The 57,671-nt window shown below is 39.2% G+C and carries 60 protein-coding genes, 1 tRNA gene, 1 other RNA gene and 1 pseudogene (2 of these 63 only partly in view); 13 read left to right on the top strand and 50 right to left on the bottom strand.

Annotation, left to right across the window (positions count from 1 at the left end; all coding sequences use genetic code 11):
- A protein-coding gene (locus SCI76_RS15435) for an efflux RND transporter permease subunit (protein WP_407544041.1) crosses the window boundary here: on the bottom strand, positions 1-912 show its 5' portion. Its footprint begins 2,199 nt before the window's first position; only the first 912 of its 3,111 coding nucleotides appear in the window; it begins with the start codon at positions 910-912; its stop codon lies off the left edge, out of view.
- A gap of 268 nt (positions 913-1,180) precedes the next feature.
- Between SCI76_RS15435 and SCI76_RS15430 the strand changes: the two genes are divergently transcribed.
- Positions 1,181-2,053, top strand: coding sequence for a TetR/AcrR family transcriptional regulator (locus SCI76_RS15430; protein WP_407544040.1), 873 nt, complete (start codon positions 1,181-1,183; stop codon positions 2,051-2,053).
- Between the two features lie 21 nt (positions 2,054-2,074).
- Here the strand turns inward: SCI76_RS15430 and SCI76_RS15425 are convergent, their stop codons facing one another.
- A complete protein-coding gene (locus SCI76_RS15425) occupies positions 2,075-2,659 on the bottom strand; it encodes a DUF502 domain-containing protein (protein ID WP_028412076.1) in 585 nt (194 codons plus the stop codon).
- Between the two features lie 170 nt (positions 2,660-2,829).
- On the opposite strand from SCI76_RS15425, the gene SCI76_RS15420 reads away from it, so the two are divergent.
- Both SCI76_RS15420 and SCI76_RS15415 read left to right on the top strand, forming a co-directional pair.
- Complete coding sequence (locus tag SCI76_RS15420) at positions 2,830-3,624, top strand: SDR family oxidoreductase (RefSeq protein WP_407544039.1); 795 nt, start codon at positions 2,830-2,832, stop codon at positions 3,622-3,624.
- A gap of 129 nt (positions 3,625-3,753) precedes the next feature.
- A complete protein-coding gene (locus SCI76_RS15415) occupies positions 3,754-4,956 on the top strand; it encodes an MFS transporter (RefSeq protein WP_407544038.1) in 1,203 nt (400 codons plus the stop codon).
- Between the two features lie 37 nt (positions 4,957-4,993).
- On the opposite strand, the gene SCI76_RS15410 is transcribed toward SCI76_RS15415, so the two are convergent.
- From SCI76_RS15410 to SCI76_RS15395, 4 genes and pseudogenes are all read right to left on the bottom strand, one after another.
- The gene (locus SCI76_RS15410; protein WP_014457862.1) at positions 4,994-5,425 is read right to left on the bottom strand and encodes a carboxymuconolactone decarboxylase family protein; all 432 of its coding nucleotides are present in this window, start codon (positions 5,423-5,425) and stop codon (positions 4,994-4,996) included.
- 136 nt (positions 5,426-5,561) lie between these two features.
- On the bottom strand, positions 5,562-6,455 hold the full coding sequence (locus tag SCI76_RS15405; protein ID WP_407544037.1) for a LysR family transcriptional regulator: 894 nt from the start codon (positions 6,453-6,455) through the stop codon (positions 5,562-5,564).
- Between the two features lie 124 nt (positions 6,456-6,579).
- A pseudogene (locus tag SCI76_RS15400) lies at positions 6,580-6,759 on the bottom strand (hypothetical protein).
- A gap of 125 nt (positions 6,760-6,884) precedes the next feature.
- A complete protein-coding gene (locus tag SCI76_RS15395; protein ID WP_407544036.1) occupies positions 6,885-7,511 on the bottom strand; it encodes an FMN-dependent NADH-azoreductase in 627 nt (208 codons plus the stop codon).
- 216 nt (positions 7,512-7,727) lie between these two features.
- On the opposite strand from SCI76_RS15395, the gene SCI76_RS15390 reads away from it, so the two are divergent.
- A complete protein-coding gene (locus SCI76_RS15390) occupies positions 7,728-8,441 on the top strand; it encodes an FTR1 family protein (protein ID WP_048021810.1) in 714 nt (237 codons plus the stop codon).
- Positions 8,442-8,471: 30 nt separating this feature from the next.
- Here the strand turns inward: SCI76_RS15390 and SCI76_RS15385 are convergent, their stop codons facing one another.
- The 3 genes from SCI76_RS15385 to SCI76_RS15375 form a co-directional block, all read right to left on the bottom strand.
- Positions 8,472-9,827 (bottom strand): ATP-binding protein, encoded by a 1,356-nt coding sequence (locus SCI76_RS15385; protein WP_048021808.1) that lies wholly within the window; start codon positions 9,825-9,827, stop codon positions 8,472-8,474.
- Complete coding sequence (locus tag SCI76_RS15380) at positions 9,805-10,530, bottom strand: response regulator transcription factor (RefSeq protein WP_025752630.1); 726 nt, start codon at positions 10,528-10,530, stop codon at positions 9,805-9,807. The genes SCI76_RS15385 and SCI76_RS15380 overlap by 23 nt, the downstream gene beginning before the upstream one ends.
- A gap of 158 nt (positions 10,531-10,688) precedes the next feature.
- Positions 10,689-11,825, bottom strand: coding sequence for an MGDG synthase family glycosyltransferase (locus SCI76_RS15375; RefSeq protein WP_407544035.1), 1,137 nt, complete (start codon positions 11,823-11,825; stop codon positions 10,689-10,691).
- 153 nt (positions 11,826-11,978) lie between these two features.
- Between SCI76_RS15375 and SCI76_RS15370 the strand changes: the two genes are divergently transcribed.
- From SCI76_RS15370 to SCI76_RS15360, 3 genes are all read left to right on the top strand, one after another.
- Positions 11,979-12,605 carry an undecaprenyl-diphosphatase gene (locus SCI76_RS15370; RefSeq protein WP_028412069.1) on the top strand — a complete coding sequence of 209 codons (627 nt, stop codon included), beginning with the start codon at positions 11,979-11,981 and terminating at the stop codon, positions 12,603-12,605.
- A 393-nt stretch (positions 12,606-12,998) separates the two neighbouring features.
- On the top strand, positions 12,999-13,436 hold the full coding sequence (locus tag SCI76_RS15365) for a MarR family winged helix-turn-helix transcriptional regulator (protein ID WP_013085370.1): 438 nt from the start codon (positions 12,999-13,001) through the stop codon (positions 13,434-13,436).
- 27 nt (positions 13,437-13,463) lie between these two features.
- Entirely contained in the window at positions 13,464-14,105 is a 642-nt protein-coding gene (locus SCI76_RS15360; protein ID WP_013059680.1) for a nitroreductase family protein, read from the top strand.
- 32 nt (positions 14,106-14,137) lie between these two features.
- Here SCI76_RS15360 and moaD read toward each other — a convergent pair whose 3' ends face one another.
- From moaD to SCI76_RS15335, 5 genes are read right to left on the bottom strand one after another with little or no spacing between them, the layout of a single operon-like run.
- Positions 14,138-14,371 carry a molybdopterin converting factor subunit 1 gene (gene moaD, locus SCI76_RS15355; protein ID WP_028412068.1) on the bottom strand — a complete coding sequence of 78 codons (234 nt, stop codon included), beginning with the start codon at positions 14,369-14,371 and terminating at the stop codon, positions 14,138-14,140.
- Between the two features lie 2 nt (positions 14,372-14,373).
- Entirely contained in the window at positions 14,374-14,838 is a 465-nt protein-coding gene (locus SCI76_RS15350) for a molybdenum cofactor biosynthesis protein MoaE (RefSeq protein ID WP_025752620.1), read from the bottom strand.
- Positions 14,835-15,362 (bottom strand): molybdopterin-guanine dinucleotide biosynthesis protein B, encoded by a 528-nt coding sequence (gene mobB / locus SCI76_RS15345; RefSeq protein ID WP_165635044.1) that lies wholly within the window; start codon positions 15,360-15,362, stop codon positions 14,835-14,837. Before mobB ends, SCI76_RS15350 begins: the two co-directional genes overlap by 4 nt.
- Positions 15,350-16,615 carry a gephyrin-like molybdotransferase Glp gene (glp, locus tag SCI76_RS15340; protein ID WP_328174692.1) on the bottom strand — a complete coding sequence of 422 codons (1,266 nt, stop codon included), beginning with the start codon at positions 16,613-16,615 and terminating at the stop codon, positions 15,350-15,352. Before glp ends, mobB begins: the two co-directional genes overlap by 13 nt.
- A 16-nt stretch (positions 16,616-16,631) precedes the next feature.
- Positions 16,632-17,648, bottom strand: coding sequence for a molybdopterin-synthase adenylyltransferase MoeB (locus SCI76_RS15335; RefSeq protein ID WP_028412065.1), 1,017 nt, complete (start codon positions 17,646-17,648; stop codon positions 16,632-16,634).
- A 161-nt stretch (positions 17,649-17,809) separates the two neighbouring features.
- On the opposite strand from SCI76_RS15335, the gene SCI76_RS15330 reads away from it, so the two are divergent.
- Positions 17,810-18,379 (top strand): molybdenum cofactor guanylyltransferase, encoded by a 570-nt coding sequence (locus SCI76_RS15330; protein ID WP_028412064.1) that lies wholly within the window; start codon positions 17,810-17,812, stop codon positions 18,377-18,379.
- Positions 18,380-18,392: 13 nt separating this feature from the next.
- Here SCI76_RS15330 and moaA read toward each other — a convergent pair whose 3' ends face one another.
- The 3 genes from moaA to SCI76_RS15315 are packed head-to-tail and all read right to left on the bottom strand — an operon-like array spanning position 18,393 to position 20,611.
- Positions 18,393-19,409, bottom strand: coding sequence for a GTP 3',8-cyclase MoaA (gene moaA, locus SCI76_RS15325; protein ID WP_028412063.1), 1,017 nt, complete (start codon positions 19,407-19,409; stop codon positions 18,393-18,395).
- Positions 19,410-19,453: 44 nt separating this feature from the next.
- Complete coding sequence (gene fdhD / locus SCI76_RS15320; RefSeq protein ID WP_033580428.1) at positions 19,454-20,251, bottom strand: formate dehydrogenase accessory sulfurtransferase FdhD; 798 nt, start codon at positions 20,249-20,251, stop codon at positions 19,454-19,456.
- A gap of 15 nt (positions 20,252-20,266) precedes the next feature.
- Positions 20,267-20,611: a DUF2294 domain-containing protein gene (locus SCI76_RS15315; RefSeq protein WP_013059689.1), complete on the bottom strand. Its 345-nt coding sequence runs from the start codon at positions 20,609-20,611 to the stop codon at positions 20,267-20,269.
- A 366-nt stretch (positions 20,612-20,977) separates the two neighbouring features.
- Here SCI76_RS15315 and fdhF point away from each other — a divergent pair, with 366 nt between their 5' ends.
- From fdhF to modB, 4 genes are all read left to right on the top strand, one after another.
- Positions 20,978-23,917 (top strand): formate dehydrogenase subunit alpha, encoded by a 2,940-nt coding sequence (gene fdhF / locus SCI76_RS15310; RefSeq protein WP_028412061.1) that lies wholly within the window; start codon positions 20,978-20,980, stop codon positions 23,915-23,917.
- Positions 23,918-23,928: 11 nt separating this feature from the next.
- A complete protein-coding gene (locus SCI76_RS15305; protein WP_033580426.1) occupies positions 23,929-24,408 on the top strand; it encodes a DUF1641 domain-containing protein in 480 nt (159 codons plus the stop codon).
- Positions 24,409-24,532: 124 nt separating this feature from the next.
- A complete protein-coding gene (modA, locus tag SCI76_RS15300; RefSeq protein WP_033580425.1) occupies positions 24,533-25,330 on the top strand; it encodes a molybdate ABC transporter substrate-binding protein in 798 nt (265 codons plus the stop codon).
- Positions 25,331-25,337: 7 nt separating this feature from the next.
- Positions 25,338-25,994: a molybdate ABC transporter permease subunit gene (modB, locus tag SCI76_RS15295; protein ID WP_034264255.1), complete on the top strand. Its 657-nt coding sequence runs from the start codon at positions 25,338-25,340 to the stop codon at positions 25,992-25,994.
- Positions 25,995-26,148: 154 nt separating this feature from the next.
- Here modB and ssrA read toward each other — a convergent pair.
- The 15 genes from ssrA to SCI76_RS15220 form a co-directional block, all read right to left on the bottom strand.
- Positions 26,149-26,510: a transfer-messenger RNA gene (gene ssrA, locus SCI76_RS15290) on the bottom strand.
- A gap of 137 nt (positions 26,511-26,647) precedes the next feature.
- Positions 26,648-27,115, bottom strand: a complete 468-nt coding sequence (gene smpB / locus SCI76_RS15285) for an SsrA-binding protein SmpB (protein WP_013059694.1) — start codon at positions 27,113-27,115, stop codon at positions 26,648-26,650.
- A 145-nt stretch (positions 27,116-27,260) separates the two neighbouring features.
- Positions 27,261-29,603 carry a ribonuclease R gene (rnr, locus tag SCI76_RS15280; protein WP_028412057.1) on the bottom strand — a complete coding sequence of 781 codons (2,343 nt, stop codon included), beginning with the start codon at positions 29,601-29,603 and terminating at the stop codon, positions 27,261-27,263.
- Positions 29,604-29,641: 38 nt separating this feature from the next.
- The gene (locus SCI76_RS15275) at positions 29,642-30,382 is read right to left on the bottom strand and encodes a carboxylesterase (RefSeq protein WP_028412056.1); all 741 of its coding nucleotides are present in this window, start codon (positions 30,380-30,382) and stop codon (positions 29,642-29,644) included.
- Between the two features lie 268 nt (positions 30,383-30,650).
- Positions 30,651-30,884: a preprotein translocase subunit SecG gene (gene secG / locus SCI76_RS15270; RefSeq protein WP_014457843.1), complete on the bottom strand. Its 234-nt coding sequence runs from the start codon at positions 30,882-30,884 to the stop codon at positions 30,651-30,653.
- A 208-nt stretch (positions 30,885-31,092) separates the two neighbouring features.
- Entirely contained in the window at positions 31,093-32,388 is a 1,296-nt protein-coding gene (gene eno, locus SCI76_RS15265) for a phosphopyruvate hydratase (RefSeq protein ID WP_028412055.1), read from the bottom strand.
- A 24-nt stretch (positions 32,389-32,412) separates the two neighbouring features.
- Positions 32,413-33,945 carry a 2,3-bisphosphoglycerate-independent phosphoglycerate mutase gene (gene gpmI / locus SCI76_RS15260; RefSeq protein WP_028412054.1) on the bottom strand — a complete coding sequence of 511 codons (1,533 nt, stop codon included), beginning with the start codon at positions 33,943-33,945 and terminating at the stop codon, positions 32,413-32,415.
- Complete coding sequence (gene tpiA / locus SCI76_RS15255) at positions 33,945-34,700, bottom strand: triose-phosphate isomerase (protein WP_013085385.1); 756 nt, start codon at positions 34,698-34,700, stop codon at positions 33,945-33,947. The genes gpmI and tpiA overlap by 1 nt, the downstream gene beginning before the upstream one ends.
- Before the next feature lie 175 nt (positions 34,701-34,875).
- Entirely contained in the window at positions 34,876-36,060 is a 1,185-nt protein-coding gene (locus SCI76_RS15250) for a phosphoglycerate kinase (RefSeq protein WP_028412053.1), read from the bottom strand.
- A 309-nt stretch (positions 36,061-36,369) separates the two neighbouring features.
- Positions 36,370-37,377: a type I glyceraldehyde-3-phosphate dehydrogenase gene (gene gap, locus SCI76_RS15245; protein ID WP_013059702.1), complete on the bottom strand. Its 1,008-nt coding sequence runs from the start codon at positions 37,375-37,377 to the stop codon at positions 36,370-36,372.
- Positions 37,378-37,423: 46 nt separating this feature from the next.
- Entirely contained in the window at positions 37,424-38,452 is a 1,029-nt protein-coding gene (locus tag SCI76_RS15240) for a sugar-binding transcriptional regulator (RefSeq protein ID WP_014457838.1), read from the bottom strand.
- A 133-nt stretch (positions 38,453-38,585) separates the two neighbouring features.
- Positions 38,586-38,834 (bottom strand): glutaredoxin family protein, encoded by a 249-nt coding sequence (locus tag SCI76_RS15235; protein ID WP_028412051.1) that lies wholly within the window; start codon positions 38,832-38,834, stop codon positions 38,586-38,588.
- 12 nt (positions 38,835-38,846) lie between these two features.
- Positions 38,847-40,157 carry an RNA polymerase factor sigma-54 gene (gene rpoN, locus SCI76_RS15230; RefSeq protein WP_048021786.1) on the bottom strand — a complete coding sequence of 437 codons (1,311 nt, stop codon included), beginning with the start codon at positions 40,155-40,157 and terminating at the stop codon, positions 38,847-38,849.
- Between the two features lie 286 nt (positions 40,158-40,443).
- Complete coding sequence (locus SCI76_RS15225) at positions 40,444-41,118, bottom strand: hypothetical protein (protein WP_255906236.1); 675 nt, start codon at positions 41,116-41,118, stop codon at positions 40,444-40,446.
- Between the two features lie 201 nt (positions 41,119-41,319).
- A tRNA-Arg gene (locus tag SCI76_RS15220) sits at positions 41,320-41,391 on the bottom strand.
- 220 nt (positions 41,392-41,611) lie between these two features.
- Here SCI76_RS15220 and clpP point away from each other — a divergent pair.
- On the top strand, positions 41,612-42,199 hold the full coding sequence (clpP, locus tag SCI76_RS15215; RefSeq protein WP_013059707.1) for an ATP-dependent Clp endopeptidase proteolytic subunit ClpP: 588 nt from the start codon (positions 41,612-41,614) through the stop codon (positions 42,197-42,199).
- 34 nt (positions 42,200-42,233) lie between these two features.
- Here clpP and SCI76_RS15210 read toward each other — a convergent pair whose 3' ends face one another.
- The 18 genes from SCI76_RS15210 to lgt all read right to left on the bottom strand — a co-directional run.
- Positions 42,234-42,488, bottom strand: a complete 255-nt coding sequence (locus SCI76_RS15210) for an HPr family phosphocarrier protein (RefSeq protein WP_013059708.1) — start codon at positions 42,486-42,488, stop codon at positions 42,234-42,236.
- Positions 42,489-42,516: 28 nt separating this feature from the next.
- Positions 42,517-43,461: a DNA-binding protein WhiA gene (whiA, locus tag SCI76_RS15205; protein WP_013085390.1), complete on the bottom strand. Its 945-nt coding sequence runs from the start codon at positions 43,459-43,461 to the stop codon at positions 42,517-42,519.
- A 33-nt stretch (positions 43,462-43,494) separates the two neighbouring features.
- Positions 43,495-44,481 (bottom strand): YvcK family protein, encoded by a 987-nt coding sequence (gene yvcK, locus SCI76_RS15200; protein WP_028412048.1) that lies wholly within the window; start codon positions 44,479-44,481, stop codon positions 43,495-43,497.
- Positions 44,478-45,371, bottom strand: coding sequence for an RNase adapter RapZ (rapZ, locus tag SCI76_RS15195; protein ID WP_013059711.1), 894 nt, complete (start codon positions 45,369-45,371; stop codon positions 44,478-44,480). The genes yvcK and rapZ overlap by 4 nt, the downstream gene beginning before the upstream one ends.
- A gap of 41 nt (positions 45,372-45,412) precedes the next feature.
- On the bottom strand, positions 45,413-45,871 hold the full coding sequence (locus SCI76_RS15190) for an 8-oxo-dGTP diphosphatase (protein ID WP_013059712.1): 459 nt from the start codon (positions 45,869-45,871) through the stop codon (positions 45,413-45,415).
- Positions 45,872-46,174: 303 nt separating this feature from the next.
- On the bottom strand, positions 46,175-47,128 hold the full coding sequence (gene trxB / locus SCI76_RS15185) for a thioredoxin-disulfide reductase (RefSeq protein ID WP_013059713.1): 954 nt from the start codon (positions 47,126-47,128) through the stop codon (positions 46,175-46,177).
- A gap of 111 nt (positions 47,129-47,239) precedes the next feature.
- Positions 47,240-48,742 carry a lipopolysaccharide assembly protein LapB gene (locus SCI76_RS15180; protein ID WP_033580422.1) on the bottom strand — a complete coding sequence of 501 codons (1,503 nt, stop codon included), beginning with the start codon at positions 48,740-48,742 and terminating at the stop codon, positions 47,240-47,242.
- 181 nt (positions 48,743-48,923) lie between these two features.
- Positions 48,924-49,547: a bifunctional phosphoribosyl-AMP cyclohydrolase/phosphoribosyl-ATP diphosphatase HisIE gene (gene hisIE / locus SCI76_RS15175; RefSeq protein ID WP_013059715.1), complete on the bottom strand. Its 624-nt coding sequence runs from the start codon at positions 49,545-49,547 to the stop codon at positions 48,924-48,926.
- Positions 49,544-50,302, bottom strand: coding sequence for an imidazole glycerol phosphate synthase subunit HisF (gene hisF, locus SCI76_RS15170; RefSeq protein ID WP_048021783.1), 759 nt, complete (start codon positions 50,300-50,302; stop codon positions 49,544-49,546). The genes hisIE and hisF overlap by 4 nt, the downstream gene beginning before the upstream one ends.
- On the bottom strand, positions 50,299-51,036 hold the full coding sequence (gene hisA / locus SCI76_RS15165) for a 1-(5-phosphoribosyl)-5-[(5-phosphoribosylamino)methylideneamino]imidazole-4-carboxamide isomerase (RefSeq protein ID WP_048021782.1): 738 nt from the start codon (positions 51,034-51,036) through the stop codon (positions 50,299-50,301). Before hisA ends, hisF begins: the two co-directional genes overlap by 4 nt.
- Positions 51,023-51,670, bottom strand: coding sequence for an imidazole glycerol phosphate synthase subunit HisH (hisH, locus tag SCI76_RS15160; RefSeq protein WP_034264272.1), 648 nt, complete (start codon positions 51,668-51,670; stop codon positions 51,023-51,025). Before hisH ends, hisA begins: the two co-directional genes overlap by 14 nt.
- Positions 51,671-52,255 (bottom strand): imidazoleglycerol-phosphate dehydratase HisB, encoded by a 585-nt coding sequence (gene hisB / locus SCI76_RS15155; RefSeq protein ID WP_013059719.1) that lies wholly within the window; start codon positions 52,253-52,255, stop codon positions 51,671-51,673. It abuts the gene before it with no gap.
- Between the two features lie 74 nt (positions 52,256-52,329).
- On the bottom strand, positions 52,330-53,598 hold the full coding sequence (hisD, locus tag SCI76_RS15150) for a histidinol dehydrogenase (RefSeq protein ID WP_243495249.1): 1,269 nt from the start codon (positions 53,596-53,598) through the stop codon (positions 52,330-52,332).
- Between the two features lie 15 nt (positions 53,599-53,613).
- Positions 53,614-54,246, bottom strand: a complete 633-nt coding sequence (hisG, locus tag SCI76_RS15145) for an ATP phosphoribosyltransferase (protein ID WP_013059721.1) — start codon at positions 54,244-54,246, stop codon at positions 53,614-53,616.
- Positions 54,246-55,427 carry an ATP phosphoribosyltransferase regulatory subunit gene (locus tag SCI76_RS15140; RefSeq protein ID WP_028412043.1) on the bottom strand — a complete coding sequence of 394 codons (1,182 nt, stop codon included), beginning with the start codon at positions 55,425-55,427 and terminating at the stop codon, positions 54,246-54,248. Before SCI76_RS15140 ends, hisG begins: the two co-directional genes overlap by 1 nt.
- 183 nt (positions 55,428-55,610) lie before the next feature.
- On the bottom strand, positions 55,611-56,138 hold the full coding sequence (locus SCI76_RS15135; protein ID WP_063248405.1) for a DapH/DapD/GlmU-related protein: 528 nt from the start codon (positions 56,136-56,138) through the stop codon (positions 55,611-55,613).
- Positions 56,135-56,782: a pyrophosphatase PpaX gene (gene ppaX / locus SCI76_RS15130; protein WP_033580418.1), complete on the bottom strand. Its 648-nt coding sequence runs from the start codon at positions 56,780-56,782 to the stop codon at positions 56,135-56,137. Before ppaX ends, SCI76_RS15135 begins: the two co-directional genes overlap by 4 nt.
- Positions 56,783-56,842: 60 nt before the next feature.
- Positions 56,843-57,671: the 3' portion of a prolipoprotein diacylglyceryl transferase gene (gene lgt, locus SCI76_RS15125; protein ID WP_407544034.1), read on the bottom strand. Its footprint extends 5 nt past the window's final position; only the last 829 of its 834 coding nucleotides appear in the window; the start codon falls outside the window, past its right edge; it ends in the stop codon at positions 56,843-56,845.

The raw sequence follows: 57,671 nt of genomic DNA, 5'->3' as shown, positions 1-57,671 counted from the left end.
TTTTCCGTTCGTGCGAGAAATGGATTCTGCTTTCCCCGTCACTTTAACATCCGCAATTTCTTTTAATTTCACAGTTGGAATCGAAGCTGCGGACGGCGCCTGCTGCACGGCTCCTTGTGTTTGCTGCTGGCTCATTCCTTGTTGCTGACCTTGAGCAGCTCCTTGACTAGGCACAGCTGGAATCTCTAAGTTTTCCAAATCTTTTTCTGTTGTCATCTTTCCGTCTACCACAACAGATTTTTGAGATCCATCCATCGTATACGTACCAGCCGGCACTTTTGCATCGGATGCTTGGATCAGCTTTTTCACCGTATCTTCATCGAGTCCCAGCTGCTTGAGTTTGTCTTGTTTGAATACAAGTTCTGCTTCTTCAACTTGTTCTCCTGACACGCTGACCGAAGAAATGCCTTGCACTTTTTCAACTTGTGGAACAACGGTATTTTTTACATACTTCGTTAAGTCTTCTAATGATTTTTTATCATCTGAAACACTTAATGAAATAATCGGAAAATCACTGATGCTTTGTCTTGAAACATTTGGTTCCTCTACATCATCTGGCAGATCCACGTTTGAAAGAGCTCGTCTGACTTCGTCTTCTGCCTTCTCCATATTTTTACTAAAGCCATATTCAACTTGAATGGTAGCCATATTTTCATAAGAAGACGAGCTAACTGTGTCAACGCCGCTCAGTCCCTGAAGCTTTTGTTCAATTGGCTTACTCACCTTGTCTGCCACTTGTTCCGGAGTGGCGCCCGGATAAGTTGCATTGACTGTTACAACAGGCGTTGATATATCAGGAATAGTCTCTAGCTTCATATTAAATCCTGAATACAGCCCTGCAATAATGACAAAGAGTGTTAACAGCCATACTGCAAATTTATTTTTCAATGAAAATTTAATAAACTTCCCCAATGCATATCCTCCTTCAAATATATGTATACTAATAAAATTGACTGATTGGTCACAACAACTTAAAATATAAATGACTAACTGGTCAGTGTCAACCCTAAGCAGTCTCTCTCCTAATATGTTCATAATAAAGACATATTTACGATAAATCTTTTTTAGAGGAACTGACTCCCGTTCTTAACTTTGATATATACCTTTATCTTTTTTAGTGTATGATACTATTATCTAACGAAATGAATGGTCAAATTGTTCAATAAAGGAGGTAGAATACTTGAAAGAAAAAGAAAAAAGAATAATTGAAGCTTCGATTAAGCTTTTTGCAAAAAAAGGATTTAATGCTACCTCTGTGCAAGAAATTGTAGATGAATGCAACATTTCAAAAGGTGCATTTTACCTGCACTTCAAATCTAAGGATGCACTTTTATTATCAATTCTAAACTTTTACTATGAAAAGCTCTTTAGCTCTGTTTATGCTCTCGACGAGGAAGTAAACGATGCCCGCAGCCGCTATATGAATCAGCTCATCTATTTCTATGAATTTATTACAGAGCACAGAGATTTTATTATCATGCAAATCCGTGAAAAATCGATTCCATTTAACAAAGAAGTGGAGACCTTTGTTCATAAAATGCAGCGAGAAACGTTTTACTTTCATCGCAAAAGCCTCGTTAGCGTATACGGAGAAGACGTAACTCCTTATATCTCCGATTTAACGAAAATGATTGAAGGTATTCATCATTCCTTTTTAGAAATTATTATCTTCAATCAATACGAGCTTACCTTTAAAGAAGTCGCGCAGTACATAATGGAACGAGTTGATGTATTAGTAGAAGATTTATTAGCTAGAAAACCTCGTCCCCTTATTCCCGCTTCTTTTGGTGAAGATATATACGGAAAGGAACGAACGACTTTTCTAAGTAAAAATGAGCAGGTAAAACAAGCTCTTGAGGAAATTAAACATCTGCTAGACACCAGCGATCATATTTCTGATGAACACGCAGACAGCTTTCACATTTTACAAACGGAGCTAAAAAAAGATAAGCCTACCGCTGCTATTGTAAAAGGCATGGTTGGAAATTTAACGGACCTTAAACCGTTGGAAGAACCGCTTAATCTTTTAACAGCTTTACTCCAACAAAAATAACAGAAGGCTTCAAGCCTTCTGTTATTTTTCTGCTTTTGAACTAGATACTCCCCCAGATAACACGAACTTCATTGCTTCTTCCGGCTTAATATCTAACCATTCAATTTCTTCTTTTGGAATCAAAAAAGTAAAACCGGCTACTTGAAAAGTTTGTGGAACATAGACAGCGACATGGTCTTTTAACGAGTGAATCACCTCTTCTACTTCTTCAGAGGTCACAAACCCTATGACTTTCATTGACGTGCCGGGCATTGGCACTAAAGCTACTTTTGAAAAAGACTTTTTCTCTCCAAGAAAAGATTGAAATGTATCTTTAATGACACTATATAGCGTTTTAACAAGCGGTATTTTTTCTAACAATCGATCAATTAAGTTAATAATTTTCCCAGCGAAAAAACGGGTAGATAACCACCCTAAGAACGTAATTAAGACAAGCGTTGCTAAGATTCCAATACCAGGTATATAATCCTGCTTCATATAGGGCTTCAATACGTTCCCTAAAATGCTGTCTAAAAAATTAAATACTCTTACCAAAATATAAATAACAAGGATAATAGGGACAATCGTTAAGAGTCCATTAATAAAACTTTTTATGATTGCTTTCATGCAAACACCTCATTTTTCCTGACATACTGCTGTTCATTATACAATGAATTTGTTTTGCTGCGTCTCTTTATTTCTGTTCACATACGTATAAACTAGCGACGTTTTATCAAAATAATAGATGGGTACATGAACATACATACTTATATATTTATTTTTTCGGAGGGATACAATTGGGACGTTTAGAATCAAAAATTGCTGTTATTACAGGGTCAAGCTCTGGTATAGGAAAAGCAACTGCTGAGCGCTTTGCGAAAGAAGGAGCGGTTGTTATTTGTGCCGATATTAATTTGGACGGGGTAAAAAAAGTAGCAAAAGAAATTAAAGACGCTGGCGGTGAAGCATACGCCTACTATATCGATGTAGCTGAAGAAGAAAAAGTAAAAGAGTTCACAGCGGAAATTGAAAAGAAATTTGGAAAAGTGGATATTCTTTTTAATAATGCGGGGACAGACACAGAAGGCGGCAAGCTTCACGAATACCCTGTAGAACTTTGGGATCGCTTAATGTCGGTAGATTTACGTGGAACATTTCTTGTAAGCAAATACGTTATTCCGCTGATGTTAGAAGATGGCGGGTCGATTATTAATAATTCATCCGTATCCGGACTGGCAGCAGACTTAGACCGTTCTGGCTATAACGCGGCGAAAGGTGCTATTACCAACTTAACAAGAACCATGGCAATTGACTACGCTCGTGAAGGTATTCGCGTTAACTCAATTGCTCCTGGAACAATTGAAACGCCTCTTCTTGATGATTTATCAGGCGCTGAAGAAGGAAAAAAATTCAGAAAAGCATATGAATGGGTCGATCCCATGGGCCGTTTAGGCAAACCAGAAGAAGTAGCCGGTGCCGTATTATTTTTAGCATCCGATGACAGCTCATATGTAACGGGTGACTGCATTACGGTAGATGGCGGTCATATGGCGTATACATGGCCTGGAAAAATGCTTTACGATAAAATGTGAGAATACAATTAGCTCTATACCTTAAGGTATAGAGCTTTTCCGTTTGCATTTTTTCTTTAAAATAGACGTGACATTATGTCAAGACAGGTGTAAACTTAAAGCAAAATTCTTTGCTTCTAGGAGGAAGACATGAAAACAAAACAATTATCAGAACGTCAGCTTCTTGGCATCGCAGGGCTAGGATGGCTCTTCGATGCAATGGATGTTGGCATTTTGTCTTTTATCATTGCAGCTCTTCACGCTGAATGGGGACTTTCCCCTACTGAAATGAGTTGGATAGGCAGCGTTAACTCGATCGGGATGGCCGTTGGAGCTCTCGTGTTCGGGCTGCTGGCTGATCGAATTGGGCGAAAAACCGTTTTTATTGTGACTCTTGTTCTTTTTTCAGTGGCAAGCGGACTTTCGGCTCTTACTACTACCCTTGCTGCTTTTTTAGTATTTCGATTTTTAATTGGAATGGGTTTAGGAGGAGAGCTGCCTGTTGCTTCTACCCTTGTGTCTGAGACCGTGGCGCCGGAAAAACGCGGTAAAGTGGTCGTCTTGTTAGAAAGTTTTTGGGCGTTCGGCTGGCTACTGGCAGCGCTTATTTCTTACTTTGTAATCCCAGCTTACGGGTGGCAGCTAGCTCTTATCCTAACGGCTATACCAGCATTTTATGCCATTTATTTGCGCATCAAACTGCCAGATTCTCCTCAATTTTTAGAGGCGACAAAGGAAAAGAAACCGTCTATTGCGGACAATGTAAGAAGCGTGTGGTCTAAGCCTTATCGTCAATCTACGATTATGCTGTGGGTTCTGTGGTTTTGCGTTGTATTTTCATATTACGGCATGTTTTTATGGCTACCTAGCGTCATGGTCATTAAAGGATTTAGCTTAATCAAAAGCTTTGAATACGTATTGATTATGACATTAGCTCAGCTGCCTGGCTATTATACGGCTGCTTGGTTTATTGAACGCATGGGCCGAAAATTCGTATTGGTCACATATCTGTTAGGTACGGCTGCCAGCGCATATATATTCGGAAATGCGGAGTCACTTTGGCTGCTGCTAACAGCAGGAATGTTGTTGTCTTTCTTCAACTTAGGCGCTTGGGGAGCTTTATACGCGTATACACCTGAGCAATATCCGACATCTATTCGAGGCACAGGAGCTGGAATGGCCGCTTCTTTTGGACGAATTGGAGGAATTCTAGGACCGCTGTTAGTTGGGTATATGTCAACTCAAGGTGCTTCTTTAACCGTTACGTTCTCAATCTTTTGTGCAGCTATTTTAATCGGTGTTGGTTCGGTTGTTTTTCTAGGAAAAGAAACCAAACAAAAGCAGCTCGCATAAAAAAAGACGCTCTTTTAGAGCGTCTTTTTTGTGCTTATTATTTATTTTCTACTAGCTCTTTTTCGCCTGTCTCTACTTCCACGTCACGCTGAGCGAATACTTTCTTAGCTACGCTTAAAGCATTTAACACGCGAGGGAAACCTGTGTATGGAATTAATTGAATGATGCTTTCCACAATTTCATTCGGCTCTAGTCCAGCTGTTAAACCTGTGTTTAAATGCAGCTCAAGCTGAGGCTCTGTACCCTGAGTAACCAGTGATGAAATGGTTACTAATGCTCGCTGCTTATTCGTTAAACCTGGTCGTGAATAAATGTCTCCATAGGCAAATTCAATAATATATTTCCCAACGTCAGGAGCTAGGTCTTTTAAGTCTTCCGTAATTTTTAAATGAGTCGAAATATCATCGTTACTCGTTAACGTATATTCCATTAATTTATCTAAACCTTTTTGATAACTATTTTGTGCCATGTAAAATCAGCCTCCGTATTTTTTACTAACACCGCGCGGAATCAATGTTTGTTTTCGTGTATGTTTTCTACACTATCTACTTTAGCGCACATTCTTTCTTTCGTAAAATACATATATTCAATACAACATATGCATTTTATCTATATAAAACAGAATGCTGTTCATTCATATAGTGGAGGAATTGTTTAGAGGCATATGAAATATATTTATCTTTTTTTAAAATCAATCCTAAATCCCATGAAATTGAAGGATTAGTAATAGGAACTGCTTTTACGATAGCAGAATCCACTTTTGCTGCAATGGACTGTGGAAAGATAGATACACCTAAGTTTTCCGCAATCATTTCACCAATAAAATCCCATTGAGAGCTCTCGTAAGCTACGTTAGGTTCAAATCCTGCTTGTTGACACGCCTGAATAAGCCGGTCGTGAAGCGTAAAATCTTCATTAAATAAAATAAATTTCTCTTGGGCTAGTTCATTAATTTCCACATGAGTTTTAGAGGCCAAAGGATGAGAATGGTGAACATATAAAAGCATTTTTTCAGAGATAAAAGGATTAATATCAAAAAGATGTTCATTTACTGGAAGCACCGCTACACCTAAGTCTAACTCTCCTTTTTCTACTGCTTTTTGAACACGATTGGCTCCGTATTCAATAACTTTAATTGTGATATCTGGATAGAGCTGCTGAAACCCTTTAATAATCTTTGGAAAGAACAGGACTCCAATCAATGGAGGAATTCCAATTTTAATCATGCCTTTTTTCAGATTCATCACATCGTATAGATAAGTCGATAGCTCATCAATGGATGCCATAACTTTTTGTCCTTGCGCATACACAACTTCCCCGGCATCCGTTAAATCAATCTGTCTTGCGGACCGATCAATTAATTCTACTTCCAATTCTTCTTCTAAGTTTTTCACCATTTTGCTCAAGGTCGGTTGTGAAATATGAAGACTTTGAGATGCTTTAGTAAAGCTCCTTAATTTAGCGACTTCTAAAAAATAATTAAGCTGACGAATATCCATCTCTGCTCCTCCTATAGATAAAGCGAATATATTTTATCTTATTTATTCATTTTACCTATTATTTTTTAAGATATACAGATAAAAAATATAAAGAAAAGATGGACACATAATAAATCAATTTACTCTAAATAAGGACAAATGGGATAAAGGCGCTAGTATGGACCGCTTGTGACACGGCTGTTGATTTCCGTGCAAGGCTTCGCTTTCCGCGGGCGGGCGCTGAGCCTCCTCGTCACTTGCGCTCCTGCGGGGTCTCACCTGTTCCGCTTTTCCCGCAAGAGTCTTCGCCTTGCCCTCCAATCAACACCTAAAAGCTACTACATGCACGAAACCTACGCTTACCATAACATCAAAAAATCCGAACGATTTATCGTTCGGATATACCTTCACCTAAAATACTTTTGTCCTGTCCTTTTTTACTACGGTTATTTAAAATATTTTGGCTGCTTGTGCTGCTTGTTCTAAGCCACTTTCAATAATTTCTTGAGCACGATCCGGAAACTGATTATGTCCTTCAATAATAACGGAGTTCACGTCCGTGATTCCAAAGAATTGAAGTACGCTGCTAACATATTTAACGGCCATTTCGACCTCAGCTGCTGGACCTTCTGAATATACTCCGCCACGCGCGTTTAATAACATCACCTTTTTATCGCACAGTAATCCCACAGGACCTTCTGGCGTATACTTAAACGTTTTGCCTGCTTGATTTAAATAATCAAAGTACGTATGAAGCACGGCCGGCACAGTAAAATTCCAAAGAGGAAAGGCAATGACAATTTTATCAGCTTTCACAAATTGTTCTAGGTAACGATTAGCAATTTCTGCTGCTTTGTTTTCCGCTGCCGTCACTTCTAGTTCTCTTGCTAATTTAAACTGACCGTTTATCATGTCAGCACCTAAATAAGGAAGTTCTTCTTTGAACAAATTTAGCTCCATTATTTCTTCACCTTGGTGCGATTGTTGATAGCTTTCTAAAAACGCATCATATAATTTTACGCTGACCGCTTCACTTGCCGATCTGTCATTTGCTTTTATAAAAAGAGTATAACTCATACTAAAACCTCCACTGATTGTTGATACTCTTATTTTATTCGCTTTGTCCTTGCGTTTCGCACGACTTTATAATGAAATACTTTCATACTTTAGTCGGAGAAATCTTATATAAGTAAGAATTTTTAAAGAGCCAAAAATCACATTGACAACGATAATCATTATCATTAAAATTAGAGAGAAATTATTATTTATCATTTAAAGTAAGGGGAGCTTTTTATGTGGTCAAGTTTGGCTTTGTCGCTTCGTGAAGGTTTAGAAGCATCGCTTATCATTGGAATTATTTTAGCTCATATTACAAAAATCGGCCGAAAAGACTTAAAATATTCCGTCTTTATTGGCGCTGCTGCAGGCCTTATTTTCAGCTTAGTATTTGGCTTTATTGGTTTTAATGAGGCGAAAGAGTTAGAAGAAGAGTCAGAAGAAATTTTTGAAGGAGTCATGATGCTTTTAGCTGCAGGCCTTATTGCTTATTTTATTCTGTGGTTGCACCGAAGCAAAGAAGTGACATCTTCAGTTACATCAAAAATTTCCAAAAGCTCTTCCAAGTGGGGATTAATCGTTTTAGCCTTTTTATCTGTCTTTCGTGAAGGAACAGAACTAATCATTTTTAATCTGACACAAGTGAATCAACACGCCTCTTCTATTGTATTCGGCAGTATAAGTGGCATTTTGCTGGCCGTCGTTATTACATACATTTTGTTCAAAACAGCTATTAAGCTGAACCTTTGGATTATTTTTAAAGCGCTTGGTATTTTCCTTATTTTTATTGGGGGAGAGTTATGCGGTGAAGGTTTGGTTAAGCTATTTGAAGCTGGTGGAGAACCCCTTGAGATAATTGGATTTAGTGTATTTACAGTTGCATCACTGTATCTATTCTTCCAAACGGAGTTAAAAAAATTAAGAGTAAGAAAACAAAAATCAGCATCATGATCATAAAAAAGCCGCCTAATGGCGGCTTTTTTAGTTTATAGATGAAACGGGAAGATGAATCACAACTTCCGTCCCTTGTTCTTCTTCACTTTTAATAAAAATCTCGCCTTTATGCTGACGGACAATAGTTTGTGCAATCGATAGTCCAAGCCCCGTTCCTCCCGTAGCTCTGCTTCTAGCTTTATCCACTCGGTAGAAACGTTCAAAAATATGTGCAAGATCTTCTTTTGGAATACCAATTCCATAGTCTTTCACTTTGATAATGACATCTTCCTGCTTTTTTTCCACGGTCACTTCAATTTTATTCGTACTGTATTTAATTGCATTATCAAGCAAAATAATCAGCACTTGCTTCATTTTCAGTTCATCCACTTGAATCATAATGGGCGTTTGATCATAATGAAGAACTAATTCTCTTTTGTATACCTGCTGCAGCTGCTTAACGATTTGTTCAAAAATAAGAACAAGATCTGTTTGCTTCATATCAAGCGTTTGTTCTTTTTCCACACTTGCCAGATCAAGCAGCGTTTCAATCATTTTTTGCATTTTGGTTGCTTCCGCATAGATGGTGTCGATCGCATCCAGCGTAATTTCTTCATTTTTAATCCCTCTTCTTCTTAATAAATTAGAATAACTGCGAATAACGGTTAGAGGGGTTTTTAATTCGTGAGAAGCATCAGAAACAAACTGATTTTGCTTTTCAATATTTTCTCGCAAGCGGTCAATCATATGATTAAACGTAACGGTCATACCCTGCAGTTCATCTCTCGTCTCCGTTTGAATGAGAACTTTTTTAGGAACACCGCTCTCTTCAATCTCTTTCATCGTTGAGACCATATTTTTAATAGGATGCATAATGACGCGTGATAACCATCTTCCTCCTAAAAGCGACAGTAAAATGGACACAAGCGAACAAAAAATCAAAATTGATAGCAAAATATCTTTGCGGGTTTCAAAACCAGTCAGGAGCTCACCAATCTCAAGCGTTTCAACGACTTGATTATTGACTTTGACAGGCATGCGAATAACCAATACTTGTTTTTCTCTAATTTTGCGAAGCTTCACCTTTTTTTTCTTTGAAAATTCGGGCTTAATTTTCACCAGATGAGGATCATTTGATACTTGATTAATGACCGTAGAATTTTCTGAGACTGTTCGGATAAATGAATGGTTGGTCAAATAAAATTTTAGTAACTCTGGCGAAAGCTCCACGGAATGATCTTGCTGACCTTTTTGAATAATCTCGCGTGCTTTTTCGAATAAAATGTCCTGTTCCATATTCACCGTAGATTTAGTGAAGGAGAAAAAAACAACGATGTTCATGATTAATAAAATAACCACTAGCCATGCTGTTGTCAGCAAATTAATCTTCGTCGTGATCTTCATGTTTCTCCTCTTTCATCATATATCCTACGCCCCGCACCGTATGAATGAGAGAAGTAGAAAAACCTTCATCTACTTTTTTTCTTAAGTGGCGAATATACACATCAATTACGTTTGTTTCTCCTTCATATTCATAGCCCCAAACGTTTGTGAGAATCCCTTCTCTCGTGACAATTTTATTTTTATTCGTAAGCAAATACACGACTAAATCATACTCTTTCGGTGTCAACGTAATGGATTCATTGTTTCTTAGGACTTCCCTTGTTTCAAGATTAATGGTCAAATCACTGATCGTTAAGAGCTCTGCTTCAGCTTCTTTCGTTCCTGATGCTTCTACGAGCGAACGATAGCGAATACAAGAGCGAACTCGTGCTAACAGCTCTTCAATTTCAAACGGTTTTGTAACATAATCATTAGCCCCTTGGTCTAACCCCATTACCTTATCTAACGTCGTATTTCGGGCAGTTAATAAAATAACTGGCGTAAACACTTCCGCTTTCCGAAGTCTTCTTAACACCTCAATACCGCTCAGACTTGGAAGCATCACGTCGAGCAAAATGAGGTCATATTGAGCGGATATTGCCGTCTCTAAACCCGCTTTCCCGTCGTACTCAACATCTACTTCATAATCTTCAAATTCCAATTCAATCTTTAGCACTTTCGCAATTTGCGCTTCATCTTCCACAATTAAAATTTTCTCTTTCATATTATGCACCTCTCACCACATGTCTTAAGTGAAAGAATAGCTTCTTTAGATAAAAAAACAACACCTTTTTCAAAAGATGTTTGTTTTTTTATCTAAATCCTACTTTTTCAACATACTTGTTCTTTAGCTTATCCTTATTGTTTGTAAACATGAATGTTTTACGCATGAAGACCAATCGTTTGCTTTTCACCTAGAATCCAATTGACTACTGCTAAAAGTTCTTCAGGCGTTTGTGCTTCGATTTCTTTATGGTAAGCAGCAATCGCGTTATACAATGTGCTCATTTTACCAGCATCCTGCAGCACTGTCTGCAGCTGACTTTCTAACGATTGATCCGCCTTTAGTTCTTGAACTAAGTTTCGCTCTGTTAAATAGCGTAAATTCACCTCTTCTTGACCCGGTAAAGCAGAATGAACAAAAATCGGTAAATTTTTGCGAAGAGCTTCACTGACCGTGATACCACCTGGTTTTGTTACAATAGCATCCACTCGCTCATACAGTTCATTCATTTCTGTGCGTGATGAAATGTACGGAATTGGTGTAACGTGTTGTAGTTCCCACCCTTTGATTTCTTCATATAACTTTTGATTTTTGCCGCATAAGACAAAGTAATGAAAATGGCGCGCGTCTTTTAAATCATTGTAAAAATCCATAATATTGCCTAGACCGCTGCTGCCTCCGGCAATTAAAATATTTCGGCTACCATGATGCTTAACAGTTCTTGTTTTTGTTATTTCTTCATGTACCGGTATCCCTGTGACCATCATATTTTGAAGTGGAATTTCACTTTGAGCACGAAGCCCTCTTTTTACTTCTTCACTAGGAAGAAAGTGAAAGTCAATCTCTTCTTTTCCCCATAAATTATTAATAAAGAAATCCGTGTAGACATTTATAATAGGAACATTGCACTTGCCTTTTGCTTTTAATTGGCTGAGCAAATAAGAAGGAAATCCATGTGTGCATATAATTAAATCCGGATTTTCTTCTTTAACTAAGTGCTCCATTTTTTTTGCGAATACGTGATGATACCATTTGAATGAATGAACAGGCGGTTCATAAAAGAGATGTTTGTATGCCATATTGTATGTTTCTGGAGCATAACGAATCCATTTCAAATATGTGCCTGTAACCACTTTTTCTAATAGTTCGTTTGTATAACTTAATAAATCTATTTTTTTATAACAAATATTTGTTGTTCTTCTTTCCAATATATCCATTAACGCCTCTGCCACTTGATGATGGCCAGAAGGCATTTTTAGAAGAGGTAAAAATAAAACCTTTTTCAACTGTTTCATCTCCTATTCTAAAAGCAGTTTCTTCCTCTCCTTTTTATATCATTAAATGCCCTTGAATTTCGGATTTTAATTGATTTTTAATGTGAAATTCATCGTTTTTTTAGAGTGTCAATCTAAACTAAGAGTGAAAAGTACTGCATAAGGAGAAAACAAATGAACCTCAATTACGAAGTATTTCAATGGATTAACTCGTTTGCTGGTAAATCCAGCGCAATGGATTCTGTCATGGTTATCATTACGAATAGCGTTCCTTATTTTATAATGGCTTGTTTGCTTTTGCTTTGGTTTAGCGGAAAAACAGAAAGAACAATTTATCACCGTTATACGGCTTTATACATGTTGTTTACAATTGTCCTTTCTCTTTGTATCAATGAAGTCATTCACCTGGTGTATTACCACCCGCGTCCGTTTGTGACTCATCATGTTCATAAGCTGATTCCGCACCCGGCTAATTCATCTTTTGTCAGTGATCATTCGATTTTAGTCTTTTCTGCTGCTTGGATCATGTGGTTACGAAAAAACAAATGGAGAAGCGTCATTTTTATATGGGCTGCCATCTCGGGCCTTTCACGCATTTACGTAGGTGTCCACTATCCAGCAGATGTACTTGGAGGCATGGTAATTGCGGGAGCTATCAGCTGCTTTGTTATCTATCTTTCAGATAAAACAGCTCCTCTTATCCAGCGATTATTCTGGATTCACGATGTGATTATCAAGCGTATTCCGTTTCTGTCTCCTTACACGCATGAACAAATTAGTAAAAAAAATCATTCAGCTTAAAGACGCTAAGACAAAAATAGTATAGTTGAAGTGAAAAACGAACCACTAATCAAACCGTTTGATCAGTGGTTCGTTTTTTTTGGTTACGATGAACGTAGATTTTATCTGTTTCGTTCCTTCTGGCAGCTGATTGGAGGACAAAGCGAAGTCTTGCACAGAAATCAACTACCGTGTCACAAGCGGTCCATACGAGCTCATTTATCCGATTTGTTCGTCTTTAGATTGCATTGATTTCGTTATATCTCAATCTCTTTTTATTATTTATAAAAAAAAAAGATTGTTCACTTTCTTGACTTTCACTTTTATTTATTTTATATTAGTTGATGTATCAAACATTGATGTATCAAATATTAATCCATCAATAAATATCATAGAAAAAAGGGAGCGACTTTCTTGTCACATTCATGTTCTGAAAAAGCAAATGTTCTGTATGCTCTGCAAGAAGTTAATAAACAAATTAATCAAAAGTTTGAGCATTGTACCGGTGTTAGCCAATCACGTCTTGATATTTTACATCAGCTTTATGAAACAGGTGAAATGAGTCAAAAGGCGCTTCAACAGCAAGTAAACATTGATAATGCTGCAATTACAAGGCATTTAAAGCAGCTAGAAGAAAGAGATGTTGTATCACGCCGTAAAAATCCTGATGACAACCGCGTAACATTTGTAAAGCTTACGAAAAGCGGACATGAAAAAATCGGTGCATTTCGAAACGAAAAAGCTCGCTTTATTGATGAAGCATTTAAAGATTTCAGCGAAGAAGAACAGCTGCTGCTTTCCAAAATGCTTGAGCGTTTAAAAGTAAACATTTCGGCCATTGAACGGTCATAACATTTTTAACATAAAGGAGAGTTCATCATGACACAAACAAAAACACTAAACAATGATTTCCAAGATATTATTACAGGGCGCAGATCTATTCGTTATTACGATCCATCTGTCAAAATCAGCCGTGAAGAAATGAAAGAAATTTTAACAGAAGCGACGCTAGCTCCATCTTCTGTTAATGCACAGCCTTGGCGCTTTCTAGTAATTGATAGCCCTGAAGGAAAAGCAACACTAGCTCCGCTTGCTAAATTTAATCAATCACAAGTAGAAACATCGGCAGCTGTTATTGCGATATTCGGCGATTTAAAAAGCGAAGAAAATTTAGATGAAATTTACGATAAAGCTGTTGAACTAGGCTATATGCCACAAGAAATTAGAGATATGCAAATTCCAAAAATCAAAGCGCACTACGCAGCTGCTTCTGAAGAATTAAATAAAGAAACGGTATTAATTGACGGCGGTTTAGTATCTATGCAGTTAATGCTTGCTGCACGTGCTCACGGTTATGATACGAATGCTATTGGCGGTTATGAAAAAGATCAAATTGCCGAAGCATTCGGTTTAGACAAAGAACGCTATGCACCGGTTATGTTACTTTCAATCGGCAAAGCAGCAAATAGCGGTTACCCTTCTGTACGTTTACCAATTGAAAAAGTAGCTCAATTTAGATAATAAAAAAGGTGCTGTGTATTCAGCACCTTTTTTTATCCTCCACTAACGGGTGGAATAAATGCAACGGTATCTCCCGTTCCAATGATTTCTTCATCTGTTACAAACTCTTCGTTGACTGCTGTCATCGTTTGATTCAGAGAGGACAGCTTATATGTTTTTTGTACATATTCCTTTAATTCCTTCACTGTTATATCTTGCTTATCAACTGTTACTTGTTCCACTCCAGCCTCTTCACGTATAGCAGCGAAAAATAAGACGTTAATCATTTTTACATCTCCTTCAATGGCTTTCCTTCAGGATATTCTTTTGTTTCTAACTGATCCCCAATCCATTTTGTTCCATCTTCCCAAAATTCCTTTTTCCAAATTGGCACAATTTGCTTAATACGTTCAATAGCATACTCATTTGCTTCATAAGCTGTTTTGCGATGCGGAGAAGAAACCGCAATAACTACTGCGACTTCTGTTATATCAAGCTTTCCGATTCGATGAGTAATAGCTGTCAAAGCATCCGGCCACTTTTCCTGAATTTCGTCACCAATTTGGCTGAGCATTTTCACTGCCATTGGCACATAGGCTTGATATTCAAGAGAGAGCGTCTTTTTGCCTTTTGTAAATTCTCTTACCGTTCCAATAAATGTCGTAATAGCTCCCGCGTCTCTTCTAGAAACTTTTTTAATTATTTCATCTACCGCAATTGGCTGATTTACTACTTCAAATAAGTGCTGGTTCATCTTCTTTCCCCCACTTCTTTCAATAAAAAATTAAGATAAAGCTCGTCTTCTTGTAAGTGAAACATTGGATATGCTCGCTGCACTTCGTTTTTAAGCGGAATGTGACTAATCACGCATATGATATTGGTTAGAGAGGAAAGCAGAACAAGATCTTCTTCGCTTCGAATCAAGACTGCTTTTGGATAGGATTCTTTTTTATATCCTTCAACAAAAATGACATCTGGCGAGAAAAATTGATAAAAATCAATCAGCTTTTTTAGGCTCCAGTCTTTACTGTTTGCCGTAAGCTGAAGGATCCCACCTCCTTCTACACCTGCCACATCGGCACCTGCTTGCTGGTGGCGATGACTGTCTTTTAGCTCACTGCTGCTATCTGGAGGTCCGCCGTGTCCATGGTGCTTAATAGAACCTACACGTAGATCGAATTGTTTCGCTTTTTTAATTAGCCTTTCCACTAAAGTCGTTTTTCCGCTGTTTTGAAATCCAACTACTTGTAAAACGGTGCAACTTGCTACCAAGGCCATTCACTTCCCTGCACGTCATCTAGCAATAAGACGTCAACCAGCATTCCTTCTTTGTACCCTCTCGTCCCTCCGGGAAATATAATTAACGTATCCGCATGAGCTAAAGAAGAAACAGCACTAGATTTTGTAAAGCTTAATGGAGAAGCAATCAGCTGTCCTTCCCTGTATGAAAGCCTGCCAGATACAAATCGCATAAAAGGATTTGGCTTTAAGAAGTCTTTTCCTAACAAAGCTTTTTCTTTCCGGAGATGAGGGGTTCTTTTCCCCGCATATGTACTGATGACCGGACGAGCTAGCAGTTCAAAACCAACGTAGCAGGCCGTAGGGTTTCCCGATAGACCAAATAAAAGCTTGTCTTCCATACGTGCAACTGTTGTGACACTGCCTGGTCTCATCGCTATTTTATTAAAAAGAACTTCGGCCTGTAATTGCTTATACACCTCTGGTAGATAATCATAATCTCCTACTGAAACGCCCCCCGTTGTAATCAGTATGTCCACTTCTGATAGCGCAGATTTTACCGCGCTGTAGCACTGACTTAAATCATCGGGCATAATACCAAAATAGTTTACTTCTCCTCCAGCTTTTTCAATTTGGGCACGAAGCATATGAGCATTGCTATTACGAATTTTCCCTCGCTGAACAGGATCACGTACTTCCACTAGTTCACTTCCCGTTGCAAGTAATCCAACTACAGGCTTTTTGAAGACAGCTACGTTACTATAACCAAATGTGGCTAGAAGAGCAGCTACTCCCGGAGTGATATACGTTCCTTTTGAAACTAACATGGTGCCTTTTTTTGTTTCTTCTCCTTGAAACGAAATGTTATCTCCGCTGTTAAACGACCGCTTGATTTGAACGACGGGCTGGTTGTCTTTTGTATATTCTTTTGTTACTTCAAGCATTGCCACCGCATCGCAGCCTTTTGGAATAGGAGCTCCTGTCATAATACGCACAGCCTGCATCGCGTTGACTGCATGTTCAAAAACAGAACCCGCTCCTATCTCTCCTCGAACATCCAGTTCTACTGGATGAAGTGATGATGCTTTTTTCGTATCTTGTGACCGAATAGCAAAACCATCATATGGAGAACGATTAAAAGCAGGAACATCATGATCTGCCATTAAATCTTCTGCTAAAAATCTGCCGTGAGCTTCTTCAAGCGCAATGATTTCTTGCTTTCCGCTTTTGACATACTGCATCACTCGCCCAACGCATTCTCCGACAGGGATAGGAGTTCGCTTTTCTCTCATTTTTTCACTCCTTTACTCATCCTAATAAACGATAATATAAACTTCTCGCAAATTGAATATCATTCGTTCCATGAATAAATACACGGCCATCTTGAAAAATAACAAAGCGCTGCTCTGGAAGCTGACATGACAGAAGATATGGGTTGCGGTCTACTTTCCCTTGGTTTTTTAAACGCTTTTCCAATTCATCAAAGTTGTGTAAATGCTGCTGCGAGGGTCTGATCTGAACCGTCTCTCTGCCGCAAAGAACTTCTGTTTTAAGCTGATTTTCATACGCTAAGTACGGATATGTGCGTGCCGATCCGCAAGAAGAACATTCATAACTTTTCATTTTACCCGTCTTAAATTCAGCGTGCTGATTATTCCAGACGTCAAAAGTTAGAAATGTGTGTCGCAAAGCTTCAACGTCTCCCACTAAAATTTTTAATGCTTCGGTTATTTGATAGGCTGCCACAATTTGAACGGCTGGACTGATAATTCCTGCTGTCTCACACGTCGCTCCTCCCACAGGCACTTTTTTCAATATGCAGTGCAGACAAGGGGTTACGTTTGGGATAACGGTATAAGTGGTGCCATAACTCCCTACACATGAGCCGTAGATCCAAGGAACTTCATACTTATGTGACAAATCATTTAAAATAAAGCGAATGTCGAAATTGTCTGTCGCATCGATAATCAAATCAGCTGTTTGGACGATACTTTCTAAATTAGCAGGCTGAGCATCCATCACCAGCGCTTCGATTTTCACTTCTGTGTTTATTTGACGCAAACGATTTTTGGCTGCTACAGCTTTAGGCAGTTTGTTTTGCGCATCTTGTTCTGTATAAAGCTGCTGACGCTGCAGATTACTCCATTCTACATAATCACGATCTACAAGAGTCAATTTTCCAATTCCAGCACGCACGAGAGCTTCTGCACTAGCGCTGCCTAGAGCCCCTGCGCCTACAACTAAAACATGCTTACTTCTAATTTGCTGCTGCCCTTTGTTTCCAATGGGCTGGAAAAGCTGCTGACGTGAATAACGTTCTGTCACTCTTTTCTCTCCCTTTCTCGTTCAATCTATGACTTCACTATCTATTCCTTCGTCAAAGATATTTCTTTAAAAACATGCTATTATACACATAAAGCTAAGCTGCTTTACGGACGCTTATGTGCATAAATATACAACTATATTTTGATGGAGGTATTTAATAAATGTCCATTGCCGGCATTGTATTAGCAGGAGGAAAATCTTCTCGCTACGGTCAACCAAAAATGTTTGAAACCTATAACAAGAAATCATTTTACGAATATAGTATAGATGCATTAAAAGAAAATCACGTCACACCTATACTTGTGTCTACCAACCAAGATTTACTTCCTTATTTTCAAAGAAAAGATGTTTCATTTGCAGTTGAAAAATGCCCGTATCAAGGACCTTTGTATGCAATTCATCATGCTTTAACTGCAATTGATTGCCGTGCTGAATGGTTCTTTATTCTTTCGTGTGACATTCCTTTTGTTAATGCTGAGTTTGTTCATAATATGATTACCCTAACTCAGGCGAACTCAGCTGATATTGTTCTTCCTGTTCAGCCAAATCACATGCACCCGCTTCTAGCCCTCTATCACCGTAGAACGCTTCCTCTTATTGACCAACTCGTTACACAAGGTGAAAGAAGGCTCACAGGATTGTTGAATCAGGCAAACGTCCTTCGCGTGCCTTTTTCAGCAGAAGATCCTACTTTTATAAATGTGAATCATCGCAGTGATTGGCATTTATAAGGCTTTTTTTGAATTATCCACCAATATGAGACATTTCCACTTTCTCAGCGCCTTGGACCTGTCTTCCGTTAGCCCGCTCATCTGAGTAACGATCTTTCCGATGATTCCAGATATCAGAAATGGTGTCACAAACAGTATGATCAGATGCTTGTGATCGTATCAGTTTCCGGAGGTCGTACCCTTTTGACGCAAACAAGCAGGTATAGAGCTTTCCTTCAGCCGATACTCTTGCGCGTGAACAAGTCGAACAGAATGAATCTGTCACGGATGAAATGATACCAATTTCCTCTTCTGTCCCAACATACCGATACCTGGTAGCTACTTCTCCCGTGTAATGAGGCGGAATTTCTTCAAGAGGCATTTCTTGTCCAACTATATCAAGAATTTGTTTCTTTGTTATAACCTCATCCATTTTCCATCCGTTTGAATTTCCAACATCCATGTATTCAATAAAGCGCAGCGTATGTTTTTTGCCTTTAAAATATTGGGCCATCGGAAGGATATCCTGCTCGTTCTTGCCTTTTTGGACAACCATGTTTATTTTGACTGAAATCCCCGCAAGAGCTGCTGCCTCTATTCCTTCTAACACTCGTTTGACGCTTCCTCGATTTCCGTTCAGCTCTTGAAATCTCACTTCATCAAGCGAGTCTAAGCTGACGGTTACTCTTGATAATCCCGCTTTTGATAAGGCTTCTGCATGCTTCTTTAACAGTGAGCCGTTTGTTGTTATGGCAATATCATCTATACCCTCAATTTGCTTCAGACGATTGATTAGATCTGGCAAGCCTTTTCTTAGCAGTGGCTCTCCTCCCGTTATACGCACTTTTTTTACTCCTAGCGATGCGAATAATCTCGTGAGTCTCTCTAATTCATCAAACGAAAGAATATTTTCGGCAGGTAAAAATGGATAGTCTGCCCCAAAAATTTCTTCAGGCATACAATATCGACAGCGAAAGTTACAGCGATCTGTTACGGACAAACGCAAGTCTCGTAAAGGGCGCTTTAACGTATCAACTATAGTGTATGACATCTGCCTCATCTCTCCTCTCTAGCTGTCAGCTTCTCCACAGCAGATTAACTTTCTCTTAAAATTCTTTCCGGGCATGTATAAATATTCAACGAATCACTTCGGATAAACCCTACCGTTGTAATTCTCAATTCTTCTGCTAGATTTAAAGCAAGTTCAGTCGGAGCGGATTTTGAAAGAACCACTTCACACCCGATCTTCGCTACTTTCAACAAAATTTCTGAAGAAATACGGCCGCTGAAAACGACTACTTTATCCCTAATTGAAATATGGTGTTTTAAGCAATACCCATATAGTTTATCTAGAGCATTATGCCTGCCAATGTCCATTCTGCTAAGCATGAAACCATTTTTATCACAAATGGCAGCGTTATGAACGCCACCCGTTTCTTGAAACGTAGCAGCAGATTGCTGCAGCTTATTCATGAGTTGAAAACAATCCTTAATTGAAAGTTCTACCGATATATCATTCATTTTTTTAGCAGTCAACGCATCATTTATAAAGACAAACCCTTGCCTGCTCGCCCCGCAGCAAGACGTGATATATCGTTTATTTTGAAGGTTTTGAAAATACGGGTTTAATTTATCTATTGTAACATGAACATACCCTTCTTTTTCTTGAACCCATATGTTTTTAATGTCTTTGTATTCTCGAATAACCCCTTCAGATGCTAAATAGCCAATTACCATATCTTCAATGTATTGAGGGCTACATACCATCGTGACAAACTCTTCTTCATTAATTTTCACAGTCACAGGAAACTCCGTTACAATTTTATCTTCCACGCTTTCCATTTCACCATTTTTAAATCTAAGAACTGTACGCTTCTTAACGGTCGAATTCATGTGATGTCTCCTTTTTTAAATAATGTTTTTATCAAAAACAAATACGGAAACCGCTATATTTTCTTTTATTTTCATATCTGAAAATAAATTAACCAGCTTTGCTCCTACCAATTCTTCTAGCCCTTCCGGCGGATTCGATGCATATACATCTTGAATCATTTTTGTTCGAGCTAAATGAACCATGTCACACCCTTCAGAAGTGCTTGCAATAAATGTTTCTGTCGGAGTTAAATTTCCATACAGTGTTGAGACAGCCATATTTTCAACAAAAACCGTATGTATTCTTTCCGGTCCTTTTCCAAATAAATCTTTTCGAAGCTTCCGAATAATATCATTAAATTCATGAATTGTTTTTGACATAATCAACGCTCTCCCACCGATTAAAATTAAATTGTGCATTTTATTCCTACAGTTTTTTTATCATAAATCAACACTTCAAAAAATAAAAGCCTAAAATCTTTGCAGCAAAACTTTTGAAGAGAGTTGGGTATTTAAAAAAGTTGTGCATTTAAAAACGTAGCGATATAATTATAAATAACCGAGATGGAATAATAATAATAATGAATTGTTATTACTCTATCACTTTTTCTTAACGATATAAATGGGCCGGATTGGCATATTAGTAAGACCTGCTAGTAAACTATTCCACCATGATTGCACTTCCCTTATTTAATTAGGCATGTGTATTCATGGTGGTTTTTTGTTTTATATAAAGGAGGAAAACAAATGAGTCGTGAAATCATCACTGTTCATATAAATGGCAACGAATACAAGGCAGCTTCAGGTTCTACCATACTCGAAATTATTAACCAGCAAAACATCGAGCATCCTCAGATTTGTTATGTGCCTGAAGTAGACCCTATTCAAACTTGTGACACATGTATTGTTGAAATGAATGGCGAGTTAGTTCGTTCTTGTTCTACAAAAGCTGAAAACGGCATGAAGATTGAATTACAATCAGCACCCGCAAAAGCGGCACAGACGGAAGCAATGGATCGCTTATTAGAAAATCATTTGCTATACTGCACCGTTTGCGATAATAACAACGGAAACTGTAAATTACATAATACAGCCGAAATGATGGAGATTGAACATCAAAAATACCCCTATACGCCAAAGGCCTCAGAGGATGAAGTCGATATGTCTCATCCGTTTTACCGTTATGACCCTAATCAATGCATTGCTTGTGGACAATGTGTAGAGGTTTGTCAAAATCTTCAAGTTAATGAAACGCTCTCTATCGACTGGGAAGCGAAACGTCCCCGCGTTCTCTGGGATGATGGTGTAGCAATCAATGAATCTTCTTGTGTGAGCTGCGGTCAATGTGTAACAGTATGCCCTTGTAATGCCTTAATGGAAAAATCTATGCTCGGAGAAGCTGGATTCATGACCGGACTTCCAAAAAGCGTTTTGAATCCAATGATTGATTTAGTTAAAGAAGTGGAACCAGGGTACAGCGGAATTTTTGCTGTTTCAGAGGTGGAAGCAGCTATGCGTGAAACTCGGACGAAAAAAACAAAAACCGTCTGTACATTTTGCGGAGTTGGATGTTCATTTGAAGTGTGGACAAAAGGCCGCGAAATCCTTAAAGTTCAACCTAGCTCAGATGCTCCCGCAAACGCTATTTCAACCTGTGTGAAAGGAAAATTCGGCTGGGATTTTGTAAACTCTGAAAAACGTATTACTAAGCCTTTAATCCGAAAAAATGGCGCATTTGTAGAGTCGTCATGGGAAGAAGCGCTCGATTTAGTAGCAAGCAGGTTAAACTCCATCAATCAGCAGTACGGACATGGATCCGTTGGTTTTATCTCTTCTTCTAAGATTACAAACGAAGAAAACTATGTTATTCAAAAGCTGGCTCGCCAAATGTTTGAAACAAATGACGTAGACAACTGTTCTCGCTACTGTCAGTCTCCTGCAACCGATGGATTATTTCGAACAGTCGGAATGGGAGGCGATGCCGGCACGATAAAAGACATCGCAAAAGCTGGACTGGTTATCATCGTTGGAGCTAACCCTGCCGAAGGTCACCCTGTATTAGCAACTCGTATCAAACGCGCGCATAAGCTTCATGACCAAAAACTAATCGTCGCAGATTTGCGCAAAAACGAAATGGCTGAACGCTCTGACATTTTTATCAGTCCAAAACAAGGTACGGACCAAGTATGGCTAATGGCTGTAACAAAATACATGATTGATCAAGGATGGCACAACGAAAAATTTATCCAAGAAAACGTCAACTATTTTGAAGACTTTAACTCTTTGCTTGAAAAGTACACGCTTGAATATGCTGAACAAATTACGGGTATTTCAGCAGCAACACTCATTCAAATAGCTGAAATGATTCGAGACGCCGATGGAACCTGTGTGCTGTGGGGTATGGGCGTGACGCAAAATACAGGAGGCTCTGATACATCAGCGGCTATCTCAAACCTGTTGCTTGCTACTGGAAACTATCGACGCCCTGGTGCAGGCGCTTATCCACTCCGAGGCCACAATAACGTGCAAGGCGCATGCGATATGGGAACTCTTCCCGCTTGGCTTCCAGGTTATCAGCACGTCACGGACTCAGTCGCTCGAGAAAAATTTGAAAAAGCATACGGCGTGAAAATTAAAGACAAGCCGGGTCTTGATAATATCCAAATGCTTCATTCAATTGATGAAGGAAAAATGAAAGCTATGTACCTTGTAGGAGAAGATATGGCTCTTGTCGATTCGAACGCTAATCACGTACACGAAATATTATCAAATCTAGATTTTTTTGTTGTCCAAGACATTTTCCTTTCAAGAACGGCTCAATATGCTGATGTTGTACTCCCTGCTGTTCCTTCTCTTGAAAAAGACGGAACGTTTACCAATACGGAGCGACGCGTACAAAGATTGTATCAAGCATTGCCAACGCTTGGTGATTCGAAGCCGGATTGGTGGATTGTTCAAGAGATTGCAAACCGCTTAGGTGCAAATTGGACGTATACACACCCTGGTGACATCTTTTCAGAAATGGCTAGTCTATCACCTCTGTTCAGCCAAGCCAGCTACGAAAACCTTGAAGGCTGGGATAGCTTCTTATGGGGGAGCTTAGAGGGGAAAAGCACGCCTTTACTTTACGTCGATGGGTTTAATTTCCCAGATAAAAAAGCGCGCTTTGCTTTATCAGATTGGGTCCTTCCTGCTGAATTTCCAGAGGAATATGATTTGCACATTAATAACGGACGAATGTTAGAACATTTTCATGAAGGGAATATGACCAATAAATCGAGCGGTATTCAATCAAAGGTACCGGAAGTATTTGTAGAAATTTCACCTCAGCTTGCCAAGGAGCGTGAAATTGAAGACGGTTCGCTTGTCAGATTAATCTCACCGTTTGGAGCAGTAAAAGTACAGGCATTAATTACAGAGCGAGTAAAAGCAAATGAGCTGTATCTTCCGATGCACTCCGTTCATAAAGATTCGGCTATTAACTTCTTGACGGGACCTGCAGTCGACCAACGAACAAATACGCCGGCTTACAAACAAACAAAAGTACGGATGGAAGTATTAAGCAAAGGTGGAAAAACGCCTTTACCGTCTACAAATCCGCGTAACAAAAAACGTCATCCTCAAAATGGGGTCGAGGTTCAGCGTAAATGGAATCGTCCTGGCTACGTCCATTTAACAAGTAAATAGGAGGAGAAAAGATGGCACAACCTATTACAGAAATTAAAAAGCCTCTTCTAAGCGAGGAAGAAAAAAAACAGCAAAAATTAGAAGACTTGACTTCTCTGCTGGCAGATAATGAAGAAGCGCTGAATCGTATTCTCGGTATTGTCGGAGAACTTAACGACATGGGTGTTCTTGAAGCTGCTGATTCAATGATTCAAGCAAAAGAAAAAATCTCAAAAATTGCGCTTCATCAAATTTCTAGAGAACCCGTAACCAATTTAATTAATACCCTTATGGGTGCAAGCAGCGGTTTGATGAAGGCAGACCCAGAGGTAACCGCTAAACTTGTCAACAGTGCAACAGCTGGTATGAACGAAGCAAATGAATATGTAAAAACAGGAAAAAAAGTAAGTGCGTTAGCTCTTATAAAAGCGCTAAATGATCCAGATGTTAATCGTGCAATTGGATTTGGACTTCACTTTTTAAAAGGAATGGGCAAAGCGTTGGAAGAGTAAATAAGGCAGCGACTTGAAAGTTTTTCCCTTTCAAGTCGCTGTTTTCTTTTTAGGAAGTCCTTTTCTAAGTGAACGTGATATAGTTATACTAAATTGCTCTACTAAAACTAATTGAGGTGACACGATGCAACAATACTTTAAACCCTTATTCGCACTATTATTTTTAATTATGTTTACTGCTGCTTGTTCGAATGGAACAAATACGAGTCAATCAGCGGCTCAGCACCAAAACGTCAGCTTAACGATATCCGCTGCAGCCAGCTTAAAAGATGCGCTTACCGATATTCAAAAGCAATATGAAACAAAGCATCCGAATGTCGACTTAAAATTTAATTTTGGGGCTTCAGGCTCGCTGCAACAGCAAATCGAAAACGGCGCACCGGCTGATTTGTTTTTTTCAGCAGCGGAAGATAAGTTTGATGCACTGGTAAAGTCAGGAGTTATTTCTAAAGAAAATGGAACTGACTTGGTTGGCAACGATCTTGTGCTTATCGTCCCAAAGAATAATTCGGCTGCCATCAAAAATTTTGAAGATCTATCAAAGCCTGCTGTTCAAAAAATTTCACTTGGCATACCGGAATCCGTTCCTGCCGGACAGTATGCAAAAGAGACTTTTGAACACATGAATCTGTGGACAAACATTGAGCCTAAAACCGTCTATGCAAAAGACGTACGCCAGGTGCTTTCCTATGTGGAGACAGGAAACGTTGAAGCTGGAGTTGTTTATAAAACCGATGCGTTGATTTCAAAAAAAGTGAAGATTGTCGCCACTGCAGATCATAGCACTCACAAACCAATTGTATATCCTGTAGGCGTTATTAAGGATTCGAAACATCCACAAGAAGCAAAGGATTTTTATCAATTTTTACAAAGTAAGACGGCTCTTAACACGTTTAAAAAATACGGTTTCACTGCGAATTGAGATTGCTATGATTCAAGAGTTTTTATCTCCTCTTCAGCTATCGCTTAAAATTGCATTAGTAGCGGGATTTGTCGTGATTATTCTAGGCACTGTTATAGGAAAACTGTTATCAAGGAAACACTTTAAGGGAAAAGTGATGGTTGAAACGGTGTTGATGCTACCATTGGTCCTGCCTCCGTCCGTTGTTGGATTTTTATTGATTGTCATATTCGGAAAACACAGCCTACTCGGCCGAGCAATTGAATGGGTCTTTCAACAACCCGTTATTTTTACGTGGTGGGCAGCTGTTATTGCATCCGTTGTCGTTGCGTTTCCCCTTATGTATCAATCTGCCAAAACGGGCTTCCAAGGCGTTGATCATGAAATTGAAGACGCAGCTCGAGTAGATGGTGCAAGCGAATGGAAAGTCTTTTTCTTTATTTCCATTCCTTTAGCTTCTAAAGCTATCGTAACAGGAGGTGTGTTAAGTCTGGCAAGAGCACTCGGAGAATTTGGAGCCACTTTGATGTTTGCTGGCAATATTCCAGGTGAAACTCAAACTGTTCCTACCGCTATCTACGTCGCGATTGACTCTGGAAACATGAATCTCGCTTGGCTATGGGTTATCTCGATCGTCTTTCTTTCCTTTCTTATGCTGCTTTTTGTTCAGCTTAAACAAAAGTAAAAGGATGCCTCTTACACAAAGAGGCATCCTTTTATTTTTGTACCGCTTTTTCAATTTTACATACATCATAAATTAAAAAGGAGCTAATCAAATGTAGATCATACATTTGATTAGCTCCTGTTATAAGTAAGGTAAGCCACCAAAAATATGTATTTGGTGGAGACGGTGGGAGTCGAACCCACGTCCAGAAATATCGCCACTTAAGCGTCTACGAGTGTAGTTGGCATATTGATCATTCGCGAGCTGTTCTGCCTACCAACAGGCGTCCCAGTCGCTAGTCTGATTATTCTCTTCCTTCGTCCTCAGACGGCGAACTCCGGCGTAGCCCACTTAAAGTGAGTCCCTTACCCTACCACATGGGCGATGGAGGGAGGAACCGCTAAGCTACTATTATGCAGCTAAAGCGAAGTTATTGTTAGATTTGCCAGTTATTATTGGCGTTGATGTTTTAACGAGGCCATCTCCTCGACTCGCAACCTAAGCTCGAACTATCCCTGTCGAATCCGTAACGTCCCCATATAAAAGGGAGTCGGAATGTGTAAGAAAAATTCTTACATCAGATAGCGACTTCAGTATGCAAAATGAAATCTAACTGATAACAATATTTATTATATCACAAAATGAGCATTTTGCAATTGTAAGATTTTGTAATTTTACATCTTTTGACGATCACGAAATGCTCGTTCGATATCACGCTTGGCTTCTTTACGCTTTAAGTCTTCACGCTTATCATATTTCTTTTTACCCTTACCAAGCCCTAGTAAAACCTTTGCGTATCCATTTTTCAAATACACTTTTAACGGAACTAGTGAATAACCTGTTTCTTTTGAATAGCCAATTAGCTTGCTGATTTCGCGTTTATGCAGCAATAGCTTTCGTGTACGAAGTGGCTCATGATTGTATCGATTTCCTTGTTCGTAAGGACTAACGTGCATATTGTGTAAAAATACTTCTCCGTTTTGCACACGAGCAAAAGAGTCCTTTAAATTCACACGACCATTACGAATTGATTTAATTTCCGTTCCTTGTAGAACAATACCCGTCTCATATGTTTCTTCAATAAAAAAGTCGTGGCGGGCTTTTTTGTTTTGTGCAATTAATTTCCCTTCACCTTTTGGCATAAAACGTTCCTTCCCTTCAGCCGTACTTACGTATATGTATGATATTATGTATCATTTTACTGTATGGAAATCTAAACAACAACTAAAACGTTTAATAGAGCTGTTTTGAAGCAGAAGGTCTATCCTTCTGCTTCACTGCTGTCGATTATTTGCGCTTTTTCTTTTTGCGCTTAACGTTTGGAGCGCCTTCGAAGAATCTTTTTTTCTTTTTCTTCTTTGGTTTTTGAGTAGACCACTCTTCATTTTTGCTTCGGCTGCCCTCTCGACCTTTTCCTTTATCATCTTTGCGTGACTTTTGTTTTGCCTTAATCACTTTAGGACGATCTTTAGATAAGCGTTTGCGGCCTTCTTTCATTCCCACAATAACAAAGTCCACTGAACGCTCGTCTTTATTCACATCGGCAACTTTCACTTCAATTTCGTCTCCAATTCGGAAGACGTTGCCCGTTCTTTCTCCAATCATCGCATAATGACGTTCGTCGTAACGATAATAGTCATCCGTTAAGTCACTAACATGAACTAACCCTTCAATCGTATTTTCCAGCTCCACGAACATCCCAAAGTTTGTAACAGAGCTAATAATACCATTGAATACTTCCCCAACTTTATCAGCCATAAACTCAGCTTTTTTCATATCGTCCGTTTCTCGCTCAGCGTCAACTGAACGACGTTCCATATTAGAAGAATGCTCAGCAACATCAGGCAGAAGCTCGCGCCATTTTTCTTGCGTTTGCTGATCTGTTTTTCCTTCAATTAAATACGTACGAATGAGACGATGAACGATTAAATCCGGATAACGACGGATTGGAGACGTAAAATGCGTATAGAATTCAGCTGATAAACCAAAGTGGCCTAAACTTTCTGCTTCATACTTCGCTTGTTTCATCGAACGAAGCATAACAGTTGAAATAACCATCTCTTCAGGCGTACCCTTTACTTCTTCTAAAATATCTTGCAGCGCACGCGGATGAATATCGTTGCCTGTCCCTTTCACTGTATAACCAAAGTTTGTAATAAACTCTAAGAAACGAGTAAGCTTCTCTGCATCTGGATCTTCATGAATACGATAAATAAACGGTACGTTCATCCAGTGAAAATGTTCTGCTACTGTTTCATTCGCCGCCAGCATAAATTCTTCGATTAGCTTTTCAGCAACTGAACGTTCACGCAAAATAACATCGTGAGGATGTCCATCATCATCTACCAATACTTTTGCTTCTTTGAAATCAAAATCAATGGCACCGCGATCCATTCTCTTTTTACGAAGAATAGCTGCCAGCTTTTCCATACGCTCAAACATCGGAACGATTGGCTCGTAGCGTTCTAACACTTCTTCATCTTTATCCACTAAGATTTTGTTCACATCTGAATACGTCATTCGTTCTGTCGTTTTGATGACACTTTCAAAAATCTCATGTTTTACTACTTCACCTTGTGGATTAATTTCCATCTCACAAGAAAGTGTAAAACGGTTAACTTTTGGATTTAATGAGCAGATTCCGTTAGATAAACGGTGAGGAATCATCGGAATAACTCGGTCTACTAAATAGACGCTTGTTCCGCGCTCTGCTGCTTCTACATCAATCGGAGAACCTTCTTTAACGTAGTGACTTACATCTGCAATATGAACACCTAATTTGTAGTTTCCGTTTTCAAGCTCTGTAACCGTTACAGCGTCATCCAAATCTTTTGCATCTGCTCCGTCAATGGTTACAATAACTTGATCCCGAAGATCGCGACGGTTACCGATATCTTTTTCATCAATCGTCTCAGGTGTATCAATTGCTTGCGTTAAAGCGTCAGCAGGAAATTCTTGAGGAAGACCGTGCTTATGGATAACAGAAATGATATCGATCCCCGGATCGTTTTTATGTCCAAGAATTTGAACAACTTTTCCTTCTGCATTCATGCGGCCTTCCGGATAGGTTGTGAGCTCTACTACTACTTTATGGCCTTCAACTGCACCATTTCTTGCTGCTTTGGGAATAAAGATATCACCTGCAATTTTTTTGTCATCCGCAATCACAAAGCCGAAATTCTTGCTTTGCGTATACGTACCTACAATTTGCTGGGTACCTCGTTCTAAGATTTTTACAATGGTTCCTTCACGACGAGCACCTGATGATTCTGATAACACTCTTGCAAGCACAATATCTCCGTGCATAGCATTGTTTGTTTCAGTAGGGGGAATAAATACATCACCCGCATCTTTTTCTTCAGGAACTACGAACGCAAACCCTTTTGCATGTCCGCTTACTTTCCCTTTGACAAAATTCATTTGTTCCGGCAGCCCGTAGCGGTCATTTCTTGCTCGGATAATTAAACCCTTCTCTTCCATAATAACAAGTGCCTTAACAAACTCTTTGAATGACTCTGCATCCTCCGTATTAAATTCTTTTGCAAGCTCTTGGACAGTCAAAGGTTTGTAATTATCCCTTTTCATAAAATCCAATATTTCATTCATATAGGGCTGATTTTCTTCTTTCACATCATGTCCCTCCTTTTTCCTTATTCGTATTATCTCTATTACCAATCAAGTGATTCCAAAAATGCATATACATCCTCGTGAAGCTGATCTCGCTCTTTATCAAAGGTAATGGTATGACCAGATTCTTCGTACCACTTTATATCTTTTGTAGGAGACTCGACGCTATTATAAATAATATTGGCGCTGTCTGTATTAATCATATGATCATGACGACCTTGTACAACAAATGTCGGTGCATAAATCATATCAACTGAATTTCGCACTTCAGCGATTAATTCCTGTAAAGACTTTAACGTGTTCATTGGTGTTTGTTTGAACTCTTCCATTTCTTGTTCAATCTGTTCAGACGATTTACCTTCACGCTTTTTATATTCGCGTGCATACGCTAAAACACCTTCATACATGACTTCTTCACTCTTTATATACATAGGCGCGCACATAGGCACAATACCCTTTATAGGTACAGTGTAACCTAATTTCAGTGAAAATACGCCACCTAGTGAAAGACCTACAGCGGCAATACTTTCATGGCCTTTACTTTTCAAAAACTCATAGCCTTCCATGACATCTTTCCACCAATCTTTTGGACCAGTATGAACAAGCTCTTCAGGCGCTACACCGTGTCCTTTATAGTGAGGTGCGTGGCATGTGTATCCTTTTTTCTCTAAAAAACGACCTAACATACGAACATCAGCAGAATTTCCGGTAAAACCGTGAAGTAATAAAACAGCCTTTTCGCCGCCTTCAAATGTAAATGGCTTTGGTTGTGCAATTTTCATATATCATTTAACTCCTTTTAGTTATAATATCTGCAGTCATAATAGAAAAAAACATGTATTTATGTGACGGTCATCACATAACAAGATATGTGTCCGTCAACTTTTACGCTTTTATACTATATTTAGTACTTTTTTCTAAAGCTATATTATATCATTACTTAAAAATGAAATTAAAGTATTCAACACGCCCATTAAAAAAGCCACCTAATACATAAGTTGGTATACACCAAGTACGTATGCATTAGGTGGCAGTCTATCCAGTAACATATTAAAGTTTGAAATAAGATACAGCAAGTGTTAACGCAAAGAATAAGATAGATAACACTACTGTCAAACGGTGTAAAACTAAGTCAATTCCACGTGCTTTTTGTTTTCCAAATAACGTTTCAGCTCCACCGGAAATAGCTCCAGATAATCCAGTAGTTTTGCTTGATTGTAAAACGACCACAACAATCAATGCAATTGAAACAATCACTAGCAAAGTAATCAGCAATGTATGCACTAAGACACACCTCCTACACCAAGTAATAGTCAATCAGCGGGGTTTCTTCATCCCTTCTGATTGGCATTACCGGGGATAAAGTACGCGCACTACGCTAAGGTTAATTTATCATAAAAAACCCTCTCATACAAGTAATGACAGCGAAATACACCGGATTTTAACATAAAAAAACGGATGACAATCGTCATCCGTTTTTTATGATTTCAACTTATTTTTTTAAGTTGTAGAAAGATTTAGCGCCATCGTATACAGCTAGAACACCTAGCTCGTCTTCGATGCGTAGTAATTGGTTGTATTTCGCAATACGGTCTGTACGGCTCATAGAACCAGTTTTGATTTGACCAGCATTTGTTGCAACAGCGATATCAGCGATTGTTGCATCTTCAGTTTCACCAGAACGGTGAGAAACTACTGCTGTGTAACCAGCACGTTTAGCCATTTCAATAGCTTCGAACGTTTCAGTTAATGTACCGATTTGGTTAACTTTGATAAGGATAGAGTTACCTACGCCTTGTTCGATACCTTGAGAAAGTTTTTTCGTGTTTGTTACGAATAAATCGTCACCAACAAGCTGTACTTTGCCGCCAATGCGCTCAGTTAATAGCTTGTGACCATCCCAGTCATTTTCGTCTAAACCGTCTTCGATTGAAACGATTGGGAATTCGTTAACTAACTGCTCGTAGAAATCTACCATTTCAGCAGAAGTTACGCCTGTACGACCTTCGCCTGCTAAGTCATATTTACCAGTTTCTTTGTTGAAGAATTCAGAAGAAGCAACGTCCATACCTAATTGGATGTCTTGACCAGCTTTGTAGCCAGCTTTTTCGATTGCTTCAACAATTACTTCTAATGCTTCACGGTTAGAACCAAGGTTTGGAGCGAATCCACCTTCGTCACCTACAGCTGTGTTTAAGCCTTTTGCAGATAAAACAGATTTTAACGCGTGGAATACTTCAGCACCCATACGGATTGCTTCTTTGAATGTAGGAGCTCCTACAGGTAAAATCATGAACTCTTGGAAGTCAACGTTGTTATCAGCATGAGAACCACCGTTGATGATGTTCATCATTGGAGTTGGTAATTGCTTCGCGTTGAATCCACCAAGGTAACGATATAATGGAAGACCTACGAAATCAGCTGCTGCGTGAGCTACTGCCATAGATACACCAAGGATAGCGTTAGCACCTAATTTACCTTTGTTTTCCGTACCATCTAGCTCAATCATAAGGCGGTCGATACCGATTTGATCAGTTGCGTCCATACCTACTAATTCAGGAGCGATAATTTCGTTTACGTTTTCTACTGCTTTTAATACACCTTTACCTAGGTAGCGAGATTTGTCACCATCGCGTAATTCTACTGCTTCGTGTTCACCAGTAGAAGCACCACTTGGTACGATTGCGCGTCCGAAAGCGCCTGATTCAGTATATACTTCTACTTCAACTGTTGGGTTACCGCGAGAATCTAATACTTCGCGTGCATAAATGTCAAGAATTGTTGGCATTTTAAAACTCTCCTTTATAATTAATTATTTAATTAATGTTTTACCTGTCATTTCTTTTGGCTGTGCTACATCTAGAAGAGTAAGCATTGTAGGAGCTAGATCCCCTAGAATACCGTCTTCACGAAGCTCTAAGCCTTGTTTTGTTACAATTACCGGAACAGGATTCGTTGTATGAGCCGTCATTGGATTACCTTCAAGTGTAATCACTTCATCAGCATTACCATGGTCTGCTGTGATAATTGCTGTACCGCCTTTAGCTAAAATTGCATCTACAATTTTGCCTAAGCACTCATCTACTGTTTCAATCGCTTTTACCGTTGGTTCTAACATACCTGAATGACCTACCATATCAGGGTTTGCAAAGTTTAATAAAATAGCGTCCTGCTTGTCGCCCTCGATTTCTGCAAGCAACGCGTCCGTCACTTCATAAGCACTCATCTCAGGTTTCAAGTCATATGTTGCTACTTTTGGTGAATCGATTAAGATACGTGTTTCACCAGGAAACTCTGCTTCACGTCCACCGCTCATAAAGAACGTTACGTGAGGATATTTTTCCGTTTCAGCAATACGAAGCTGCTTTAAGTTATTTTGAGATAATACTTCACCAAGCGTATTATCTAAGTTAATTGGCTTAAAGGCTACATATCCGTCAACTGTTTCGCTGAAGTGAGTTAGACATACAAAATGTAAGTTTTTCGGATGTTTCTCACCGCGATCAAATGAGCGGAAATCTTCGTTTGCGAACGTATTTGAAATTTGAATTGCGCGATCGGGACGGAAGTTGTAGAAAATGACTGCATCTTCGTCTTGAATTGTCGCAACTGGCGATCCGTCTTCCTTTGTAATAACAGAAGGTAAAACGAATTCGTCATAGATTCCATTTTCATATGAATCTTTTACGCACTCTTCAGCGCTTGTATATGATGGACCTTCACCGTACACCATTGCGCGGTATGATTTCTCTACGCGCTCCCAGCGTTTGTCGCGGTCCATTGAGTAGTAACGTCCTGAAAGTGTTGCAATTTCACCAACGCCGTACTCTTCAATTTTTTCATTAAGTTCTTTTAAATACGTTTCAGCAGATTGAGGTGCTACGTCACGACCATCTAAGAAGCCATGAATGTAGACTTTTTCTAAGCCTTCACTCTTAGCTAGACGCAATAATGCATAAAGATGTTCGATATGACTGTGTACACCGCCATCAGATAAAAGTCCGAAAAGATGAAGGTTTGTACCCTTTTCTTTTGCGTGCTTTACAGCTGCTACAAGCGTTTCGTTTTGTTCAAACTCGCCTTCACGAATTGCTACGTTTACACGAGTTAAGCTTTGGTACACAATTCGGCCTGCACCGATGTTTAAGTGACCTACTTCAGAGTTACCCATTTGGCCTTCCGGTAAGCCTACAGCTTCTCCAGACGCCTGAAGTGTAGCATGAGGATACTCGTTCCAGAAACGGTCGAAGTTTGGTTTTTTTGCATGTGTTACCGCATTACCTTTATCTTCATCGCGTAATGCAAAACCATCTAAGATGATTAATGCTACTGGCTTTTTACTCATTACTTACCAGCCTCCAAAAGCTGTAAGAAAGAATCTGCTTCTAAGCTTGCTCCACCTACTAAAGCTCCGTCAATGTCTGATTGAGACATATATTCTTTAATATTAGCAGGTTTTACGCTACCGCCGTATTGAATACGTACAGCATCTGCAACATCTTGAGAGAATTGTTCTGCAACAACGCTACGGATGTATGCACAAACTTCGTTTGCACCTTCAGCAGTTGAAGATTTACCTGTACCGATTGCCCAGATTGGCTCATATGCGATAACCGTTTGTTTTACTTGCTCATCAGTTAGACCAGCTAATGCTTTTTGTACTTGATTAGCTACAACTGTTTTTGTTTGGTCTTGTTCATACTCTTCGTTTGTTTCACCGCAGCAAACGATTGGTGTTAAACCGTGTTTGAATGCAGCAATTGTTTTTTGGTTTACTGTTTCGTCCGTTTCAGCAAACATTTCACGACGTTCAGAGTGTCCTAAAATTACGTAGTTCACACCTAGGTCTGCTAATGCAACAGGGCTCACTTCTCCAGTGAACGCACCGTTTTCTTCGAAGTGCATGTTTTGTGCACCAATTTTTAAGTCTGTGCCTTTAGTCGCTTCTACTAAACGATCTAAAAATAGTGCAGGTGCACATACTACTGAATCTACGCTTTCAGGAGATGGTACTGCTCCTTTTACTTCTTCAACAAAGCTAGTTGCTTCAGAAAGTACTTTATTCATTTTCCAGTTTCCTGCAATAATTGGTTTACGCATGTGTAACACCGTCCTTTGTTTATTGTGGGTTTTCACTTCACGCGTTAGATGTCCAAGAGGGTGCTGTTAAAAGTGATTCGGTCCCTTTTATCTCTTGGTCATCCTTCTTCGCTGCTTGATAATTATTTATATTATCAGTCGTCAGGTCGGTCCTCCGTCTTACTGAAACATAAACTTACTTATCGTTTAGTGCAACTACGCCTGGAAGTTCTTTACCTTCCATAAACTCTAGTGACGCACCGCCACCTGTAGAAATATGGCTCATTTTATCAGCTAGGTTGAATTTTTCAACAGCTGCTGCAGAGTCTCCTCCGCCGATTACTGAATATGTGTCAGTTGCTTCTGCTAAAGCTTCAGCTACTGCTTTTGTTCCATTAGCAAATGCGTCTAATTCAAATACACCCATTGGTCCATTCCAAATAACTAACTTAGAGTTTTTGATTACGTCAGCATAGATTTCACGCGTTTTCGGTCCTGCGTCTAAGCCTTCCCAATCGCTTGGAATGTTTTCAATTGATACAACTTGAATATTAGCATCATTTGAGAAGTCATCTGCTACTACCACGTCCACTGGCATGTAGAAGTTTACTCCGTTTTTCTTAGCTTTTTCCATGAAAGATTTTGCAAGTTCAATCTTGTCTTCTTCAAGAAGTGATTTACCTACTTCATGGCCTAGTGCCTTAATAAATGTGTAAGAAAGTCCTCCACCGATGATTAAGTTATCTACTTTATCAAGTAAGTGGTCAATTACACCGATTTTGTCTTTAACTTTTGCTCCACCAACGATTGCAGTAAATGGACGTTCTGGGTTCGATAATGCTTTTGAAAGCACATCAAGCTCTTTTTCCATTAAGAAACCTGCTACTGCTGGAATGTGTTGAGCAATTCCTTCTGTTGAAGCATGCGCACGGTGAGCTGCACCGAATGCATCGTTTACGTATACATCTGCTAATTCAGCAAACGCTTTTGCTAATTCAGGATCGTTTTTCTCTTCGCCTGGGTAAAAACGTACGTTTTCAAGTACTAAAACATCGCCTTCGCTCATGCCGTCGATTGTTTTCTTTACTTCTTCACCAAAAGCTTCGTCAGCTTTTGCAACGTCTTTACCAAGAAGAGCTTGTAAACGTTCTGCAACAGCATTTAGACGTAATTCTTCAACAACTTCGCCTTTTGGACGTCCAAGATGGCTAGCTAAAATTACTTTTGCACCTTGTTCTACTAAATATTGAATAGTAGGAACAGCTGCACGAATACGAGTTTCGTCTGTTACTTTTCCGTCTTTCATTGGTACGTTAAAGTCTACGCGACAAAATACTCGCTTTCCTTTTACATCGATGTCTTTCAACGTTTTTTTGTTCATCGTTAAAAGGCCTCCTTAAGTATTTATGGTACTAAGCAAGTAGGCTTCTATGTAATCATCAATCCACAAACCAACGGACATTTCATTTTATATATTGGCGCCTTTCTATATAAAGTGAAACTCCAGTTAGCTGTTTATGACGCTTTTTCATGTAGAAGCCAATACATAAATCAAGGAAGAGGGGGTATGCCCCTCTCTTCCTTAGCAAGTCTTATTATAGTCGTTCTATTTTCAGATATCCAATAAAAAAGGAAAGTCTAGTCGATTTCTGTCTTATTGAATCAAATAGAAGCGAATTTTAAGTTATTCTTATAGTCCTTTAGCAGCGATGTATTGAGCAAGGTCTACTACACGGTTAGAATATCCGCTCTCGTTATCGTACCAAGAGATAACTTTAACCATGTTACCTTCCATTACCATTGTAGATAATGCATCGATTGTAGAAGAGTTGATGTTACCGTTGTAGTCACCAGATACTAGTGGCTCTTCACTGTAACCAAGGATGCCTTTAAGATCGCCTTCAGCAGCTTCTTTAAGAGCATTGTTTACATCTTCAACAGTTACTTCTTTGTCAAGTTCAGCAACTAAGTCTACTAAAGAAACGTTTGGAGTTGGAACACGCATAGCTCCACCGTTTAATTTACCTTTTAATTCAGGTAATACTAGAGATACAGCTTTAGCAGCACCAGTTGAAGTTGGGATGATGTTTTCAGCAGCTGCACGAGCACGACGGTAATCTTTGTGTGGTAAGTCTAAGATTTGTTGGTCGTTTGTGTAAGAGTGAACTGTTGTCATCATTCCGCGTTTAAGACCGAACTTGTCGTTTAACACTTTAGCAAATGGCGCTAAGCAGTTAGTTGTACAAGAAGCATTTGAAATTACGTTGTGGTTAGCTGCATCGTATTTGTCTTCGTTAACACCCATTACGATTGTGATGTCTTCATCAGATGCTGGAGCAGAGATAATTACTTTTTTAGCTCCTGCTTCTAAGTGTTTTGCAGCGTCAGCGCGTTTTGTGAAGAATCCAGTAGATTCAACAACGATTTCTACGCCTTGTTTGCCCCAAGATAATTGAGCTGGGTCACGTTCAGCAGAGATTTCGATTGTTTTACCGTTTACTACTAAGTTGCTACCATCTACTACTACTTCTGCATCTAATTTTCCGTGTACAGAATCATATTTTAAAAGGTGAGCAAGCATGTTAGCATCTGTTAAGTCGTTGATTGCTACTACTTCAACGTTATCATTTTTTAAAGCTGCGCGGAATACATTACGGCCGATACGACCAAATCCGTTAATACCAATTTTTACTGCCATGGGTATTTCCTCCTTGAATGTAAAAAGTATTTTTTTATATGAGGGATTAATTAAAATCCCTTACTAACTCTTTTGCGGCGCCTTCATCTGTAATGAGAATCGAATCATGCGCTTGTTGCATAAACGCTTTAATTGCCTTTGCTTTGGATGAACCTCCTGCAACAGCAATAACACATTTATTGTTCTTTAAATCATCGAGTTGTATGCCAACTGTTTTAACTTTATGAACAACTTCGCCTTGATGATTAAAATAGTATCCAAATGCCTCACCTACAGCATGTCCATTTTTCACTTTTTCTAAGTCAGCTTGTGGTGTTTTACGGCGTTCTGCCATTGTCATAGCGTCTCCTATTCCGTGAACAACCATACCAGCGGACTTGATTAAATGAAGCATGTCTTTAATAGATGGCTCACCGATAATGGATCGGTATGCTTCATCACTAAGCTGATCTGGAACATGAAGCAAGCGATAGTGACTCATGGACTTTTCAGCCATCTTAGCACAAATCGTGTTTGCTTGGTTTTGTACATTTTCACCTAGCCCTCCGCGAGCAGGTACAAAAAGTACATCAGGGTGTTTTGAATCAGGTGTCATCATTTCGGCAACGGCGGCAAGCGTTGTACCACCTGTAACAGCAACGGTATTTTTTTCACCAACAAGGCGCTCCTTGATACACGAAACAGATGCTCGACCCATTTCATTTTTGACCCAAGGAGACTGATCACTATCTCCAGATACAACAACAACTTCTGATAAAGAAAACGCCTCTTTTAATGTTGTTTCCAATAATCGAAGTCCTGAAACTTCCTTCATTACTTCTTCTAACTCAGCTAGAAGTAATTCTCCCTCGTTTGTAAGCGTCATCCCACTAGGGTAAATGTCAATCAAATCTTGTTCTTTTAAGAATGTTACTTCGCTTCGTAACACACGCTCTGTTAGCCCAAGGCTTACAGCTAAGTTTCTGCGGCCAATCGGCTGCATTAAACGTATGTATTGCAAGATTTGATAGCGCTTTTGCATAACTGAGAGAAGTTCAGGTAATAATTTTCGTTGTACTTCTATTAAAGAACGCATGTTAAAATCCCCTTAAGGCATAAACTTGCTGGACATATTTTGTCCCGTATAGACATATTATGTCCCACCTTGCGCAAAAAAAATTCACCCTGCTACAAAATCTATTCTAACAGGAGTGAATCCTTTATTCAACTCATGTGTTGCCTATTTTTAAAAGTAAGCGTTTTCTTAATGGAATACCTGTTATTTTTCCATATTCCACTTCTTCTCCATCCATTTCTACTACAGGAATCGCAAGGTGATACTTTTCCAGCCACTCATCGTTTTTGTAAATATCTCGTTCCATAAGCTGAAAGGGAAACTGAGACTGCATCTCTGCAAGCAGCTTCTTTGCATCATCGCATAAATGACAGCCATTTTTGGTATATAGTACGACTTCCACATTCCCACTCCTTTACTGCATGACAAAAAGTTTTCGTTGACTGGATGGTAGAACGTTTAATTGGTCTCGATATTTGGCTACCGTTCTTCTTGAAATAGTAACGTTATAATTGCTTTGCAAGACGTTAGCCAACTGCTGATCTGAAAGCGGACGCTGTTTGTTTTCTTCTGATACTAGCTTTTTAAGCAGTTCTTTTACGTGAGTTGTAGAAGTCGCTTCGTTGTTGCCCAGTTGAATACTAGTTGAGAAAAAAGATTTCATTGAAAAGGTGCCAAAAGGCGTTTGAATATATTTGTGCCGAGTAGCACGGCTAATCGTTGATTCATGCACAGAGGTTTGTTCCGCTACTTCCTTCATCGTTAACGGCTTCAAATACGAAGGGCCCTTTTTAAAAAATGCTTCTTGTTCAACGAGTAAAGTATTCATTAATGCGTTTAATGTGTCTTTGCGTGTGTGTAAACTTTTCATAATCCATTGAAATTCACGATATTTCTCTTGCAAATAAGAAAACATTTCTTGGTTCTGCTTATTTTTCAGCTGAAGTTTGTATTGTTCGTTCACTGAAAGACGAGGTTCCAAATCCTCATTTGCATAAGCAACGACATTTCCATCTTCAATTTTCACAATAAAATCCGGTACAATGAATCGTTCATTGGACTTCATATAAAATGATCCAGGACGAGGATTTAATTTCTTAATCTGTTCATGTAATTGTTGAAGAGCTTCAAGTGAGATTTGACATAACTTTGAGATTTTCATCCATTTTTTATAAGCAAATTCCTCAAAGTGATGTGTCAAAATTTGCTCTATTTTTTCTGTCCATTGATTACTTCTTTTTAATTGGAGCATTAAGCATTCCTGCAAACTTCTCGCCCCTACTCCTGCCGGGTCCATCTGCTGCACAAGTTGAAGAGCCTTTTCAACCTGCTCTTGATCTTGGCCAAGCTGGTTAGCAAGTATGATTAACTCATCGTGCAAATAGCCAGCATCATCCAGACTATGAATAACAAACTCAACGGCTGCCTGCTCACATTCATCTAATTTTAATAATGCGGATTGATTCATTAAATGTTCGTACAGCGTTTCTTTAGGAGCTGGTATACTGCTCATATAATCTGTTGAATCAGAAGTTGCATGATTTTTTTGATTGTGAGATGTATTGACGGGCAGCTCTGAAAAATCTATAAGCGGATTTTGAAGCGCCTGCTCATGTAAAAACGCTACAATATCCATCGATGAATATTGTAAAAGAGAAATAGCTTGTGATAATTCTTTTGACATCGTCAGTTTTAACGACTGCTGCTGAAATAATCCAATCTCCATTATTTCTCCCCTCCCCTTCATCTATTTTACTATAAAAACGCTTTCAAAGAGCATGTAACTATTTTTTATATGTAATTTTTTCATCAAAAAATCTCCGTCAACCTTTGTTAACGAAGCATTTCATCCTATTTTTAGTTACTAACCATCAAAAAAGTAATAGAGCTATACACCTTTATAACTTTTCATTATAATTCGCGCCTACTACATGATCCGAGTACTAATTCGACATGACGTTTTCTTCGTCATGTCGAATTTTCTGCATTTGTATAATATATAGAAGAATTGCTTATTGAATAGTTTGTGCCATTTGCATAAACTTGTCTAAGTTTTCTGCGTCATTTTTCGTAAAAATGGTTAGCTTCATTGGTTTCTTTCCTTTAACCAACACGGCGTTTACCGTATGATCGCCAGATGTGGCTTTATACCAAACAGAATCTTTGAAGATTCCATTCTCCTCAAGATTCTTTTTCTCTGCTGCATTTTTATTAACTGCTGTTGCCGTTTGTTTAACAGATTGAGCAGCGTCATCCAGCGATGCTTCTGATGAAAGCATTTCAATACGCATAAATTGAGAATCATCTGAAGTTAACACTAACGCATCTTTTCCAGGTTCTTCACCCGTTAGTTTATAGCCGTCCATTACTTGAATAGAATAATCTTGTTCTGAGCTTTTTGTTAGTTTTGTTTCTGAAGAAGACCTTGACTGTCCACCTTCCGCCGTTTCGCTAGTCGATGATTGACTTCCTGAAGGTTCGGCTGAGACCTCAGCAGAATCCGCATCTTTTTTCGACTCTTCTTTTGCAGCGCCTGATGTTTGATCAGATTTAGAAGCTGTATCCTGCTGAACATTTTCTGCTTGATCATTAGACTTCGGCTGAGCAGAATCTTCGTTCGTCCCGCATGCAGATAGTAATAGGGCTACCGATGCACTGACAATGAAAAGTTTGTTCATGTATTTCATATTTATTCCTCCTCCGTGTTTCTTTTCCTTATATACTGTTTTATAGTATTCTGACAAATTCCGCAACCGGTACAATGGAATTAATTTCTTGCTTCCTTACGCGTATAAAGGGTTATAGAAGGAAAATAAATATTATTTTTTAAGAAGATGAGCCTTTTTACTCAAAATAAAAAACGTTGCGTAATCCGCAACGTTTTAAGACGCCCTCGACAGGATTCGAACCCACCCTAAGAGAACCGGAATCTCTTGTGCTATCCACTACACTACGAGGGCATATTTGTCACAACTTCCATTATAGGAGAGAAAACTTCTCTTTTCAATAGAATACTACGTTTATTTTTTTTAGAAGGGGGAAAAATTTTAATAATGTCAAAGAGGAATACATAGTCTTTTAAGCGAATATGTGTAGTAGAGGTTCTTTTGTTTGACCTTTATTGACCATACGTGTATTATAGGTACATAACAAATTATTCTTGTTAAGGAGGAATTTAATATGAACTTAATTCCTACAGTTATTGAACAAACAAACCGTGGTGAACGTGCTTATGACATTTATTCACGTTTATTAAAAGACCGCATTATTATTTTAGGTAGTGCTATTGATGATAATGTAGCTAACTCGATCGTTTCTCAGCTTCTATTCTTAGCTGCTGAAGACCCAGAAAAAGATATCTCACTTTATATCAACAGCCCAGGTGGCTCTATTACAGCTGGAATGGCTATCTATGATACGATGCAATTCATTAAGCCAAAAGTTTCTACAATTTGTATCGGTATGGCTGCATCAATGGGTGCTTTCTTACTGGCTGCTGGTGAAAAGGGCAAACGTTTTGCTCTTCCAAACAGCGAAGTAATGATTCATCAACCTCTTGGTGGTGCTCAAGGACAAGCTACTGAAATCGAAATTGCGGCAAAACGTATTCTATTCTTACGTGAAAAACTAAATTCAATTTTAGCTGAGCGTACAGGTCAACCGTTAGAAGTGCTACAACGTGATACAGATCGTGATAATTTCATGACTGCTGAACGCGCTTTAGAATACGGTCTAATTGACAAAGTATTAGAAAACGACCCTAAATAAGAAAAAAGCCTTTCCCACTTTGGGAAAGGCTTTTTTATGCATCGTTCTCTACGTAAGCGACTAACGCATCCATTGCTTCTTTTTCATCTACCCCTTCAACAATGAGCGTAATAAGAGAACCGTTATTAATCGCTAAGCTCATTAACCCCATGATACTTTTAGCGTTGACTACTTTCTCATCTTTCTTCAAGTACACATCAGATGTAAAACGAGTTGCTTCTTGCACGAATAGTGCCGCAACACGAGCTTGTAATCCCGTTTTTAATTTTACTTCTACTTGTTTTTCCATGATAAAATCCTCCCCCTTGCAATTCCCCTTATGTGACTGGCTGACCGGCGCGAAGCTTGTCTGCTATTTGGTCAATTTTACGCAATCGATGGTTAATGCCTGATTTGCTAATTTGACCTCCAGATACCATCTCACCAAGCTCCTTTAACGTAACGTCTTGATATTCCACACGCAAACGAGCAATTTCTCTTAGCTTTTCTGGTAAGATATCTAATCCAGCTGTTTCATCAATATAACGAATGTTTTCCACTTGACGAATGGCCGCTCCGATTGTTTTGTTTAAGTTAGCTGTTTCACAATTAACTAAGCGATTAACGGAATTTCGCATATCTCGGACAATTCTTACATCCTCAAACCGTAAAAGAGCGTTATGGGCTCCAATGATATTTAGAAACTCCGTAATTTTTTCAGCTTCTTTCAAATAGTTAATATAGCCTTTTTTTCGTTCTAATGTTTTACTATTCAATTGAAATTCGTTCATTAAATTGCATAAAGCTTCGTTGTGCTCTTCATACAATGAAAAGATTTCAAGATGGTACGATGATGTCTCCGGGTTATTAATAGAGCCGCCGGCTAAAAATGCGCCTCTTAAGTAGGATCGCTTACAGCATTTCTTTTGTACTAGCTCTGGTGAAATACGATGTGTAAACGTGAATCCTTCTTCTACAATTTTTAAGTCTTCCAAAAGCATTCTTGTTTTCTCTACTAATCGAACAATATACACATTGTTTTTCTTCAGCCGCATTTTCTTACGTACAAGCAGTTCTACTGACACATCATAATTTTTCTTAAGCAGGACATAAATGCGTCGAGCAATCGCTGCATTTTCAGTTTGGACATCAACTGTGAATTTTTTATTCGAAAAAGAAAGTGAACCATTCATTCGAATTAATGCAGAGAGCTCTGCTTTTGCACAGCAATCCTTGACTTCTAAATTCGTTAACTCTTTTTTTGTTTCTGATGCAAATGACATAACTTCACCTCCAATCTACATACGGAAATAGTGTTAAACACCAGTATTCGCTTTACCTTGCAGCGATGTCAGCATAGAATACACAAGCTTTGCTACTTTTTTTGTATCATGCCTAATTACGCTGCCGTCATACTGAATAATTTGATCTTCAATCACTTCTAAACCTAATTTTAGCAATACTTCACGGTCATATTCTACAGGCTGAGCCTGCTCTACTTGATATTTCTTTTTTAAAGGTGCCGGAATAGGTGCATTATTGACAATAATCGCATCTAAAAACGCACACGGCATATGGTTGTAAAGCGCTTTAATATGATCACTTGCCTTAAAACCCAATGTCTCACCCGGCTGCGTCATCACGTTGCACACGTACACTTTCTTTGCTTTTGTCGAACAAAGCTCATTACAAATATCTTGCACCAGTAAATTCGGCAAAATACTTGTATAAAGACTTCCCGGCCCCAATACAATTAAATCAGCGCGTCGAATAGCTTTTATTGTCTCGACAAGCGGTTTCACATCGGCAGGCGATAAAAACACTTTATTAATCTTTTTATTAACTTCTGGAATTTTAGATTCACCTGTTACGATGGATCCATCTTGCATCTCCGCATGCAGCACAACACTTTGATTAGCTGCCGGAAGCACTTTCCCTCTGACGTTTAGTACTTTGCTCATTTCTCGTATAGCATGCACAAAATCGCCAGTAATAGACGTCATAGCTGCAAGCAACAAATTGCCAAGAGAATGGCCTGTAAGCTCATTTCCTGTATCAAATCGATGTTGAAAAAGCTCTTCAACTAGTGGCTCTACATCAGATAAAGCAGCTAGCACATTTCGAATATCACCAGGAGCAGGGATTTCAAGTTCATCGCGCAATCGGCCAGAACTTCCCCCGTCGTCTGCTACGGTTACGATGGCTGTAAGATCAAGAGGGTATTCCTTCAACCCTCTTAACAGCACTGGTAAACCCGTTCCTCCCCCAATGACGACAACTTTTGGAAGCTGTTCACTGCTCATCTATGATTTTCCTTTCTCCTCTCAATGTCACGATGAGAAATATGAGTTTTGTATTCATTCTGGAAATGGTGACCTAAATATTCAGCTAATGTGACGGAGCGATGCTGTCCCCCTGTACACCCTATAGCGATGACCAGCTGGCTTTTACCTTCTCGCTTGTACTGCGGAAGCATAAACGAAAGTAGGTCTACTACTTTTTCAATGAACTTTTGAGTTTCCGTCCATTTTAATACGTAAGAAGAAACCTCTTCTTCAAGCCCTGTTTTAGGACGCATATGGTCAATATAGTGAGGGTTTGGCAAAAAGCGCACATCAAAGACTAAATCAGCGTCAATAGGCACCCCGTATTTAAAACCAAATGACATCACATTAACAGTAAAAACTTGTGAAGCGTGCGAAGAAAACTGAGTTAAAATCTTTTCTCTAAGCTCTCTTGGCTTTAACTCTGATGTCTCATAAATAAGCTGAGCTCTTCCTTTTAACTCCTCAAGCAGCTCCCGTTCCATACCAATTCCTTCTAACGGTAAACCCGAAGGAGCTAGCGGATGTGAACGTCTCGTTTCTTTGTAGCGCGTCACCAGTACAGAATCTTTTGCATCTAAAAATAAAATTTGTGGCGTGACCCACGTTGTTTCACTCATGTTATCTAATGCTTCAAATAGGCTTTCAAAAAACTCTCTGCCTCGCAAATCCATAACAAGAGCAACTTTATTCATTTTATTCCCTGACTCTTTCATGAGTTCCAAAAATTTCGGTAGCAATGTAGGGGGTAAATTATCTACACAAAAGAACCCTAAATCTTCAAAACTCTGAATTGCTACTGTTTTTCCTGCACCTGACATTCCAGTAATAATCACTAATTGAATATCGCTTACAGACCCAGTACTCATTTTTCATCCCCCTCAATCTATGCATACATGTCTATTTATCATTAACAAGGATCAATTCGATAAGATAATAACTCGAAATCCGTTGTATACGTAAAGTTGCCATAAATAACACCCGACCCTTTTGCTACATAATCGATAATGTGATGATCTCCCGGGGCCATCGGCAATTCACTTACTTCACTCAAATTATGCCAACCGAGTTTGCCTTCTTCTGATTCTAGCACATTTGTCCCATCAAAATCTGTAGCAAAAAAAGTAAACATCATCCACTCAGATGAAATTTGATCGTTTTCTTTCATCGTAAATGTAAAAATACCTTTTACAGTGGGATTTTTCAAATAAATTCCTGTTTCTTCACGAAATTCTCTTACAACAGAGTCTTTTACAGATTCTCCTTGCTCCATTTTCCCACCCGGGGCCACCCACCAGTTTCTTCGTGGCTTTTGAAGCAACAATACTTTATCGTCTTTCATTAATACACAATTTGTGACCCTTTGCATGTTTTCCACCTCATCATATGTATACTGACATTTTCTTTTATTATACTACGAAACAAACTTCTCTCACAACGGAGATGAACTAACTATTACTAAATTTTCTGAAAATAAACACTTGCTGTTATATACGTAAATTCAATCTGTTATAGTCAAAAAAAAGAGGCATAGGAACACGTCCTATGCCCGACATACATATATTTTATAAAAGGGGGTCAATTACTATCTATATAGTACCCCATCAATGTTTCACAGGTGTTACAGAACAGTTAAAACCGAATTACGTTTTGTAAACGATTGATTTCAGCCTTATTGCTGAATAGCTTTTAACTTTTCTTTTAACTCTTCTACATAGTGCTGAGCCGCTTGAGCAGCAATGCTGCCATCACCTGTAGCTGTTACAATTTGACGAAGAGCCTTTTCACGAACGTCTCCAGCTGCGAACACACCTGGTACTTTTGTTTCCATTTGCTCGTTCGTTTCAATATATCCTTCTTTATTCGTGATGTTTAGGCTTTCGAATGGTTTTGTTAGTGGAACCATTCCAACATAAATGAATACGCCGTCCGCACCAAACTCGCGCTCTTCACCTGTTTTTGTGTCTACTAACGTTACGCTGCCTACTTTACCGTCTTTTTCATTTACTTCTTTGACTGTTGTATTCCAAATAAAATCAACTTTTTCGTTGTCAAATGCACGCTGCTGTAGGATTTTCTGCGCGCGAAGCTCATCGCGTCGGTGAATAATTGTTACTTTTGTTGCGAAGCGTGTTAAATATACGCCTTCCTCAACCGCAGAGTCTCCACCGCCTACAACGACTAGCTCTTTACCTTTAAAGAATGCACCGTCACATACAGCACAATAAGATACGCCGCGGCCGCCTAGTTCTTTTTCTCCTGGCGCACCTAATTTTTTATATTCAGCACCAGTAGCAACGATTACTGAACGTGTTTTATATTCTTTGCTGCCTGCACGAACTGTCTTGTATTCTTCTCCGTCGATGATTTCTTTAATATCACCGTACGCATATTCCGCACCGAATTTTTTTGCATGCTCAAACATTTTGTTAGAAAGGTCAGGACCAAGGATATGATCATAACCTGGATAGTTTTCTACATCTTCCGTATTAGCCATTTGACCGCCTGGAATTCCGCGTTCAATCATTAGTGTTGATAAATCTGCACGAGATGTATATACAGCAGCAGTCATACCTGCTGGACCTGCCCCAATAATAATGACATCATAAATTTTTTCTTCTGTCATTTCTTTACACTCCTTTTAGGAAATTCCTTCGTAGTTGATTCCAAATTTATGGATAATTATTTCGTTACCACTATCCTAATATGTTCTTCCTATTATCGTCTATTTTTTTGCTCAATTTAATAACGTATTCACAATTTTACTGTACTTTCTAACTGTTGCAGCCGAAATGGAATATTGTTTTGCCGCATCGGCTTGAGTAATAGACTGGTTTTGTTCTTTCGCCCATATATATGTGACGGCTGCAGCCCATGCATTTACGTTGACATGCTGAAAATCATAGGATTGTTTATATACCTGTACATATACATAAAACCAAAAGCTTAAAAGATCCTGGGTATCACTTTCAGTCTGCGATTCCATCTCCAGTTCAATAACATCTGCCACCTCAAAAATCACATGTTGTTTATCCTGCCATACATACGTATATACTTCATCCAAAAGTGTACTCATATGTATGGACGATTTGATTTCTTCTAAAAGAAGCAGACGCTGCTGTTCAGGAAGCTTTTTTGCCATATACAAGCTGTAAAGCTGATCGTGAACATTGTTTGTTGCACACTTCTTTTTCGCTGTAACATCCACTTTCGATTGAAAAACCTTCGCAGCTTTTTGACTGATGCGCCAAGGCTCCTCTCCTTCTTTATCAGGAACGTCTTCCAATGCCAGCTTCCACATTTCTTTAGCGAAGGCTTCATGTCCAGTATAGTAAGAGGCGTATGAAAGCCAATAATGAAATGAGTTGTCTCCTTGAAAACCTTGTGTATAAAGCTTTTTTAACCATCTGTATGATAGTTTGTATTGACCAATCAACGCAAATGTTGCTCCAAGCTTATAGCGGTGTTCAAATGACATCGGATAAACGCGGCTAAGCCCGTCTGTAAGCTCCTCAACTTCTTTATGCTTATGGCAATAATAATAGAAAATCAGCTGATTGCATAACGCATGAAGATTTCCAGGGTTTTTCTCCAATACTTCATTCAGCAAATCCATTGCCTCATCAATTTTATTTAAATAAAAATAAGCTAACGCTAAATTATTATATGCAGACCAGAATTCTGGATACTCATCAATTATTTCAGTTAACAAATCCACTGCTTCTTCAAAATTCGTTGCTTCAAGCAGTCGTTTTGCTTGTTCTTGTTTTATAATCAGCATGTCGCCTAGCTGATTTTTAGGCTCTTCATCTTCTTCATCCACATCAATTGATAGTAAATCTAACAGATCTGTAGCCGATCGAAAGAGGTCACCATTTGGAAAATGCTCAATGTAATACATCGCGTATTTTTTTGATTCTTCAAACAGTCCAAGATGCGCATAGCTGTTGGCTATATAGTAGTAACAGCTTCCTAATGTATCGTCCATATGATGAATCACATGGAGAAAAAGCTCGTTGGCATCTTGATAATCTCCCTGCTCCGTTAAAGCTACTCCAACGTTTGTAAGAAGCTGTGGATTACGGGCATTTTCTTTGTTTGCACGCGTTAAATACTTGAGCGCTTTATCTGACTCCTCTTCTTCAAACGCCTGCAGCGCTTTTTCGAAATAGAAGTCACCCGTTTGCGAAAATGGAATTACTTGTGCCATTTTTTGAATTACTTTTGAGTGTTTTTCCATTAAGCCCTCCAAATAAGTTGATAATTTCGACGTTCGTAGTATATCACATTTGCCAAGAAGTTTAATACCTCTATTCAAAAAAGGAGCCTGCAAGCAGTCGTTTCTTGACGCAAATAAGAGAAGGTTTTGCCTCTTTTATCTAAAATGAGACAACTCCTTCTCTCCTTTCACTATGTAGCTATTAGCTAGAGTGACGTTCCTTTAATACTGATAGGACATCGTCCAAAGGCAGCTTTTGCTCACGAAGTAAAACAAGTACGTGGTACAGTAAATCCGCAACTTCCCACTTCAGCTCATCATGGTCACGATTTTTTGCTGCAATAATCACTTCACCTGCTTCTTCTCCTACTTTTTTGAGGATTTTATCTACGCCTTTATCGAATAAGTACGTCGTATAAGCTCCTTCTGGCATTTCAGCTTCACGCTTAGCAATCACTTCTTCTAGCTCATTAATAATAGCAAACCGATTATCATTTTGTTTATTTTCGCCAAGAATTGTTTCATTAAAACAGCTGTAAGCCCCCGTATGACAAGCAGGACCTTGAGGCTCCACTTTTACAACAAGAGAATCAGCATCACAGTCATATGCCATGCTCACAATTTTTTGTGTGTTCCCAGAGGTTGCGCCCTTGTGCCATAACTCTTGTCGAGAACGGCTGTAAAACCATGTTTCACGTGTATCAATTGATTTTTGAAGTGATTCTTCGTTCATATAAGCCAATGTTAAAACTTCTTTGCTCACAGCATCTTGTACAATAGCTGGCACAAGTCCATCACTGTTGAATTTAATGTTTTCAATCGTCATCGAATGCTCACTCCTTGTTGTTTTGCATAGCTTTTAATTTCTTTTACAGATGTTTCTTTATAGTGAAAGATCGAAGCCGCCAAAGCCGCGTCAGCTTCTCCTTTTTCAAACGCATCGACAAAATCTTGACCATTTCCTGCGCCGCCAGAAGCAATAACAGGAACGCTCACCGCTTGGCTGACCGCTTTGGTTAACGCTAAATCAAACCCTGACTTTTCGCCGTCTTTATCCATGCTCGTTAACAAGATCTCACCCGCACCGCGCTTCACTGCTTCTCTTGCCCAGTCGATTACTTCCCAGTCCGTTGCATTGCGGCCTCCGTGTGTATAGACTCGCCATGATTTTAAGCTTTCATCGTACTTAGCATCGATTGCTACCACAATACACTGAGCTCCAAAAAAGTCGGACCCTTCTGTAATCAGTGCTGGATTGAGTACGGCCGCTGTATTTAATGACACTTTGTCTGCACCAGCACGAAGCATTCTCTTCATATCTTCTAATGCATTAATTCCTCCGCCCACCGTAAAAGGAATCGCTAGCTGAGATGCTACTTCTTCTACAACATGTACCATTGTTTTGCGTCCTTCATGAGAAGCAGAAATATCTAAAAAGACTAATTCATCTGCGCCTTCTTCATCATAAAATTTCGCCAACTCTACAGGATCTCCTGCATCTCGAAGTTCCACAAACTGAACTCCTTTTACCACACGGCCGTCCTTTACATCTAAACAAGGAATGATTCGTTTTGTAATCATTGCGCTTTCACCTCTTGAAGTGCTTCAGCTACTGTAAACTTATTTGTATAAAGTGCTTTCCCTACAATCGCACCAATAACGCCGTCAGCTTCATATTTCTTTAGTGCATCTAGATCAGCAAGCTTACTAACTCCCCCTGATGCAATCACACCTTTTCCAGTAGCCTTAGCCATTTCAACAATTCCTTCCACATTAGGACCAGACAGCATACCATCTGTAGAGATATCCGTGAAAATAAATGTTTCCGCACCAGCATTAGCCAATTCTTTTCCTAGTTCTGTCGCTTTGATTGTAGATGTTTCCACCCAGCCTTCCGTCGCAACATAGCCATCACGTGCATCAATACCAATAGCAATACGCGCACCATATTCCTTCAACATTTTTTTCACAAATTCAGGATTTGAAATAGCTGCACTTCCTAAAATAACGCGGTCAATTCCGTTTTCTAAATAGTAAGCAACGTCAGCTTCTGAGCGAATGCCTCCTCCAATTTGCACACGTACATTTAATTTCTTTTTCACGCCTAGCACAAATTCATCATTCACGCGCTTAGCCGCTTTTGCGCCGTCTAAATCAACCATGTGAATCCACTGAGCGCCTTCACTTGCGAATTGTGTGGCCATATCTACCGGAGAGTCTCCGTACACCGTTTCTTTTGTGTAATCTCCTTGAAGCAAACGGACGCACTTCCCTCCGCGCATATCAATGGCTGGATATATTTCAAATTTGCTCATACGATGGGCTCCTTTTCTCTACGAAGTTTGCATAATTTTGAAGCATTTGCATTCCGATTGCACTGCTTTTTTCAGGGTGGAATTGAGTGCCAAATACGTGTTCTTTTCCAACAACTGCTGGAACTTCAACATCATAAGGACTTGTTGCTAAAAGCACGTCTTGGTCGTTTGTTTTTACGTAATAAGAGTGAACAAAGTACACGTGACCTGCACTGATTCCATCAAGCAGAGCGGACTGCTGATGAAAATCTAAAGAGTTCCAGCCCATATGCGGAACTTTATATGTCTGTCCTTCGGCAGTAATGCCGGGAATACGCTCGACTCTCCCTTTTAACAGTTCCAGCCCTTTTGTTACACCGTTCTCATCGCTTTCTTCAAATAAAAGCTGCATACCTAAACAAATTCCAAGCAAAGGCATTCCTTTTTCTACTTCTTCTTTAATAAAGTCCGTCAGCTTTGTTTGATTCAGCTGTTCCATCGCATCTTTGAATGCTCCAACTCCAGGAAGAATCAACCCTTTTGCCTTTCTTAGTTCTGCAGGATCTGCGGAGATGATATAGTCATAGTTTAATCGTTCAAGAGCTTTACTTACGCTGTATAAGTTTCCCATCCCATAGTCAATAATGCCAATCATTTACAACATTCCTTTCGTCGAAGGCACACCTTTGACACGCGGATCAATCGTTGTCGCTTCGTCCAAAGCACGTGCTAATGCCTTAAATACCGCTTCAATAATGTGGTGCGTATTTTTACCGTAGTGTACGATTACATGTACATTCATGCGAGATTCTAATGCAAATTTCCATAAAAATTCATATACAAGCTCTGTATCAAATGTACCGACGCGCGAAGCGGGAATGTCACCTTTAAATTCAAAATGAGGACGATTGCTTAAATCTACTACGACTTGGGCTAACGCGTCATCCATTGGTACAAACGCATTTCCATAGCGTTTAATTCCTTTTTTATCACCGAGCGCTTCTTTGAACGTTTGACCAAGGCAAATACCGATATCTTCCGTTGTATGGTGATCATCAATCTCCGTGTCTCCATCTGCTTTTACATCAAGGTTAAACTGTCCGTGTTTTGTAAATAAATCGAGCATATGATTTAAAAAAGGAACGCCTGTATCAATGTTCGCTTTTCCTTCTCCATCGATTCCAATCGCTAATGCAATATCCGTTTCGTTTGTTGTACGTTTAATACTTGACTCTCTCATTGTGAAACTCCTTTCAACTGTGCATGTAATAAGTAAAGAAAAGAACATTTCTACTCTTTTTTTTAATCTCCGCCTTATTTTTTAAAGCGTTCTTCAACTGCCCTTGCATGAGCTTCTAGCCCTTCTAAACGAGCAAACGCTGCGATTTTTGAAACATTTTTCTGCAGGGCTTGTTGGCTGTATGAAATAATACTAGACTTCTTTACAAATGAATCAACTGATAAAGGACTTGAGAATTTTGCTGTCCCATTGGTTGGAAGAACATGGTTTGGTCCAGCGAAATAATCGCCAACAGGTTCTGAACTGTATCTTCCTAGAAAAATAGCACCGGCATGACGAATGGAACCTAAAAGTTCAAGCGGACTTTCAGTCATAATTTCTAAATGCTCAGGGGCTAATTGATTAACAGCTTCAACCGCTTCTTCTAATGACCCGGTCACATAAATAGCGCCATGGTTATCAATAGAAGGTTTGGCAATTTCTTTACGTGGTAAAGACTCTACTTGCCTTTCTACTTCTTCTTTAACAGCTTCGGCTAACTTCATAGAAGGCGTAACTAAAATACTTGAAGCTAATTTGTCATGTTCTGCTTGAGACAATAAATCAGCGGCCACTTCGTTCGGCTTAGCCGTATCGTCTGCTAGTACGACAATTTCACTAGGTCCAGCAATTGAGTCAATGTCTACTAAGCCATATACTTCTCTCTTCGCCAATGCAACAAAGATATTACCAGGCCCTACAATTTTATCGACGGGTTGAATTGTTTCTGTTCCATAGGCAAGTGCTCCTACTGCCTGAGCTCCCCCTACTTTATAAATCTCTTCGACCCCAAGCTCACTCGCTGCTACAACTACTCCAGCAGGAAGCGCGCCGTCTTTTCCTGGTGGTGAAACCATCACGATACGTTTTACACCTGCCACTTGAGCAGGAATGACATTCATTAAAACGGAAGAAGGATACGCTGCAAGACCTCCCGGTACATAAACACCTACTGCATCTAAAGGCGTTACTTTCTGCCCTAAAATGGTGCCGTCTTCTTTTGTTGTCATCCAAGACTGCTCGACCATTCTTTCGTGGTAATCACGAATGTTGTCAGCAGCTTCACGAATGATTGACAGCATATCTGCATCAACCAGCTCATAAGCACGCTTCTTTTCTTGTTCTGTCACAAGCAAAGAAGCAAGCTCAACGCCGTCAAATTGGGCTGTATATCTTTTTAAAGCTTCGTCTTTTTGCTCTTGCACTTGCTTTAAAATATTTACGACAATTTCTCTTTGGGCACTCGTCCCTTGATCAATCGTACGCTTTAAGCTCACTTGTTCTGTTACACGTGTAATTTTCAATGTATGTCACCTCTTTTATACAGGTTGAACCACTTGGGCTAAACGATTCACTAAATCATCAATTCGTTCGTCTTTTAAACGATAGCTTACAGGGTTCACAATCAAACGCGATGTAATATCTTCAATGTGCTCCAATTCAACAAGTCCGTTCTCTTTTAGTGTTTGTCCTGTTGATACAATATCAACAATCCGATCAGCAAGGCCGATTAAAGGCGCTAATTCAATCGAACCATTCAATTTAATAATCTCTACTTGTTCTCCTTGCTCCCTGAAATAAGTAGATGCTACATTTGGATATTTGGTTGCCACTTTTTGAGCAATTTCTGATTTTTTAGCATTAGGCAAGCCGGCAACGGCCAGATGACATTTACTAATATTTAAATCCAACAGCTCATAGACATCTCGTTCTTCTTCTAACATTACGTCTTTGCCTGCAATACCAAGATCCGCTACTCCGTATTCTACATAAGTAGTAACGTCCATTGGTTTCGCTAAAATAAAGCGCATGTTCTCTTCAGGAATATCTACAATCAGCTTGCGCGAATCGTCAAATTCTGGCGGCAATTGAAAGTCTGCTTGACGCAAAAGTTCAGCTGCTTCTTCAAAAATACGTCCTTTTGGCATTGCAATTGTTAATAGTTCACTCATTATTGTCCCCCCTTGCCTCGTTTTCCAATTAGAAACGTGACTTCTTCAAACTGTGCAGTAAATACATCAACATCATCAACGCCCGCAATTTCCTGAGTCACTACCCGGTATCCTTGCTTGCGCTGTTCAGCAGCTAAAGCTAATGCCTCATCTAAACGCTCTTGACTATATAATATGCCGTATACTACTGAAGGCTCATATACTTCTTCGCCCAGCGCTTCAATTAAGCGGTCGAGCTGAATTCCAAATCCTGTAGCTGGTGTTTTAGACGCGAATTTTTCAAGAAGCTGGTCATAACGTCCTCCATTACCGATATGGAAACCAACGTTTTCAGCAAAAACTTCAAATAAAATACCTGTGTAATAGCTCATATGACTGACTAAGTTAAAATCAATTTTAATTTCATCCGTTACACCGTACGCATCAAGCATATTCCATAGCTTTTTCAAATCACCGGCTGCTTTTTGCCCAGCTTCGTTTTCAACGAGTTCAACCGCTTCTTCAATCTTCTTTTCATCTCCACGCAGGTTAAGCAGCTGAAGGAGACGCTGTTTATCGATAGAAGATAGATTCAAATCTTTTACATGATTACGATAACCCACGTAATTTTTCTCATATAAAAAGCGGCGAAGCACGTTAGCACGTTCTTCATTTCCGACAATCTCTAAAAAAAGCGAATTAACGAACCCGATGTGGCCAATTGCGACTTTAAATGATTTAAGTCCCGCTCTTTTTAATGCGCCGATCATGAGAGCAATGACTTCAGCATCGCTGCTCATCGTAGCGTCTCCAATTAGCTCAACGCCTATTTGTTCAAACTCCGCCGGGCGGCCACCCTCACGCTGCTGAGCTCGGAATACATTTGCTTCATAAGCTAAGCGCAAAGGAGAATTATTTAAAAGTTTTGAAGCGGCCACACGTGCAAATGGCGTTGTTACATCCGGTCGCAGCACAAGCGTATGCCCTTCTTTATCTAAAAGTTTAAACAATTGTTGATCTAAAATAGCTGATGCGCTTCCTACCGTCTCGTAGTATTCCACAGTAGGTGTTGCCATATATTGATAGCCCCAGCTGCTGATTTCATCTGCCAGCTGACTGCGAACTTGTTTTTTTCTTTCAAAAAGAGCTGGCAGGGTATCTCTCATTCCAAGGGGTTTTTCAAACATAAATAACTTTGACATTCTGACACGTCCTTTAAGCTTGATTTTATCTATTAAGGAACCATTGATAGGTTGATTTTACTTTATCGCGCTAATGTATTAGCGAAATAACAAATTAAAGTTATTGATAGTTTACACCCGATAAAGTCAGCCGTCAACCGCCAGCTGTTCAAATTTACAAAAAAAACCACAGCTTAGTTCTTGCTAAGTTGTGGTTTTAGGTTCTGCTTCCCTGCGCTTTTCCATTTCTTCTTTTGTATAGATGACACGCATAGGGTTACCTCCAACAAAGAAACCGGGTGCTACATCTTTATGAACCACCGTTCCAGCCGCTACAACCGCTTCGTTGCCGATTGTTACACCTGGAAGGATGGTGCTATTTGCTCCAATCATCACTTCATCCCCAATGATGACATCTCCAAGACGATATTCCGTTATCAGATATTCATGAGCGAGAATAGTGGTATTGTATCCAATGACCGTATTGCGTCCTACTTGTATTTTTTCAGGAAACATAATATCAAGCATCACCATAAGGGCAAAGGATGTTTGAGGTCCTACTTTCATCCCTAAGCACGCTTTATACAGCCAGTTTTTCATCGAAAGAAAAGGCGTATAACGAGCGCATTGAATGATGAGGAAGTTGCGCACTACTTTCCAAAAAGGCACGGTCTTATAGACATGCCAAAGGGAGTTAGCTCCTTTAACCGGATAGCGCGTTGTTTTTCTCACTGACGTTCTCCTTTTAATATATCAATTAAATCCGTCATATTTTCTAAAATAATATCAGGGTTATAAGAAGCGATATGATCTCTTCCTTTTGCACTCCAAGCAACTCCAGCTGTTTTCGTGTAAGCTCTTTGGCCGGAAACGATATCGTGATGGTTATCTCCTACCATCAGCGCTTCTTCAGGTTTAGCATCAAGCAGATTCAGCGCTTTTTCGACCGGCTCAGGATGCGGCTTTGCATTTGTTACGTCTTCAATTGCGACAATCGTATCAAAGAACTGATCTAACTTTGTTAACTTAAGCCCCATCATGACCGTATTTCTTTGCTTAGTTGTGACAATACCTAATTTATAATTCTGCTCGTGCAGCCATTTAACTGTTTCAAGTACGCCTTCAAATTCTTTCACAAGCAAATCATGATTGGCTAGATTATGCGTGCGATACATCTCAATCATTTCGTTTACTTTCGTTTTATCCATTTCTACAAACGTGTCGTATAAAGGCGGACCCATGAACTGTAAAATATCTTCACGAGTGTATTGTTCAGGATAATAGTGATTAAGCGTATGAGTAAACGAAGCAATAATTAATTCATTTGTATCAATTAACGTACCGTCTAAATCAAACAAAACCGTATTAATCGTCATTATTCATTTCCTTCCCTTGCGTCAAATCAAGTTTGTCTAAACCTTGTAGCTTTTCTTCATTTACGCCTTAGATTGTGCTTCTTCATTCTCTAAGTATTTCTGTTTACTCATTCCCGTCACGCGGCGGATAATAATTAAAATAATGGCTATGACAATCAGTGCAAGTGAAACAACTTGAGCGATTCTGAGTGTATGCGTCAGCATTAAACTATCCGTGCGAAGCCCTTCTACAAAGAAGCGTCCAACTGAGTACCAGATTAAATAAGATAAGAAAATTTCTCCTTTTCGCAGACTGGTGCGGCGAAGTACCATCAACAGGATAAATCCGGCAAAATCCCATAATGATTCGTATAAAAACGTAGGGTGATAATATGCACCATTAATATACATTTGGTTAATAATAAAATTTGGAAGGTGCAACCCTTCTAAAAAAGCACGGGTAACCGGCCCCCCATGTGCCTCTTGATTCATAAAGTTGCCCCAGCGCCCAATGGCTTGGCCAAGGATTAAACTAGGCGCAGCAATATCAGCCAACTTCCAAAATGAAATCTTTTTTACTTTCGAATACACAATGGCAGTTAATACGCCTCCGATTAAGCCACCATGAATGGCGATCCCGCCTTGCCAAATCTGAGGTATTTCGTTCAAATGCTTTGAATAGTATCCCCATTCAAAGGATACATAATAAATTCGTGCACAAATAATAGCTATTGGCACAGCAAATAGAATAAGATCAACAAATGTATCTTTTGATAAGCCTCTTCTTACGCTTTCTCTTGTCGCAATATAAAGACCCAACAGAACACCTGCACCGATAATGACACCATACCAGTAGACCGTTAGAGGGCCAATTTCAAGGAAAACGCGATCTAACGGCTGAATAGTTGCT

This window comes from Priestia sp. HNGD-A6 (genome assembly GCF_045784335.1).
GTDB classification, from domain to species: domain Bacteria; phylum Bacillota; class Bacilli; order Bacillales; family Bacillaceae_H; genus Priestia; species Priestia zanthoxyli.
This window is presented reverse-complemented; position numbering and strand designations above follow the sequence as displayed.

Bases quoted from the DNA above. Each gene is read 5' to 3' on its own strand.
- tpiA (WP_013085385.1), bottom strand. From the start codon at position 34,700: ATGCGTAAACCAATTATTGCAGGAAACTGGAAAATGAATAAAGTACTT.
- SCI76_RS15425 (WP_028412076.1), bottom strand. From the start codon at position 2,659: ATGAAAGCAATCATAAAAAGTTTTATTAATGGACTCTTAACGATTGTC.
- SCI76_RS15370 (WP_028412069.1), top strand. From the start codon at position 11,979: ATGAACCTCAATTACGAAGTATTTCAATGGATTAACTCGTTTGCTGGT.
- SCI76_RS15375 (WP_407544035.1), bottom strand. From the start codon at position 11,825: ATGAAACAGTTGAAAAAGGTTTTATTTTTACCTCTTCTAAAAATGCCT.
- fdhD (WP_033580428.1), bottom strand. From the start codon at position 20,251: ATGAATTCGACCGTTAAGAAGCGTACAGTTCTTAGATTTAAAAATGGT.
- hisA (WP_048021782.1), bottom strand. From the start codon at position 51,036: ATGAGCAAATTTGAAATATATCCAGCCATTGATATGCGCGGAGGGAAG.
- SCI76_RS15240 (WP_014457838.1), bottom strand. From the start codon at position 38,452: ATGCGTTCTTTAATAGAAGTACAACGAAAATTATTACCTGAACTTCTC.
- SCI76_RS15380 (WP_025752630.1), bottom strand. From the start codon at position 10,530: ATGAAAGAGAAAATTTTAATTGTGGAAGATGAAGCGCAAATTGCGAAA.
- gap (WP_013059702.1), bottom strand. From the start codon at position 37,377: ATGGCAGTAAAAATTGGTATTAACGGATTTGGTCGTATCGGCCGTAAT.
- clpP (WP_013059707.1), top strand. From the start codon at position 41,612: ATGAACTTAATTCCTACAGTTATTGAACAAACAAACCGTGGTGAACGT.
- SCI76_RS15395 (WP_407544036.1), bottom strand. From the start codon at position 7,511: ATGAGTTATACTCTTTTTATAAAAGCAAATGACAGATCGGCAAGTGAA.
- fdhF (WP_028412061.1), top strand. From the start codon at position 20,978: ATGAGTCGTGAAATCATCACTGTTCATATAAATGGCAACGAATACAAG.
- smpB (WP_013059694.1), bottom strand. From the start codon at position 27,115: ATGCCAAAAGGTGAAGGGAAATTAATTGCACAAAACAAAAAAGCCCGC.
- SCI76_RS15180 (WP_033580422.1), bottom strand. From the start codon at position 48,742: ATGGAAAAACACTCAAAAGTAATTCAAAAAATGGCACAAGTAATTCCA.
- hisIE (WP_013059715.1), bottom strand. From the start codon at position 49,547: ATGACGATTGAAAACATTAAATTCAACAGTGATGGACTTGTGCCAGCT.
- rapZ (WP_013059711.1), bottom strand. From the start codon at position 45,371: ATGAGTACTGGGTCTGTAAGCGATATTCAATTAGTGATTATTACTGGA.
- SCI76_RS15360 (WP_013059680.1), top strand. From the start codon at position 13,464: ATGACACAAACAAAAACACTAAACAATGATTTCCAAGATATTATTACA.
- SCI76_RS15250 (WP_028412053.1), bottom strand. From the start codon at position 36,060: ATGAACAAAAAAACGTTGAAAGACATCGATGTAAAAGGAAAGCGAGTA.
- moaA (WP_028412063.1), bottom strand. From the start codon at position 19,409: ATGTCATACACTATAGTTGATACGTTAAAGCGCCCTTTACGAGACTTG.
- hisG (WP_013059721.1), bottom strand. From the start codon at position 54,246: ATGAGTGAACTATTAACAATTGCAATGCCAAAAGGACGTATTTTTGAA.
- mobB (WP_165635044.1), bottom strand. From the start codon at position 15,362: ATGGCCTTGGTAGCAAGTTGCACCGTTTTACAAGTAGTTGGATTTCAA.
- SCI76_RS15415 (WP_407544038.1), top strand. From the start codon at position 3,754: ATGAAAACAAAACAATTATCAGAACGTCAGCTTCTTGGCATCGCAGGG.
- SCI76_RS15190 (WP_013059712.1), bottom strand. From the start codon at position 45,871: ATGCAAAGGGTCACAAATTGTGTATTAATGAAAGACGATAAAGTATTG.
- gpmI (WP_028412054.1), bottom strand. From the start codon at position 33,945: ATGAGTAAAAAGCCAGTAGCATTAATCATCTTAGATGGTTTTGCATTA.
- SCI76_RS15140 (WP_028412043.1), bottom strand. From the start codon at position 55,427: ATGTCAAAGTTATTTATGTTTGAAAAACCCCTTGGAATGAGAGATACC.
- SCI76_RS15315 (WP_013059689.1), bottom strand. From the start codon at position 20,611: ATGTCAAAAACAATTCATGAATTTAATGATATTATTCGGAAGCTTCGA.
- eno (WP_028412055.1), bottom strand. From the start codon at position 32,388: ATGCCAACAATTCTTGACATTTATGCACGCGAAGTATTAGATTCTCGC.
- rpoN (WP_048021786.1), bottom strand. From the start codon at position 40,157: ATGGAGATTGGATTATTTCAGCAGCAGTCGTTAAAACTGACGATGTCA.
- yvcK (WP_028412048.1), bottom strand. From the start codon at position 44,481: ATGAGCAGTGAACAGCTTCCAAAAGTTGTCGTCATTGGGGGAGGAACG.
- SCI76_RS15410 (WP_014457862.1), bottom strand. From the start codon at position 5,425: ATGGCACAAAATAGTTATCAAAAAGGTTTAGATAAATTAATGGAATAT.
- modA (WP_033580425.1), top strand. From the start codon at position 24,533: ATGCAACAATACTTTAAACCCTTATTCGCACTATTATTTTTAATTATG.
- modB (WP_034264255.1), top strand. From the start codon at position 25,338: ATGATTCAAGAGTTTTTATCTCCTCTTCAGCTATCGCTTAAAATTGCA.
- SCI76_RS15210 (WP_013059708.1), bottom strand. From the start codon at position 42,488: ATGGAAAAACAAGTAGAAGTAAAATTAAAAACGGGATTACAAGCTCGT.
- SCI76_RS15385 (WP_048021808.1), bottom strand. From the start codon at position 9,827: ATGAAGATCACGACGAAGATTAATTTGCTGACAACAGCATGGCTAGTG.
- trxB (WP_013059713.1), bottom strand. From the start codon at position 47,128: ATGACAGAAGAAAAAATTTATGATGTCATTATTATTGGGGCAGGTCCA.
- SCI76_RS15225 (WP_255906236.1), bottom strand. From the start codon at position 41,118: ATGAAATACATGAACAAACTTTTCATTGTCAGTGCATCGGTAGCCCTA.
- SCI76_RS15305 (WP_033580426.1), top strand. From the start codon at position 23,929: ATGGCACAACCTATTACAGAAATTAAAAAGCCTCTTCTAAGCGAGGAA.
- SCI76_RS15390 (WP_048021810.1), top strand. From the start codon at position 7,728: ATGTGGTCAAGTTTGGCTTTGTCGCTTCGTGAAGGTTTAGAAGCATCG.
- hisF (WP_048021783.1), bottom strand. From the start codon at position 50,302: ATGATTACAAAACGAATCATTCCTTGTTTAGATGTAAAGGACGGCCGT.
- hisB (WP_013059719.1), bottom strand. From the start codon at position 52,255: ATGAGAGAGTCAAGTATTAAACGTACAACAAACGAAACGGATATTGCA.
- SCI76_RS15350 (WP_025752620.1), bottom strand. From the start codon at position 14,838: ATGAACCAGCACTTATTTGAAGTAGTAAATCAGCCAATTGCGGTAGAT.
- SCI76_RS15405 (WP_407544037.1), bottom strand. From the start codon at position 6,455: ATGGATATTCGTCAGCTTAATTATTTTTTAGAAGTCGCTAAATTAAGG.
- SCI76_RS15275 (WP_028412056.1), bottom strand. From the start codon at position 30,382: ATGAAAATTGCACAACCAAAGCCATTTACATTTGAAGGCGGCGAAAAG.
- ppaX (WP_033580418.1), bottom strand. From the start codon at position 56,782: ATGACGATTAATACGGTTTTGTTTGATTTAGACGGTACGTTAATTGAT.
- moaD (WP_028412068.1), bottom strand. From the start codon at position 14,371: ATGATTAACGTCTTATTTTTCGCTGCTATACGTGAAGAGGCTGGAGTG.
- whiA (WP_013085390.1), bottom strand. From the start codon at position 43,461: ATGTCATTTGCATCAGAAACAAAAAAAGAGTTAACGAATTTAGAAGTC.
- glp (WP_328174692.1), bottom strand. From the start codon at position 16,615: ATGAGAGAAAAGCGAACTCCTATCCCTGTCGGAGAATGCGTTGGGCGA.
- hisH (WP_034264272.1), bottom strand. From the start codon at position 51,670: ATGATTGGCATTATTGACTATGGGATGGGAAACTTATACAGCGTAAGT.
- SCI76_RS15330 (WP_028412064.1), top strand. From the start codon at position 17,810: ATGTCCATTGCCGGCATTGTATTAGCAGGAGGAAAATCTTCTCGCTAC.